Source organism: Micromonospora fulviviridis (genome assembly GCF_014648395.1).
Taxonomy (GTDB): Bacteria; Actinomycetota; Actinomycetes; order Mycobacteriales; family Micromonosporaceae; genus Micromonospora; species Micromonospora fulviviridis.
The window spans coordinates 375202-430204 of sequence record NZ_BMRA01000006.1; the positions used below are offsets into that span (position 1 = coordinate 375202).

At 74.8% G+C, this 55003-nt stretch carries 55 protein-coding genes (1 of these 55 cut by a window edge); 30 read left to right on the forward strand and 25 right to left on the reverse strand.

The genetic code is table 11. The features are described from left to right. Positions 1 to 26 precede the first annotated feature (26 nt). Positions 27 to 1433 carry a KamA family radical SAM protein gene (locus tag IEY96_RS18595; protein WP_189196054.1) on the reverse strand — a complete coding sequence of 469 codons (1407 nt, stop codon included), beginning with the start codon at positions 1431 to 1433 and terminating at the stop codon, positions 27 to 29. Between the two features lie 143 nt (positions 1434 to 1576). On the opposite strand from IEY96_RS18595, the gene kdd reads away from it, so the two are divergent. The 6 genes from kdd (at position 1577) to IEY96_RS18625 (ending at position 8382) form a co-directional block, all read left to right on the forward strand. Continuing rightward, a complete protein-coding gene (kdd, locus tag IEY96_RS18600; RefSeq protein ID WP_505837331.1) occupies positions 1577 to 2638 on the forward strand; it encodes an L-erythro-3,5-diaminohexanoate dehydrogenase in 1062 nt (353 codons plus the stop codon). Positions 2639 to 2643: 5 nt separating this feature from the next. Continuing rightward, complete coding sequence (locus tag IEY96_RS18605; RefSeq protein ID WP_189196055.1) at positions 2644 to 4218, forward strand: amidohydrolase; 1575 nt, start codon at positions 2644 to 2646, stop codon at positions 4216 to 4218. Positions 4219 to 4291: 73 nt separating this feature from the next. Continuing rightward, positions 4292 to 5851, forward strand: a complete 1560-nt coding sequence (gene kamD, locus IEY96_RS18610) for a lysine 5,6-aminomutase subunit alpha (protein WP_189196056.1) — start codon at positions 4292 to 4294, stop codon at positions 5849 to 5851. Then, complete coding sequence (gene kamE / locus IEY96_RS18615) at positions 5848 to 6600, forward strand: lysine 5,6-aminomutase subunit beta (RefSeq protein WP_189196057.1); 753 nt, start codon at positions 5848 to 5850, stop codon at positions 6598 to 6600. Before kamD ends, kamE begins: the two co-directional genes overlap by 4 nt. Beyond that, positions 6597 to 6989, forward strand: a complete 393-nt coding sequence (gene kal / locus IEY96_RS18620; RefSeq protein ID WP_189196058.1) for a 3-aminobutyryl-CoA ammonia lyase — start codon at positions 6597 to 6599, stop codon at positions 6987 to 6989. The genes kamE and kal overlap by 4 nt, the downstream gene beginning before the upstream one ends. 58 nt (positions 6990 to 7047) lie before the next feature. Beyond that, complete coding sequence (locus IEY96_RS18625; protein ID WP_189196059.1) at positions 7048 to 8382, forward strand: glutamate mutase L; 1335 nt, start codon at positions 7048 to 7050, stop codon at positions 8380 to 8382. A gap of 35 nt (positions 8383 to 8417) precedes the next feature. Here the strand turns inward: IEY96_RS18625 and IEY96_RS18630 are convergent, their stop codons facing one another. Then, complete coding sequence (locus IEY96_RS18630; RefSeq protein WP_189196060.1) at positions 8418 to 9311, reverse strand: helix-turn-helix domain-containing protein; 894 nt, start codon at positions 9309 to 9311, stop codon at positions 8418 to 8420. Positions 9312 to 9516: 205 nt separating this feature from the next. Between IEY96_RS18630 and IEY96_RS18635 the strand changes: the two genes are divergently transcribed. Together IEY96_RS18635 and IEY96_RS18640 are read left to right on the forward strand one after the other, a co-directional pair. Next, complete coding sequence (locus IEY96_RS18635) at positions 9517 to 10539, forward strand: zinc-dependent alcohol dehydrogenase family protein (RefSeq protein WP_189196061.1); 1023 nt, start codon at positions 9517 to 9519, stop codon at positions 10537 to 10539. 26 nt (positions 10540 to 10565) lie between these two features. Then, entirely contained in the window at positions 10566 to 10979 is a 414-nt protein-coding gene (locus tag IEY96_RS18640) for a (R)-mandelonitrile lyase (protein ID WP_189196062.1), read from the forward strand. A 449-nt stretch (positions 10980 to 11428) separates the two neighbouring features. On the opposite strand, the gene IEY96_RS18645 is transcribed toward IEY96_RS18640, so the two are convergent. Then, the gene (locus tag IEY96_RS18645) at positions 11429 to 11914 is read right to left on the reverse strand and encodes a hypothetical protein (protein ID WP_189196063.1); all 486 of its coding nucleotides are present in this window, start codon (positions 11912 to 11914) and stop codon (positions 11429 to 11431) included. A 178-nt stretch (positions 11915 to 12092) separates the two neighbouring features. Between IEY96_RS18645 and lnt the strand changes: the two genes are divergently transcribed. From lnt to IEY96_RS18660, 3 genes are read left to right on the forward strand one after another with little or no spacing between them, the layout of a single operon-like run. Continuing rightward, positions 12093 to 13697 (forward strand): apolipoprotein N-acyltransferase, encoded by a 1605-nt coding sequence (gene lnt / locus IEY96_RS18650; RefSeq protein ID WP_189196064.1) that lies wholly within the window; start codon positions 12093 to 12095, stop codon positions 13695 to 13697. A gap of 26 nt (positions 13698 to 13723) precedes the next feature. Continuing rightward, complete coding sequence (locus IEY96_RS18655) at positions 13724 to 14512, forward strand: polyprenol monophosphomannose synthase (protein ID WP_189196065.1); 789 nt, start codon at positions 13724 to 13726, stop codon at positions 14510 to 14512. A gap of 56 nt (positions 14513 to 14568) precedes the next feature. After that, positions 14569 to 15093, forward strand: coding sequence for an FxsA family protein (locus IEY96_RS18660; protein ID WP_189196066.1), 525 nt, complete (start codon positions 14569 to 14571; stop codon positions 15091 to 15093). 68 nt (positions 15094 to 15161) lie between these two features. On the opposite strand, the gene IEY96_RS18665 is transcribed toward IEY96_RS18660, so the two are convergent. Then, positions 15162 to 15503, reverse strand: a complete 342-nt coding sequence (locus IEY96_RS18665) for an RNA polymerase-binding protein RbpA (protein ID WP_046564157.1) — start codon at positions 15501 to 15503, stop codon at positions 15162 to 15164. 221 nt (positions 15504 to 15724) lie between these two features. On the opposite strand from IEY96_RS18665, the gene IEY96_RS18670 reads away from it, so the two are divergent. Then, on the forward strand, positions 15725 to 17206 hold the full coding sequence (locus IEY96_RS18670; RefSeq protein WP_189196067.1) for a peptide MFS transporter: 1482 nt from the start codon (positions 15725 to 15727) through the stop codon (positions 17204 to 17206). Positions 17207 to 17217: 11 nt separating this feature from the next. On the opposite strand, the gene IEY96_RS18675 is transcribed toward IEY96_RS18670, so the two are convergent. The 3 genes from IEY96_RS18675 to IEY96_RS18685 all read right to left on the reverse strand — a co-directional run bounded on the left by IEY96_RS18675 (position 17218) and on the right by IEY96_RS18685 (position 19649). Continuing rightward, positions 17218 to 17808 carry a pyridoxamine 5'-phosphate oxidase family protein gene (locus IEY96_RS18675; RefSeq protein ID WP_189196068.1) on the reverse strand — a complete coding sequence of 197 codons (591 nt, stop codon included), beginning with the start codon at positions 17806 to 17808 and terminating at the stop codon, positions 17218 to 17220. A gap of 75 nt (positions 17809 to 17883) precedes the next feature. Continuing rightward, positions 17884 to 19044 carry a hypothetical protein gene (locus IEY96_RS18680; protein ID WP_189196069.1) on the reverse strand — a complete coding sequence of 387 codons (1161 nt, stop codon included), beginning with the start codon at positions 19042 to 19044 and terminating at the stop codon, positions 17884 to 17886. A 26-nt stretch (positions 19045 to 19070) separates the two neighbouring features. Then, positions 19071 to 19649 carry a helix-turn-helix transcriptional regulator gene (locus IEY96_RS18685; protein ID WP_189196070.1) on the reverse strand — a complete coding sequence of 193 codons (579 nt, stop codon included), beginning with the start codon at positions 19647 to 19649 and terminating at the stop codon, positions 19071 to 19073. 96 nt (positions 19650 to 19745) lie between these two features. On the opposite strand from IEY96_RS18685, the gene IEY96_RS18690 reads away from it, so the two are divergent. Then, positions 19746 to 21167: an MFS transporter gene (locus IEY96_RS18690; RefSeq protein ID WP_189196071.1), complete on the forward strand. Its 1422-nt coding sequence runs from the start codon at positions 19746 to 19748 to the stop codon at positions 21165 to 21167. On the opposite strand, the gene IEY96_RS18695 is transcribed toward IEY96_RS18690, so the two are convergent. Continuing rightward, positions 21119 to 22474, reverse strand: coding sequence for an MFS transporter (locus IEY96_RS18695; protein ID WP_189196072.1), 1356 nt, complete (start codon positions 22472 to 22474; stop codon positions 21119 to 21121). The genes IEY96_RS18690 and IEY96_RS18695 overlap by 49 nt on opposite strands. A gap of 77 nt (positions 22475 to 22551) precedes the next feature. Between IEY96_RS18695 and IEY96_RS18700 the strand changes: the two genes are divergently transcribed. The 4 genes from IEY96_RS18700 to IEY96_RS18715 are packed head-to-tail and all read left to right on the forward strand — an operon-like array spanning position 22552 to position 25903. Continuing rightward, positions 22552 to 23196, forward strand: a complete 645-nt coding sequence (locus IEY96_RS18700) for a TetR/AcrR family transcriptional regulator (RefSeq protein WP_189196201.1) — start codon at positions 22552 to 22554, stop codon at positions 23194 to 23196. A 53-nt stretch (positions 23197 to 23249) separates the two neighbouring features. Then, positions 23250 to 24563 carry a flavin-containing monooxygenase gene (locus tag IEY96_RS18705; RefSeq protein ID WP_189196073.1) on the forward strand — a complete coding sequence of 438 codons (1314 nt, stop codon included), beginning with the start codon at positions 23250 to 23252 and terminating at the stop codon, positions 24561 to 24563. Continuing rightward, the gene (locus IEY96_RS18710; RefSeq protein WP_189196074.1) at positions 24560 to 25384 is read left to right on the forward strand and encodes an SDR family NAD(P)-dependent oxidoreductase; all 825 of its coding nucleotides are present in this window, start codon (positions 24560 to 24562) and stop codon (positions 25382 to 25384) included. The genes IEY96_RS18705 and IEY96_RS18710 overlap by 4 nt, the downstream gene beginning before the upstream one ends. Positions 25385 to 25393: 9 nt before the next feature. Beyond that, positions 25394 to 25903, forward strand: coding sequence for an NUDIX hydrolase (locus tag IEY96_RS18715; RefSeq protein ID WP_189196075.1), 510 nt, complete (start codon positions 25394 to 25396; stop codon positions 25901 to 25903). Positions 25904 to 25922: 19 nt separating this feature from the next. Here the strand turns inward: IEY96_RS18715 and IEY96_RS18720 are convergent, their stop codons facing one another. After that, positions 25923 to 26573, reverse strand: a complete 651-nt coding sequence (locus IEY96_RS18720) for a LysE family translocator (protein WP_107077016.1) — start codon at positions 26571 to 26573, stop codon at positions 25923 to 25925. A gap of 101 nt (positions 26574 to 26674) precedes the next feature. Between IEY96_RS18720 and IEY96_RS18725 the strand changes: the two genes are divergently transcribed. Then, on the forward strand, positions 26675 to 27223 hold the full coding sequence (locus tag IEY96_RS18725) for a GNAT family N-acetyltransferase (protein ID WP_189196076.1): 549 nt from the start codon (positions 26675 to 26677) through the stop codon (positions 27221 to 27223). A gap of 12 nt (positions 27224 to 27235) precedes the next feature. On the opposite strand, the gene IEY96_RS18730 is transcribed toward IEY96_RS18725, so the two are convergent. Together IEY96_RS18730 and IEY96_RS18735 are read right to left on the reverse strand one after the other, a co-directional pair. Next, on the reverse strand, positions 27236 to 27928 hold the full coding sequence (locus IEY96_RS18730; protein ID WP_229791698.1) for a sulfite exporter TauE/SafE family protein: 693 nt from the start codon (positions 27926 to 27928) through the stop codon (positions 27236 to 27238). Between the two features lie 20 nt (positions 27929 to 27948). Next, a complete protein-coding gene (locus tag IEY96_RS18735) occupies positions 27949 to 28377 on the reverse strand; it encodes a YkvA family protein (protein WP_189196077.1) in 429 nt (142 codons plus the stop codon). A gap of 157 nt (positions 28378 to 28534) precedes the next feature. Here IEY96_RS18735 and IEY96_RS18740 point away from each other — a divergent pair, with 157 nt between their 5' ends. Then, positions 28535 to 29014, forward strand: a complete 480-nt coding sequence (locus IEY96_RS18740) for a DnaJ family domain-containing protein (RefSeq protein ID WP_189196078.1) — start codon at positions 28535 to 28537, stop codon at positions 29012 to 29014. Between the two features lie 51 nt (positions 29015 to 29065). On the opposite strand, the gene IEY96_RS18745 is transcribed toward IEY96_RS18740, so the two are convergent. Continuing rightward, entirely contained in the window at positions 29066 to 29650 is a 585-nt protein-coding gene (locus IEY96_RS18745; protein WP_189196079.1) for a TetR/AcrR family transcriptional regulator, read from the reverse strand. 43 nt (positions 29651 to 29693) lie between these two features. Continuing rightward, a complete protein-coding gene (locus IEY96_RS32750) occupies positions 29694 to 30428 on the reverse strand; it encodes a TioE family transcriptional regulator (protein ID WP_268247158.1) in 735 nt (244 codons plus the stop codon). A 58-nt stretch (positions 30429 to 30486) separates the two neighbouring features. Between IEY96_RS32750 and IEY96_RS18755 the strand changes: the two genes are divergently transcribed. After that, on the forward strand, positions 30487 to 31692 hold the full coding sequence (locus IEY96_RS18755) for an erythromycin esterase family protein (protein ID WP_189196081.1): 1206 nt from the start codon (positions 30487 to 30489) through the stop codon (positions 31690 to 31692). A 71-nt stretch (positions 31693 to 31763) separates the two neighbouring features. Here IEY96_RS18755 and rox read toward each other — a convergent pair whose 3' ends face one another. From rox to IEY96_RS18790, 7 genes are all read right to left on the reverse strand, one after another. Further along, positions 31764 to 33230 carry a rifampin monooxygenase gene (rox, locus tag IEY96_RS18760; protein ID WP_189196082.1) on the reverse strand — a complete coding sequence of 489 codons (1467 nt, stop codon included), beginning with the start codon at positions 33228 to 33230 and terminating at the stop codon, positions 31764 to 31766. Positions 33231 to 33555: 325 nt separating this feature from the next. Further along, the gene (locus IEY96_RS18765; RefSeq protein WP_189196083.1) at positions 33556 to 34014 is read right to left on the reverse strand and encodes an HNH endonuclease; all 459 of its coding nucleotides are present in this window, start codon (positions 34012 to 34014) and stop codon (positions 33556 to 33558) included. A 46-nt stretch (positions 34015 to 34060) separates the two neighbouring features. Then, positions 34061 to 34546 carry a hypothetical protein gene (locus IEY96_RS18770; protein ID WP_189196084.1) on the reverse strand — a complete coding sequence of 162 codons (486 nt, stop codon included), beginning with the start codon at positions 34544 to 34546 and terminating at the stop codon, positions 34061 to 34063. 263 nt (positions 34547 to 34809) lie between these two features. Further along, the gene (locus tag IEY96_RS18775) at positions 34810 to 38025 is read right to left on the reverse strand and encodes a glycosyltransferase (protein ID WP_189196085.1); all 3216 of its coding nucleotides are present in this window, start codon (positions 38023 to 38025) and stop codon (positions 34810 to 34812) included. After that, positions 38022 to 38591: a hypothetical protein gene (locus IEY96_RS18780; RefSeq protein ID WP_189196086.1), complete on the reverse strand. Its 570-nt coding sequence runs from the start codon at positions 38589 to 38591 to the stop codon at positions 38022 to 38024. Before IEY96_RS18780 ends, IEY96_RS18775 begins: the two co-directional genes overlap by 4 nt. Before the next feature lie 206 nt (positions 38592 to 38797). After that, complete coding sequence (locus IEY96_RS33390; protein WP_373293606.1) at positions 38798 to 39376, reverse strand: hypothetical protein; 579 nt, start codon at positions 39374 to 39376, stop codon at positions 38798 to 38800. Positions 39377 to 39416: 40 nt separating this feature from the next. After that, positions 39417 to 40883: a hypothetical protein gene (locus tag IEY96_RS18790; RefSeq protein ID WP_189196087.1), complete on the reverse strand. Its 1467-nt coding sequence runs from the start codon at positions 40881 to 40883 to the stop codon at positions 39417 to 39419. 205 nt (positions 40884 to 41088) lie between these two features. Here IEY96_RS18790 and IEY96_RS18795 point away from each other — a divergent pair, with 205 nt between their 5' ends. Then, positions 41089 to 42567, forward strand: coding sequence for a vWA domain-containing protein (locus IEY96_RS18795; protein ID WP_189196088.1), 1479 nt, complete (start codon positions 41089 to 41091; stop codon positions 42565 to 42567). Between the two features lie 116 nt (positions 42568 to 42683). On the opposite strand, the gene IEY96_RS18800 is transcribed toward IEY96_RS18795, so the two are convergent. Together IEY96_RS18800 and IEY96_RS18805 are read right to left on the reverse strand one after the other, a co-directional pair. After that, complete coding sequence (locus IEY96_RS18800; RefSeq protein ID WP_189196089.1) at positions 42684 to 43502, reverse strand: TIGR04222 domain-containing membrane protein; 819 nt, start codon at positions 43500 to 43502, stop codon at positions 42684 to 42686. A 54-nt stretch (positions 43503 to 43556) separates the two neighbouring features. Next, a complete protein-coding gene (locus IEY96_RS18805; protein ID WP_189196090.1) occupies positions 43557 to 45104 on the reverse strand; it encodes an ArnT family glycosyltransferase in 1548 nt (515 codons plus the stop codon). A gap of 97 nt (positions 45105 to 45201) precedes the next feature. On the opposite strand from IEY96_RS18805, the gene IEY96_RS18810 reads away from it, so the two are divergent. Continuing rightward, positions 45202 to 45687, forward strand: a complete 486-nt coding sequence (locus IEY96_RS18810) for a GNAT family N-acetyltransferase (RefSeq protein ID WP_189196091.1) — start codon at positions 45202 to 45204, stop codon at positions 45685 to 45687. A gap of 27 nt (positions 45688 to 45714) precedes the next feature. Then, on the forward strand, positions 45715 to 46110 hold the full coding sequence (locus IEY96_RS18815; protein WP_091307097.1) for a cupin domain-containing protein: 396 nt from the start codon (positions 45715 to 45717) through the stop codon (positions 46108 to 46110). 10 nt (positions 46111 to 46120) lie between these two features. Here the strand turns inward: IEY96_RS18815 and IEY96_RS18820 are convergent, their stop codons facing one another. Continuing rightward, positions 46121 to 47356 (reverse strand): MFS transporter, encoded by a 1236-nt coding sequence (locus tag IEY96_RS18820; RefSeq protein WP_189196092.1) that lies wholly within the window; start codon positions 47354 to 47356, stop codon positions 46121 to 46123. 69 nt (positions 47357 to 47425) lie between these two features. Here IEY96_RS18820 and IEY96_RS18825 point away from each other — a divergent pair, with 69 nt between their 5' ends. From IEY96_RS18825 to IEY96_RS18840, 4 genes are all read left to right on the forward strand, one after another. Beyond that, positions 47426 to 47929 (forward strand): MarR family winged helix-turn-helix transcriptional regulator, encoded by a 504-nt coding sequence (locus IEY96_RS18825; RefSeq protein ID WP_229791699.1) that lies wholly within the window; start codon positions 47426 to 47428, stop codon positions 47927 to 47929. A 69-nt stretch (positions 47930 to 47998) separates the two neighbouring features. Continuing rightward, complete coding sequence (locus tag IEY96_RS18830) at positions 47999 to 48565, forward strand: isochorismatase family protein (protein ID WP_189196094.1); 567 nt, start codon at positions 47999 to 48001, stop codon at positions 48563 to 48565. Between the two features lie 119 nt (positions 48566 to 48684). Then, the gene (locus IEY96_RS18835) at positions 48685 to 49206 is read left to right on the forward strand and encodes a DUF2087 domain-containing protein (RefSeq protein ID WP_189196095.1); all 522 of its coding nucleotides are present in this window, start codon (positions 48685 to 48687) and stop codon (positions 49204 to 49206) included. Between the two features lie 181 nt (positions 49207 to 49387). Beyond that, positions 49388 to 49813, forward strand: coding sequence for an Hsp20/alpha crystallin family protein (locus tag IEY96_RS18840; RefSeq protein ID WP_189196096.1), 426 nt, complete (start codon positions 49388 to 49390; stop codon positions 49811 to 49813). 6 nt (positions 49814 to 49819) lie between these two features. Here the strand turns inward: IEY96_RS18840 and IEY96_RS18845 are convergent, their stop codons facing one another. Beyond that, entirely contained in the window at positions 49820 to 50854 is a 1035-nt protein-coding gene (locus tag IEY96_RS18845; protein ID WP_189196097.1) for a helix-turn-helix transcriptional regulator, read from the reverse strand. Between the two features lie 211 nt (positions 50855 to 51065). On the opposite strand from IEY96_RS18845, the gene IEY96_RS18850 reads away from it, so the two are divergent. From IEY96_RS18850 to IEY96_RS18860, 3 genes are read left to right on the forward strand one after another with little or no spacing between them, the layout of a single operon-like run. Next, positions 51066 to 52688, forward strand: a complete 1623-nt coding sequence (locus IEY96_RS18850) for an ABC-F family ATP-binding cassette domain-containing protein (protein ID WP_189196098.1) — start codon at positions 51066 to 51068, stop codon at positions 52686 to 52688. Between the two features lie 57 nt (positions 52689 to 52745). Continuing rightward, on the forward strand, positions 52746 to 53738 hold the full coding sequence (locus tag IEY96_RS18855; RefSeq protein ID WP_189196099.1) for a tyrosine-type recombinase/integrase: 993 nt from the start codon (positions 52746 to 52748) through the stop codon (positions 53736 to 53738). A 38-nt stretch (positions 53739 to 53776) separates the two neighbouring features. Continuing rightward, complete coding sequence (locus IEY96_RS18860) at positions 53777 to 54622, forward strand: LLM class flavin-dependent oxidoreductase (RefSeq protein WP_189196100.1); 846 nt, start codon at positions 53777 to 53779, stop codon at positions 54620 to 54622. A 4-nt stretch (positions 54623 to 54626) separates the two neighbouring features. Here IEY96_RS18860 and IEY96_RS18865 read toward each other — a convergent pair whose 3' ends face one another. Then, positions 54627 to 55003, reverse strand: partial view of a winged helix-turn-helix transcriptional regulator gene (locus IEY96_RS18865; RefSeq protein ID WP_229791700.1) — the 3' portion only. The gene runs 25 nt beyond the window's last position; 377 of the gene's 402 nt are visible here — the last part of the coding sequence; the start codon falls outside the window, past its right edge; the stop codon is at positions 54627 to 54629.

A 55003-nucleotide genomic window follows, 5' to 3' on the forward strand; every position in this document is an offset into this window, starting at 1 on the left:
TCGCGGGGGCGACGGGGTGGTGCGGATCAGTCGTCGCGGTGGGCGGCCCACCAGGACTGGCCGGTTTCGGGCAGGGTGTCGATCGGGTCGTAGTAGGCGTAGCGCTTGTTGAGCGCTTCGAGGTCGGCGGACTCGATCGAGGTGCGGTAGTTCTTGGTCCAGTAGGAGATGCCGCGCTCGCGGTCGTACTCGGTGAGCATGTGCACCCAGCGCTTGCCCACGAAGGGGACGTCGCAGACGATCCGCGGGGTGGCGTAGCCGGGCAGGTAGCCCATGATGTCGTGCTGGAGCTGCTGGGCGTGCCAGATGGGGACCCGCCAGTGCTCGGCGTTGGGGATCATGTCGCACATGTAGAAGTAGTACGGCAGGATGCCGGCCTCGCCCTGGAGGGCGAAGCAGAGGTCGAGCAGGTCGGCGCTGGTGGCGTTGACGCCGCGCATGAGCACGCCCTGGTTGCGCACGTCGCGGACGCCGACGTCGAGGGCGGTCTGGGCGGCCTTGGCGACCAGCGGGGTGATGGACTGCCGGTGGTTGACGTGGGTGTGGATGGCGAGGTTGACGCCGCGCCGGGCGGCGGTGCGGGCCACCCGTTCGAGGCCCTCGACCACGTCGCCCTGGAGCCAGTGCTGCGGCAGGCCCATGAGGGCCTTGGTGGCGAGCCGGATGTCGCGGATGGTTTCGATCTCGAGCAGCCGCATGAGGTAGGACTCGAGGTTCTTCCACGGCACGTTGGCCACGTCGCCGCCGGAGACGACGACGTCACGGACGCCGGGGTGGGCCTTGAGGTAGCCGATGTGGGCGTCGTAGCGGTCGACGGGCTTGAGGGTGAGCTTCAGCTTGTCGACGGCGGGGGTGGAGTTGCCGACGAGGTCCATCCGGGTGCAGTGGCCGCAGTACTGCGGGCAGGTGGAGAGCAGTTCGGCGAGGACCTTGGTCGGGTAGCGGTGGGTGAGCCCCTCGGCGACCCACATGTCGTGCTCGTGGAGGCTGTCGCGGCTGGCGTAGGGGTGTGAGGGCCAGTCGGTGCGCCGGTCGGAGGCCACGGGGATCATGTAGCGGCGGACCGGGTCGGCGAGGAACGCCTCGGTGGTCATGGGCTCGAACGGCACCATGGTGTTGAGCATCTGTGGGGGCACCAGCATCGACATGGTGGCCAGGGCCTTCTGGTCGGCCTCGAGGTCGGCGTAGAAGGTCTCGTCGACGAGGTCGCCGAGGACGGTGCGCAGCTGCTTGATGTTCTTGACGCAGTTGACCCGCTGCCACTGGGCGTTCTCCCACTGCTCGCGGGTGACGTGGCGCCAGCCCGGGAAGCGGGTCCAGTCGGGTTCGACCAGAGGGCTGCGGCGGTATTCGTACGGCTGCCCGGCGGTCGGTACGGCGACCGGGGCGTGACGGGGTTGAGGGATGGTCTCAACCGGTTGGGTCTGGGTCACGGCCCCTCCTGACATGTGGTGCGGGTGATCAGCGATCCTGAAGGCTACTGGAAAATATCCGGTGAAGAAATTAGTCTGCCGGAAGTTTTCCCGCGACGCGAGCCCTGGCCGAGGGTTCGGGCGGCTGGACATAGGGGGTCGGCGTGACGTCACCGGTGGGTCTGCACCGAGTCGTGGAACCGGCGGGGGTGCTGCCGCAGGCGGCGTGGCGGCTGGACGCCGACCCGCGGATCGCGGCGAACGAGGTGCGCATCCGGGTCGAGCGGCTGAACCTGGACGCGGCGAGCTTCCGGCAGCTGTCGGAGAAGCACGGCGGCGACGGGGAGAAGGTCCGCGCCGAGGTGCTGGAGATCATCTCGACCCGGGGGAAGATGCAGAACCCGGTCACCGGCTCCGGTGGCATGCTGATCGGCACGGTGGAGGAGGCCGGGAAGCGGTCCCCGCTGGGGCTGCGGCCGGGTGACCGGGTGGCGACCCTGGTGTCGCTGACGCTGACCCCGCTGACGATCCTCGACGGGCTGGCCCGCTGGGACGGGCGCAGCGAGCAGGTGCCCTGCGACGGGTACGCGATCCTGTTCGCCCGGTCGATCGCCGCGGTGCTGCCGGGTGACCTGCACCCGGAGCTGTCGCTGGCGGTGCTGGACGTGTGCGGGGCGCCGGCGCTGACCGCGCGGGTGGTGGCCGAGCAGGTGGCGCGGCGCCGCCGCGAGGACGACGGGCGTCCGGTGACGGTGGCGGTGATCGGCGGCGCGGGCAAGAGCGGCTCGCTGTCTCTCGCGGCGGCGCGGCGGGCCGGGGCCGGCCGTACCGTCGGGGTGGTGCCGGTGGCGGCGGAGCGGGACGCCCTCGAAGCGGCCGGGCTGGCGGACGTGGTGGCGTTGGCCGACGCCCGGGACCCGGTGGGCCTGTCGACGGCGGTGACCACGGCGCTGGGCGCGCCGGCGGACGTGACGGTGGTCTGCGTGGACGTGCCGGGCTGCGAGCACGGGGCGGTCCTCGCGACCGAGGACGGCGGCACGGTGATCTTCTTCTCGATGGCGACGAGCTTCGCGGCGGCGGCGCTGGGCGCGGAGGGCCTGGCCGCGGACGTGACCATGCTGGTGGGCAACGGGTACGTGCCGGGCCACGCCGAGGTGGCGCTGGAGCTGCTGCGCGCCGAGCCGGGGGTGCGTCGTCTGTTCGAGGCCCGGTTGGCGGCAGACTGAACATCATGACGAACCCCTCGATCTTGTACCGCGGCGGAGTGCTGCACTGTCCTGCCGACCCGAGCGCGACGGCGTTGCTGGTGCGTGACGGGCGGATCGCCTGGTTGGGCGCCGACGCCGACGCGCCGGCCGCCGACCGGGTGGTGGAGCTGGGCGGGGCGCTGGTGACGCCGGCGTTCGTGGACGCGCACGTGCACGCCACCGACACGGGGCTGGCCCTGTCGGGGCTGGACCTGTCGGGTACGGACTCGGCGGGTTCGGTGTGCGAGGCGGTGGCGGCGTTCGCGGCGACGTTGCCCGCCGACGCCGTGGTGCTCGGGCACGGGTGGGACGAGTCCACCTGGTCGGATCGGGCGTTGCCGGACGCGGCCGCGCTGGACCGGGCGGCCGGGGGCAGGAAGGTGTACCTGTCGCAGGCGTCGATCCATTCGGCGCTGGTGTCGGCGGCGCTGCTGGCGGCCTGTCCGGACGCGGCGGCCGCGGCGGGGTACGACCCGTCGGGTTGGCTGCGTCGGGACGCGCACCACGTGGTGCGGGCGGCGGCGTTCGCGTCGGTGACCCGGACGCAGCGGGTGGCGGCGCAGCGGCGGGCGCTGGAGCACGCGGCGTCGCTGGGCATCGCGGCGGTGCACGAGTGCGGTGGTCCGGGCATCTCCGACGAGGAGGACTTCACCGGGCTGCTGGCGATCTCCGGGGCGGGGGTGCCGGAGGTGTACGGGTACTGGGGTGAGCTGCTGGGCGCGGCGCGGGCCCGGGAGCTGGGTGCGGTCGGGGCCGGCGGTGACCTGTTCGCCGACGGGGCGCTGGGTTCGCGGACGGCGCACGTGTCGGCGGCGTACCTGGACGGGGAGCCGGGGGCGTGCGGGCACGGGTACGTGACGGTCGAGCAGGTGCGTGACCATCTGCTGGACTGCGCGGCGCACGGTCTGCAGGGCGGTTTCCACGCGATCGGGGACGCGGCGATCGGCACGGTGCTGGACGGGTTCGCGCAGGCGGCGCGGAAGGTGGGCGTGGACCGGTTGCGGGCGGCCCGGCACCGGGTGGAGCACGCGGAGATCATGAGCAAGCGGTTGATCGCCGGGTTCGTGGAGTACGGGATCGTGGCGTCGATGCAGCCGGCGTTCGACCGGCTGTGGGGTGGCGCGGGCCGGATGTACGAGTCGCGGCTGGGTCTGGACCGGTCGTTGGAGTCGAACCCGATGGGCGCCATGCACGGGGTGGGGGTGGCGTTGGCGTTCGGGTCGGACTCGCCGGTGACGCCGCTGGACCCGTGGGGGTCGGTGCGGGCGGCGGCGGCGCATCACAACCCGGCGCAGCGGATGAGCGTGCGGGCGGCGTTCGCGGCGCACACCCGCGGCGGGTGGCGGGCGGTGCACCTGGACAACGAGGGTGTCCTGGCGCTGGGCGCGCCGGCGACGTTCGCGGTGTGGGACACCCCGGCCGGGGTGGAGCGGGGCCTGCCGGTGTTGCAGGCCGAGGACCCGGAGGCGCGCGGCGCGGATGACCCGACGCCGCTGCCGGTGTGCCGGGCCACGGTGCTGCGCGGTGACGTGATCTATCAGGAAGGCACTTCTACGTGAGCGAGCTTGCGAGCGAACCATCGACACAGCACAGGCGCCGGCACGGCGTCGCCGAGCGCAGCGAGGTGACGGCGTGACAGGCAAGCTTGGGCTGGATCCGGCGCTGGTGGCGCGGGCGCGGGAGTTGGCGCGCCGGGCCGGGCAGCCGGTGGTGGATCTGGCGCGCAGCCACACCACGGTGTCGGTGGAGCGGGCGGTGCTGCGGCTGGCCGGGGTGACCGGCGCGGACCCGGACGGCATCCCGTGGGTGAACCGCCTCGTGGACGCGGTGGTGGCCGACGTGGGTCTGGGTCACGGGGTGGCGGCGCCGGTGTTCGACGCCCTGGCGCGGGAGCAGATCGCCGACGTGACGCTGCTGGCGCAGAAGGCGGCCGCCGGGTCGGTGCGGTTCACCCAGCCGACGGGCAAGGCCGCCACGGCGGCCCGGAAGGCCGCCCGCAGGGCGGTCGCCGCGGGGGTGCGGCAGATCGACCGGCGGCGCGCGGAGCGGGACCGGCTGGTGAAGCGGTTCGGGGACCCGAAGCAGCGGCCGTGGATCTACCTGATCGTGGCCACCGGCGACATCTACGAGGACATCCCGCAGGCCCAGGCGGCGGCGCGGGCGGGGGCGGACATCATCGCGGTGATCCGGTCCACGGGGCAGTCGTTGCTGGACTACGTGCCCGAGGGCGCCACCCGGGAGGGCTTCGCGGGCACGTACGCCACGCAGGAGAACTTCCGGCTGATGCGGGCGGCGTTGGACGAGTCGTCGCGGGAGCTGGGCCGGTACGTGCGGTTGACGAACTACGCGTCGGGTCTGTGCATGCCGGAGATGGCCACGCTGGCCGGCCTGGAACGGCTGGACATGATGCTCAACGACTCGATGTACGGGATCCTGTTCCGCGACATCAACCCGATCCGTACGTTCGTCGACCAGCGGTTCTCCCGGCAGGTGCACGCCCGTGCCGGGATCATCATCAACACCGGTGAGGACAACTACCTGACCACCGCCGACGCGGTGGACGAGGCGCACACGGTGACGGTGTCGCAGCTGCTCAACGAGTACTTCGCGCATGAGGCGGGGCTGGCGGACTGGCAGCTGGGCCTGGGGCACGCGTTCGAGATCAACCCGGACCTGCCGGAGTCGTTCCGGCTGGAGCTGGCGCATGCGCTGCTGGCCCGGGAGTTGTTCCCCGACGCGCCGCTGAAGTGGATGCCGCCGACGAAGCACATGACCGGGGACGTGTTCCGCGGCAACCTGCTCGACGGGTTCTTCAACCTGGTGGGCACCATGACCGGGCAGGGCATCCTGCTGGTCGGCATGATGACCGAGGCGGTGGTGACGCCGTGGCTGTCGGACCGGGACATCGCCCTGCAGAACGTCCGGTACGTGCTGGGCGCCGCCGGCGGGCTGCACGAGGACTTCGTGCCGGCGCCGGGCGGGTTCATCCAGCAGCGCGCGCACCGGGTGCTCGGTGAGGCCGTGGACCTGCTGGAGCGCATCGGTGACCAGTCGCTGCTGACGGCGATCGCCGAGGGCACCTTCGGGATCATGAAGCGGCCCGCGGACCGGGGCAAGGGCCTCGACGGCGTCGCGAAGCACGAGGCCGACTACTACAACCCGGCCACGGACGTCCTGGAGCAGGCGGCATGACGGAGAAGAAGATCGTCCGGCCGTACGGGGACACCACCGGCGACGGCATGGTGCAGGTGTCGTTCACGCTGCCCGTGCCGCACGACAAGCGCGCCGAGGGCGCCGCCGTGCAGCTGGCCAACAAGATGGGCATCGACCCGGCGATGCTGGTGCACGCCAAGCAGATGGGCGACGGGTTCACCTTCTTCGTGGTCTACGGGCGGGTGAACCACCTCGTGGACCTGGACAAGGTGCAGGTGGTGGAACGGGACTTCCCGCTGCTGTCGGCCAAGGAGGTCAACACGGCGGTGAAGCAGCGGATGCGGCGCAAGCTGTCCGTGGTGGGCGCCTGCATCGGCACCGACGCGCACACCGTCGGCATCGACGCCATCCTCAACGTGAAGGGCATCGCGGGGGAGAAGGGCCTGGAGTACTACCGGGAACTGAAGGTCACCAACCTGGGCGCGCAGGTCAGCGTCCCGGAACTGGTCGAGGCGGCCCGGCGGGAGAAGGCCGACGCCGTGCTGGTCTCGCAGGTGGTCACGCAACGCGACGCGCACCTGCACAACACCCGGGAGATGTCCGCCGCGTTCCGGGAGGCCATGCCCGCCGGCAAGCGGCCCCTGCTCATCGTCGGCGGCCCCCGCTTCGACGAGACCATGACCGGGGAGCTGGGCGTCGACCGGATCTTCGGTCGCGGCACCACCCCCGGCGAGGTCGCCAGCTACCTGGTGCACGCCCTGATCACCGAGAAGAAGGCGAGAGCATGAGCGACTCCCGGGTCGGCCTGACCGTCACCCACCGCCGGTACGTGCCGTACTCCCACGCCCACTACGCGGGCAACCTGGTCGACGGGGCGTACGCGCTGGGCCTGTTCGGGGACGTCGCCACCGAGGTGTGCATCCGCACCGACGGCGACGAGGGGCTGTTCGCCTCCTACTCCGACGTGCAGTTCAAGGCGCCCATGAAGGCCGGTGACGTGCTGGAGGTCGTCGCCACCGTCACCCGGGTCGGCACCCGCAGCCGCACCATCGACTTCGCCGCGCGGGTGGTGTGCCGGGGCCGCCCCGACAGGTCCGAGTCCGCCGCCGAGGTCCTCGCCGAGCCGATCGTGGCGGTCACCGCCACCGGCACGGTGGTCGTACCCCCCGCGGCGTGAGCGCGAGGAGTGAGCCGGGTTTGCGAGCCCCGCAGTCGCGAATGAAGGACAGCTCCGCGTGAACCTCGCCGTCTGCGCCGACGTCGGGTCGACGTACACCAAGGCGGCGGTGGTCGACCTCGACGGCGGCCGGCTGGTGGGCGCGGCGGCCGCACCGACCACCGTCGGCACCGACGTGCTGCACGGCCTGGACGCCGCGGTCGGCGCCGCCACCGCCGGGCTCACCGCCGGCGACGTGCCCTGGTACGTCTGCTCGTCGGCCGGCGGTGGGCTGCGCCTGGCCGTCATCGGCTACGAGCCCCTCGTCACCGCGCAGGCCGGCCGGCGGGTCGGGCTGTCCGCCGGGGCGAACGTGGTGCACGTGGCCGCCGGGCGGCTCGGCGCGGCCGACCTGACGGCGCTGCGCGCCGCCCGCCCCGACGTGGTGCTGCTCGTCGGCGGCACCGACGGCGGCGACGCCGACACCCTCACCCACAACGCCACCCGGCTGGCACGGGCGCGCTGGCGGGTGCCGGTGGTGCTCGCCGGCAACGCCGACGTCCGCGACGCCCTGCACGCCCTGCTCGCCGCGGCGAAGGTGCCGGTCACCGCCGCCGACAACGTGCTGCCCCGCATCGGGGTGCTCACCCCCGCGCCGGCCCGCGCCGCGATCCGGGAGGTGTTCCTGCGGCACGTCATCGGCGGCAAGAAGCTGTCCCGCGGCGGCCGCTTCGCCCGGCTGGTGCGGGCCGCCACCCCCGACGCGGTGCTCACCGGCGTGGAGGTCCTCGCCGACGCCCTCGGCGGGGACCTGGCCGTCGTCGACGTCGGCGGCGCCACCACCGACGTGTACTCGGTGCTCACCCCCGACGAGCGGGACAGCGGCCCCAGCCAGGAGGTCGCCGGCACCCTGTGGCGGGCCCGCACCGTCGAGGGGGACCTCGGCATGCGGTGGAGCGCGCCCGGCGTGGTCCGCGCCGCCGCCGAGGAACGCCTGCTCGCCGCGGGGGAGGAGGACGACCTGGCCGCCGCGGCGGCGGTCCGGGCCGCGGACCCCGGTTTCCTGCCCGCCGACGACGCCGACCGGGCCGCCGACCGGCGCATCGCCGCGCTCGCCGCGACGGTGGCGCTGCGCCGGCACGCCCGCGGCGCCGCCACCGGCGAACGCGCCGGCCGGGACCTGCGCGACGTCAAGGTGATGGTGGGCTCCGGCGGGGTGCTGCGGCACGCCGCGCCCGCCGACGCCGCCGGGGTACTCGCCGCGGTGCTGGGCGACCACGCCGGCGGGTGGCCGCTGCCCCGCGCCGCCCGCGCCGTCGTCGACGTCGACTACGTCCTGGCCGCCGGTGGGCTGCTCGCCGCCGACCACCCCGGCGCGGCGGCCGCCCTGCTGCGCCGGCACCTCGCCGGCTGAGCGCACCGGCCCGCTCGGCGCCCCTGCCGCGGGGACTATTCGGCGGCGAGCCGCGCGCCGCGGGCGTCCGCTTCCTGCGACGCCGCCCAGGAGGCCAGCAGCCGGAGGTTGTCCTCGGCGGCGGTGCCGGGCTCGGCGGTGTAGATCACGAGGGAGAGGCCGGGTTCGGCGGTCATCGCGAGGGTCTCGAAGGCCAGGGTGAGGTCCCCGACGGCCGGGTGGTGGAAGCGTTTGGTGCCGGTCCCGTGCCGGCGGACGTTGTGGGCGCCCCAGCGGGTGCGGAACGCGTCGCTGCGGGTGGACAATTCGCCCACCAGGTCGTGAAGGTCCTTGTCGTGGGGGTCACGGCCCGCTTCGGTGCGCAGCACGTCGACGGTGACGTCGGCCATCAGTTCCCAGTCCGGGTAGAAGCGGCGCGCGGCCGGGTCGAGGAACTGGTAGCGGGCCAGGTTCGGCGCCGGTGGGCCGCCGGTGGTGAAGATGTCGCTGAAGAAGCCGCGGGCGAGCTCGTTGGTGGCGAGCAGGTCCAGGCGGCCGTTGCTGACGTACGCGGGGCCGGCGGTGATCGCGTCCAGGGTCCACTGCAGGCTGCGGTGCAGCGGCGTGTGCCGGCCCGCCCGCCGGCGTGGCCGGGCAAGGGCGTCGGAGCCCTCCGCCGCCTGGGCCAGGTGGAGCAGGTGGGCGCGTTCGGCGTCGTCGAGCTGCAGCGCGCGGGCGACGGCTTCGAGGACACCGGGAGAGACGCCGGCAAGGTGGCCACGTTCGAGCTTGGCGTAGTACTCGACGCTGACGTCGGCGAGCGCGGCGACCTCGCTGCGGCGCAGCCCCTTCACCCGGCGTCGGGTGCCGGCCGGCAGGCCGGCCCGCTCCGGGGTGATCTTGGCGCGCCGCGAGACGAGGAAGTCGCGGACCTGGTCATGGTTGTCCACGCGCTCGACCGTACGCGGCGTGCGCCGCGGCAGCCATGTACTGCCGGTACACCCCTCATCAGGCACTCCCTGCCGGCGCCGGAACGGGGTTTCCTGGTCCCCGAGCGGGACTAGGCGCCCGCCGTCGGGGCACTCCGGGAGTCGGCTCACCACCGGGCTCACGGGGAGCACCTCAAACGATCACTGATCGGCAAGGGAGAACATCATGCGTGGCGTCGTCATGCACGCACCCGGCGACGTCCGGGTGGAGGACCGCCCGGACCCGCGGATCGAGCAACCCACCGATGCCGTCATCCGGGTGTCGGCGACCTGCGTGTGCGGCTCGGACCTGTGGCCGTACCGGGGGGTGCAGAAGGTGGAGGGCCCCACGCCGATGGGCCACGAGTACGTCGGCATCGTCGAGGAGGTCGGCGCCGACGTCACCAGCCTCAAGCCGGGCCAGTTCGTGGTCGGCTCGTTCTGGGCCTCCGACAACACCTGCGAGATCTGCCGGGACGGCTACCAGTCCGCCTGCGTGCACCGGGTGCCGATGGGCATGCTCGGCTCGCAGGCGCAGCACCTGCGGGTGCCCCTCGCGGACGGCACCCTCGTCGCCACGCCCGAGGTGCCGCCCGCCGACCTGATTCCCAGCTACCTGGCCGCCTCCGACGTGCTGGGCACCGGCTGGTTCGCCGCGGTCGCCGCCCAGGCCGGCCCGGGCAAGACCGTCGCGGTCGTCGGCGACGGCGCGGTCGGCCTGCTCGCCGTCCTCGCGGCCCGGCAACTGGGCGCCGAGCGGGTCGTCGCGATGAGCCGCCACGAATCCCGGCAGCAGCTCGCCCGCGAGTTCGGCGCCACCGACATCGTCACCGAGCGCGGCGACGAGGGCGTCGCCAGGATCAAGGACATGACCGGTGGGCTCGGCGCGCACTCCGTGGTCGAGGCCGTCGGCACGCAGGAGTCGATGATGCAGGCCATCCACTGCGCCCGCCCGAACGGGCACGTCGGGTTCGTCGGCGTCACCCACGACGTGGCGGTGCCCGGCATGGAGCTGTTCTGGTCCCTGGCGCACCTGCACGGCGGCCCCGCGCCCGTACGGCGGTTCCTGCCGGAGCTGATGCGCCTGATCGGCGACGGCACGATCAACCCGGGCCGGGTGTTCGACCTCGACCTGCCCCTCGACCAGGCCGCCGAGGGATACCGGGCCATGGACGAACGCCGCGCGATCAAGGCCCTGCTGCGCCCGTGACCACCCACGCACCTCAAGGAGCGTCGATGGAACTGAAGCCCGTCAAACCGACCGTGAAGACGCCCGCGCGGAACTTCACCGGCGACGTCTACCTGACCCCGATCTACAACGGCGCCGAGCCGTCACGGATGACCGTCGCCCTCGTCCGCTTCACCCCCGGCGCCCGCACCCACTGGCACTCCCACGCCGTCGGGCAGACCCTGCACGTCACCGAGGGGGTGGGGCTGGTCGGCACCCGCGACGGGACGGTGCTGCGGGTGCGCGCCGGCGACACCGTCATCTGCCCGCCCGGTGAGGAGCACTGGCACGGCGCCACCGCCGACACGTTCATGAGCCACCTTGCCATGCTGGAGGCGCTGCCCGGCGGGCAGGACCCCACCACCTGGCTGGAACCCCTCCCCGACGGGCAGTACCAGACCGCGAACCAGGGCGACGCCTGACCGCCCCGCATGTCCGGCCCGACCGTCCGAAACCGTCGGGAAACCGACGTTCGCATCGAGACGCGCCGACGCGACACGCCGTGTCGCAACACACGACAGGCCCGGGTGGGTTGACAGCGGCGGGGGTGCACGCCGTACCGTCTTTGAGTCCTACCACGGGAAGCGGCTGCTGTTCGCTTCGTCCCTTCGTCCGCTGGCCGAGCGACCGGAAGGTTGCGGCGGCCAGGTCCAGCGGGCGGGGGTCGGCGGGGCGGCGCGAACCGGCCGCGGTTACCGGTGTACGGGCAGGGTGAGAGGAACGGCCAGTAGACAACGGCCAGGCGGGGGCAGCCAGTCCACGTCGGGTCGGTCCGAAGGTCGGCGCCGATCGCCTTCGCCCCACCGGCCGGGAAGGGCCTGGGAGCATCGGGGCGCGGCGCGAGCCGCGCCCCGATTTTCGTCGCCGCGGCTCATCCGTTGAGGACCTCGTAGACGGCGGCCGGGGCGGGACCGATCCGGCCCTCGAACGGCGCGCCGAGATCCGGCTTGAACCCGTGCTCCGAGTAGCTGATCTCCGCCGACCGCTCCGGCTCGCCGCCCGCGGCGGGCATGGTGAACCGGAGGCCGAGCAGCCGCTGCTGGTCGTCAACTGTCGCCTCGAACGGGACAGCCGCCCGCTGCTGCGCGGTGAGGATGCCGAGGTGCTTCTCGTCCACCAGGACGCTCACCCCCGGGTCCGGCACCCGGGTGAGGTCCAGCGTGCCGCGGTAGCGGCCGGTCCCGACGGGCTCGGCGGAGGCGATGCCGGCGAACAGGTCGGTGGCGTGGGCCGGGTCGCCGAACCGCTCCAGGCGGGCTCGTCGCGCCGGATCGACCTTGCGTACGTCGATTCGGGTCCACTGGTCCCCGGTGAGCGGATTGCTGCGGGCCAGGTGCTGGTCGCCGCGGTGCAGCACGTCGTCTCACCGGACACCTCCCTCGGGGGTCGACCCCGCCCGCCGATGTACCACCGCTCAACCAGGTAAATCCCTGGATGGCCCGCCGGTCATCCGGCTGCCGCGGTGGCCCGGCCCGGACGGGCCGACGGGCGTCCCCGCCGGGTAGCCTTCGGCGCGTGATCGTGGTGAGGTGCCGGTGACGACGCTGGACCGGGAAGACGCGCGTGCCACCGACGGGGCACGCCCGGGCGACGGTGGGCGTCCCCTGCCGCTGAAACTGGCCGTCCCGGCGGCCCTGCTGGCCGGTCTGGCGCTGCTTGTCGCCTTCCCCCCGTACGGGCTGTGGCCCCTCGCCCCGGTCGGTGTGGCGCTGCTCGCCGCCGCGGCGCACCGGCGGCGGCTGCGCGCCGGCGCCGGGCTGGGCTTCCTCGCCGGGGTGGCGCTGTTCGCGCCGCTGCTGGAGTGGACCAACCTGCACACCGGCTACCTGCCGTGGCTGCTGCTGTCCCTGCTGCAGGCCGGCTACCTGGCGCTGCTCGGCGCCGCCACCGCCTGGGTGTCCCCGCTGGTCGACCGGCACCGCGCGGCGTGGCCGCTGGTCACCGGGCTGCTGTGGGTGGGGCAGGAGGCGCTGCGCGACCGCACCCCGTTCGGCGGGTTCCCGTGGGGGAGGCTGGCGTTCAGCCAGGACACCTCCCCGCTGCTGCGGCTGGCCGCGCTCGGCGGCGCCCCGCTGGTCACCTTCGCCGTCGCCCTCGCGGGCGGGATCCTGCTCTCCCTCGCCTGGCGGGACTGGCGCCGCCCCGTCGGGCTGTGGCGGCCGGTGGCCGGGCTGGCCGCCGCCCTCGCCGCGGTGCTCGCCGCCGGCCCCGCCGTGCCGGCCGGGGTACGCGGCGGCGGCGACACCGTCACCGTCGCCATTGTCCAGGGCAACGTGCCCCGCCTCGGGCTGGATTTCAACGCCCAACGGCAGGCGGTGCTCAACAACCACGTCGACGCCACCCTGAAACTGGCCGAACAGGTCGCCGCGGGCACACAACGCCGCCCCGACCTGGTGGTGTGGCCGGAGAACTCCAGCGACATCGACCCGCTGCGCAACCCCGGCGCCGGTGAGCGGATCAGCCAGGCCGCCGACGCGATCGGCGCGCCGATCCTGGTCGGCGCGGTGCTGCTCGGCCCCGGCGAGGGTCAGGTCCGCAACGCCGGCCTGCTGTGGCGCCCGGGCAGCGGCGCCGACCTGGACCAGCTCTACACGAAGCGGCACCCCGTGCCGTTCGCCGAGTACGTGCCGCTGCGCGAGATCGCCCGGATGGTCAGCTCCGAGGTCGACCGGGTCCGCTCCGACTTCGTCCCCGGCAGCACCCCCGGCGTGCTGGACACCGGCGTGGCCACCCTCGGCGACGTGATCTGCTTCGAGGTCGCCTACGACGGCATCGTCCGGGACACCGTCACCGGCGGCGCGCAGCTGCTCGTGGTGCAGACCAACAACGCCACCTTCGACGTGGCCGAGGCCCGCCAGCAGCTGGCGATGGTCCGGCTGCGTGCCGTCGAGCACGGTCGCGCCGCGCTGATGGCCTCCACGGTCGGGGTGTCCGGGTTCGTTTCCCCCGACGGGCGGGTAGACGGGGCGACCGGGTTCAACACCGCCGCGGTGGTGGTGCGGCAGATGCGGCTCGGCGACGGGCGTACCCCGGCCACCACGGCGGGGGTGTGGCCGGAGGTGGCGCTCGCGGCGCTCGCCGTCGCGGCCCTGGCCGGCGCGGCCGTGCTGCGCCGCCGCCGGGAGGTCGACCCGGACTAGGACGACCAGCGGGGAGGCGGTACACGGTGGGCTTGGTAGCCGACAGGCGTACGGTCGGCCATCCCGGGGTGGGACGGGTCCTCGTGGTCATTCCCACCTACAACGAGGCCGACAACGTCGACCGGATCGTCGCCCGGCTGCGGGCGGCGGCGCCGGGCGTGGACGTCCTCGTGGCCGACGACAACAGCCCCGACGGCACCGGCGCCATCGCCGACGGGCTGGCCGGCGCCGACCCGCAGGTGCACGTGCTGCACCGTCCCGGCAAGGAGGGGCTGGGTGCGGCCTACCTGGCCGGTTTCGCCTGGGCGCGCCAGCGCGGCTACGACGCCGTCGTGGAGATGGACGCCGACGGCTCGCACGCCCCGGAGGACCTGCCGGCGCTGCTGGACGCCGCCCGTGACGCCGACATGGTGATCGGCTCCCGGTGGACCCGCGGCGCGCGGGTGCTGAACTGGCCGCTGCGGCGGCTGCTGCTGTCCCGGGCCGGGAACCTGTACGCGAGGCTCGCGCTGGGCGTGCCGGTCTCCGACGCCACGGGCGGCTACCGGGTGTACCGGGCGGCCGCGCTGGACGCCATCGACCTGGCCTCGGTGCGCTCCCAGGGGTACGCGTTCCAGGTGGAGCTGTCCCGGCTGGCGCACCGCGCCGGGGTGCGGATGGTCGAGGTGCCGATCACCTTCGCCGAGCGGGAGCACGGCGACAGCAAGATGAGCCCGCTGATCGTGGCCGAGGCGCTGTGGCGGATCACCACCTGGGGGCTGCGGGACCGGCGGGCCGCGGCGCGCCGCCCCGACGCGCTGGCCCGGTGGCCGTGAGCGCGGGCGTGTCATGCTGGAGGGGCGTGATGACACCCCCGGGCGGATGAGGTGAGATGCGCCGAGGACTGAAGTACGTACCACCGGCTCTGCTGCTGCTCGCGCTGCTGGAGCTGACCGTGTTCGTCCTGGTGGGCCGGGGCGTCGGGTTCGGGTTCGCGGTGCTGCTGGTGTTCGCGGCCTCGCTGCTGGGCCTGGTGCTGCTGCGCCGGGAGGGCATGCGGGCCTGGCGCGGTTTCCGGGCCGCCGTGGAGTCTCGGCAGCCGCCGGGGCAGCAGGTCACCGACGGCCTCGTGGGCCTGGCGGGGGCGCTGCTGCTGGCGCTGCCCGGGCTGGTCAGCGGCGCGGTGGGGCTGCTGTTGCTGGTGCCGCCGGTGCGGCGGCTGGCCCGCGCCGGGGTGCGCCGGGCCACCGAGCGCCGGGTGTCGTCGATGGTCGCCGGTGACCTGTTCGGGCCGCGCCGGGTGCGGGTGCGCCGGGGTGCGCCGCAGGCCGCGCCGACTCCCGAGCAGCAGCCGCAGCCGGTCGTCGAGCCGGGCCGCGCCATCGAGGGGGAGATCGTCGAGCCCGGCCGGTCGTGACGACCGGACAGACATGACGAAACGCCCCCGGGGGGATCCTCGGGGGCGTTTCGTGTCGTTACGGGTGCTCAGGCGCGACCGCGGCGGGTGCGGACCTCCTGGAGCCGCTCGGCGAGGATGTCCTCCAGCTCGGCGATCGAGCGCCGCTCCAGCAGCATGTCCCAGTGGGTACGCGGCGGCTTGGCCTTCTTCTGCTCGGGCTCGCTGCCGTCGACCAGGCGGGCGACGCTGCCGTCGAACTTGCACTCCCAGGTCGTCGGCACCTCGGCGTCGACGGCGAACGGCACCTCGAACTGGTGCCCCTTCGCGCAGAGGTACTCGCGGGTCTGACGCGGCGCGAGCTCCGTGTTGCGGTCGGATTCGTAGCTGACTGCGCCCAGTCGGCTACCGCGCAGCATACGCTCGCCCATGATCGACTTCCCCTCGTTCGTGGTGCTGGTCTTCAGGTGTAACGGCCCGTCACCGCCGCCCCATTCCCGGCCACGCTGACGGCCCGGCGCGGGGTCGGGGTCCTCAAGGGTAGCCGGTCATGACGGCTGCCCGGCGGGGTCGTCCCCGGCCGGGCCGAATCGGTGGAGTGTTTCGCCTGTCAACGGGGATGTTAGCCGCCTCCTGGTGTGCGGAGGTGACGATGACCAGTGACGCGCCGGTCGAGGCCCGGCCCCCCGGCGGGAAGACCTTCTTCGGTCACCCCCGGGCGCTGTCCACGCTGTTCCTCACCGAGATGTGGGAGCGGTTCAGCTTCTACGGCATGCGGGCCATCCTCGTGCTGTACCTGACCGCGTCGGTCGCCGACGAGGGCCTGGGCATCGGGGAGTCCACCGCCAACGCCGTCTACGGGACCTACAACGCCATGGTGTACCTGATGGCGCTGCCCGGCGGCTGGGTGGCCGACCGGCTGATCGGCGCGCGGCGCAGCGTGCTCTGGGGCGGTGTGGTGATCGCCGCCGGGCACTACGTGATGGCCGTCCCGGCCCGGTGGAGCGTGTTCGCCGGCATGACCCTGATCGTGCTGGGCACCGGCCTGCTCAAGCCCAACATCTCCACCATGGTCGGCGACCTCTACGACCGGGACTCCCCGCGCCGCGACGCCGGGTTCTCGATCTTCTACATGGGCATCAACCTGGGCGCGTTCATCGCCCCGCTGATCACCGGCTTCCTCGGCGAGAAGATCAACTGGCATCTGGGCTTCGGCGCGGCCGCGATCGGCATGACCTTCGGCGTGCTCCAGTACGTGCTCGGCCGGCGCAACCTCGGTGACGCGGGCGCCCGGCCGGCCGACCCGCTGCTCGGCGCGGACCGCAGGCGGGCGCTGACCCGCATCGCCGTGGTCACCGTGGCGGTGCTCGTGGTGCTGGCCGTGCTCGCCCTGATCGGGCTGTTCACCGTCAACACCGTGGTCAACCTGCTCACCCTGGTCACCGTGCTGGTGACCATCGCGTACTTCACGCGGATCCTGACCGACCGGGAGATCAGCGCCACCGAGCGCAGCCGGATGAAGGCGTACCTGTGGCTGTTCGTCTTCGCCGCCACGTTCTGGCTGATCTACGACCAGGCCGGGTCGGTGCTGAACATCTTCGCCGAGGACCAGACCGACCGGAACGTGGCCGGCTTCACCTTCCCGGCGTCCTGGCTCCAGTCGGTGAACCCGATCCTGATCATCATCGGCGCGCCGCTGGCCGCCTGGCTGTGGCTGAAGCTCGGGCACCGGGTGTCCACGCCGATGAAGTTCGCCGTCGGCCTGGTGCTCAACGGCCTGTCGTTCGTGCTGATGGCCGCCGCCGCGCAGGCCGCCGTCGGCGGCGACCTGGTCTCGCCGTGGTGGCTGGTCGCCGTGTACGCCATCCAGGTCGCCGGTGAGCTGTCGCTGAGCCCGGTCGGCCTGTCGGCCACCACGAAGCTCGCCCCGGTCAAGTACGCCAGCCAGATGCTGGGCCTGTGGTTCCTCGCCACCGCCGTCGGCGACGCGATCGGTGGCCAGGTGGCCCGGCTGGCCGAGAGCTGGTCCGAGCCGACGTACTTCCTGACCTTCGGCCTGGCCTCGGTGGTGCTGGGACTGGCCGCGGTGATGTTCACCCGGCAGATCCGGGGACTGATGGCCGGCATCCACTGACCGGCGGCACGTCAGCGCGCCGGGGTCGGCGGCAGCGGCAGCGGCAGGCCGGGCAGCCCGTCGATGCTGGTGGCCACGTGCTCCTTGCCGGCGAAGTACGCGCTCAGCGAGGCGTCGTCCTCCCGGGCGAACCGCCGCCCGTGCAGGTCGCGGTCGGCCTCGTAGGTCATCAGCGGCACGGCGTAACCGCAGGTGTCGCGGATCAGCTCGGCGCGGACCACGACGATCGCCCGCAGGCCGTGCTGGCCCGGCTCGATGTCGGGGAAGTGGCCCAGCAGCTCCGGCCAGCGGGGATCGTCGCGGAACACCGGCTCGCCCCGCCCGTGCACCCGGACGATGTTCGGCGGGCCGGTGAAGGCGCACCACATCAGCGTGATCCGGCCGTTCTCCCGCAGGTGCGCGACGGTCTCGGCGTTGCTGCCCGCGAAGTCCAGGTAGGCGACGGTCAGCTCGTCGAGCACCGCGAACGAGCCGCGCAGGCCCTTGGGGGAGAGGTTGACGGTGCCGTCGCCGGCGAGGGGGGCGGTGGCCGTGAAGAACATCGGCTGGGTCTCGATGAAGGTCCGCAGCCGGCCGTCGATGCGCTCGTACGTCTTTCCCACGCCCTGATCATCCTCGCCGGCCGCCACCTCCCGCTGACCCGTCCCAGCCCGTGGCCGTCGGGCGCACCGGTGGCGTCAGCCGGCCCGGGCGCCGAGCCGGGCCAGGGCGCTGGCCAGGTCGCTCACCTGGTCGGCGAGCTGACCGGCCCGCCGCTGGGCGGCGTCGCGGTCGGCCTCGGCGGCGGCCAGCCGGGCCTCGACGGCGGCGGTGGCCTGCCGCGCGGCCGCCAGGTCGGCGGCCAGGGCGTCCCGCTGCGCGGTCCGGGCCGCCAGTTCCTCCCGCGCGGCCTCGGCCTGGTGCCGGGTCGCCTGTGCCTCCTGCTCCGACCGCCGCGCCGCCTCGGCGTGCGCGCGGGCCTGCTCGGCGGTCTCCTGCCCGGCCCGCTGCGCCTCCGCGGCCTCCGCGCGGGCGCGGTCGACCTCCGCGCGGGCCGCCGTGGCGGCGGCACGGGCACGGTCGGTCTCGCCGCGGGCCGCCTCGGCGTCGGCGCGGGCGCGGTCGGCCTCGGCGAGCAGCGCCTCGGCCCGCTCCAGCGCCTCGCCGGCCGAGCGGGTGGCCCGCTCGGCGTCGACCCGGGCGGCGTCGCGTTCGGCGGTCAGGTCGGTGACCCGGCGGCGCTCACCGTCGCGTTCGGCCCGCACGGTCCGCAGCTCGTGGCGGGCGGCGTCGCGGTCCCGCTCGGCCTGCACCCGCAGCGCCTGCGCCGCGCCGGCCTCGCCGCGGGCCTCGTCCCGGGCCGCCTCCGCGTGGCGGGCCCGGTCGGCGGCCGCACGGGACGCCGCCTCGGCGCGGTCGGCCTGCTCCCGGGCGGCGTCGCGGTCGGCCACCGCCGCCTGGGCGTCCTGGCGGGCCCGGGCGGCCGCCGCGGCGGCGTCGTCGGCGTCGCGCCGGGCCTCGTCGCGTTCGGTGTGCGCCGCCGCCACCTGGGCGGCCGTCTCGGCGCGGACCTCGGCGAGCTGCCGCTCCACTCCGGCCGGTGACAGTTCGGCGTGCAGGGCGTCGGTGAGGGTCTCCACGATCTGGTCGAGCCGGTCCACCGCCTCCCAGGTGCGGGCCACCTGCCCGGGCAGGCCGGGGGCGTTGCGGTGGCGCATCCGGGAGTTCCGGGACGCCCGCTGGCAGGCGCCGTCGTTGTCCCGGCAGTACCGGAAGGGCCGGCCCGCGCCGGCGCGCTGCGGCACCTCCCGTCCACAGTGGGCGCAGGGACGGGTCTCGGGGGCGGGCTGGGCGTCCATCGGCGGCGAAGTCTAGTTGCCGGAGGTCACGACGGCGACGACGGCCCGGTGCGGACGACAGCCTGGTCGCCGTGGGGCCCGAACAGGTGCAGGATCTCGACCGTGTCCGTGCCGGCCGGGCCGAACCAGTGCGGCTCGCCGGTGTCGAACTCGGCGACCTCGCCGGGGGAGAGGGTGAACTCGCGGTCACCGAGGACGAGGCGGAGCCGGCCGGCGAGGACGTAGAGCCACTCGTAACCGGCGTGGGCGACGAGCGTCGGCTCCCGGGGCGCGAGGACCTGCTTGAAGACCTGAACCCGCCCCGGGTACTGGGTCAGCGGCACCACCACCCCGCCGCGGCGCCGTCGGTGGGGCCGCAGGTGGACGCGGGGGTCGCCGGTGGCCGGCGCCGCCACCAGCTGGTCCAGCGCGACGCGGTGGGCGCGGGCCAGCGGGATCAGCAACTCCAGGGTGGGGCGCCGCTTGCCTGACTCGAGGCGGGACAGCTTGCTCACCGAGATGCCGGTCTGGGCCGCGAGGGACTCCAGCGTGAGCCCGCGGTCGCGGCGCAGCGCGCGCAGCCGGGGCCCGATGCCGTCGAGGAGTTCCGCGAGGTCGGCTTCCATGCTCGCCATCTTTGCGGTTTCCGCAAAGACGCTCGGCCCGGGGGTCCACCCGACCCGAGCATGGCGGGGCACGTTCCCCGACCTGGAGGTGAGCGGATGGCCGCGACATCCCTGACTGTTCGAGCCGACCTGCCCGTGCGCCGACGGTGGGCGGTGTTGGCGATCTGCGCGCTGAGCATGTTGCTGGTCGGGCTGGACACCACGATCGTCAACGTCGGCCTGCCCGCAATCGGCGACGCGCTGGGGGTGGGCACCCGGAGCCTGGAATGGGTGGTGGACGCCTACACCGTGGTGCTTGCCAGCCTGCTGATCTCCTCGGGGGCGCTGGCCGACCGGCTGGGCCGGCGCCGGGTCTTCCGCTGCGGGCTGCTCGTCTTCGGCGCCGCGTCGCTGGCGTGCGCGATCGCGCCGTCGCTCGGCGCGCTCGTCGCGGCACGGGTCGTCCAGGGCGTCGGGGCGTCGATGCTCAGCCCGGTGGCCCTGGCCATCGTGGTGAACGCGATGCCCGACCCTCGGGAGCGGGCGCAGGCGATCGGGATCTGGGCTTCCGTCTTCGGGCTCAGCATGGCGGCCGGACCGGTCGCCGGCGGCGCGCTCATCGCGGCGTTCGGGTGGCGGTCGGTGTTCTGGGTCAACGTCCCGGTCGTGGTGGCCGCGCTCGTGCTGAGCGCGCTGTTCGTACCGGAGTCCCGCGCCGCGCGCGCCCGGCGGCTCGACCTGCCGGGCCAGGTTCTCCTCACCGTCGTGGTGTGCGTCTGCGTCGCCGTGCTTATCGAAGGTCCGCGCGTCGGCTGGGCGTCACCGACGGCGTGGGCCGCGTACCTGGTCGCCGCCGCGGCCACGGTGGGCTTCGTGGCGGTCGAGCGGCGTCGCCACGAGCCCCTGATGGAGCTGGGGCTGTTCCGGCGGCCGGCCTTCACCACGGCGGTGCTGGGCGCGGTGGCCGTGTTCGTCGCGCTCACCGTCAGCCTGCTCCTCACCACGCTGTACCTGCAGCACGGGCACGGCTGGACCCCGCTCGCCGCGGGGACCGCGACCCTGCCCCTGGCGCTGGGCGCCACGGTCTGCGCACCGCTGTCGGGCCGGCTGACCGGGCGGTACGGGGCACGCCGGCCGCTCCTGCTCGCCGGCACGTTCCTCACCGTGGGCGGGCTCAGCCTCGTCGGTCTGCGTCCCGACCCGGACCCTCGGCAGCTCGTCCCGGCCTACCTGCTCATCGGCATCGGCTTCGGCTTCGCCAACGCTCCGATCACCAACATCGCGGTGAGCGGCCTGCCGGCGGCGCGGGCCGGCGTCGCCGGGGCGATCACCTCCACCGCACGGCAGCTCGGCTCGGCCATCGGCATCGCCGTCGCCGGCGGGCTCGTCGCCGGGGTCGGCCCGGCGGGCCTGGCCCGCGCGTCCCGCCCGGGGTGGCTCCTGGTCGCGGCCTGCGGCCTGTTCCTCCTCGCCGTCGCGCGCGCCGCCCGTCAGTCGACACCTTCGGCGTCCGCGCGGGCGGCGCGGTCGAGGGTGTAGCGGCGTTGCAGCAGCACCGCGACCACCATGACGGCGGCCGGCAGCAGGCCGAAGCCGTACCGGATCGCCGCCAGCGCACCCGCCGACTGGGTGACCGCCTGCCCGGCCGAGGAGGCCACGAAACCGCCGCCGGCCAGGCAGAGCGCGTAGGCGTACGGGCCGAGCGCCGCGCCGGTGGCCTCGGTGGCGGTCCACACCCCGGTGTAGGTGCCGGCCCGGTCGGCGTCGGCGGCGCGGATGACGTCGGGCAGCATCGAGAACGGCAACAGCTGCATCCCGGCGAACGCCACCCCGAGCACCGCCACGGCGCCGACCAGCACCGGCAGCCCGGCCGGCCGGCCGACGGCCAGCACCAGCGCGCCGGCGGCGAACGCGATCTGTGCCGCGAGCAGCGCCGGCTGCTTGCCGACCCGCCGGGCCAGGGTCAGCCAGGCCGGGGTGACCAGGAGCGCCGGCGCGACGAACGCGGCGACCAGCACGGTGGTGAGCTTCGGGCGGCCCAGCTCGTACTCGGCGTAGTAGGGCACCCCGGCCAGCACCAGGTGGGTGGTCGTCGACATGGCCAGGTACGCGCCGACCAGCCAGCGGAACTGCCGGTCGCGCAGGCTCGCCACGAGGGTCGACCACCCGCCCGCCCCGTGCGGCGGCGCCGGCACGGCGGCGGTGCGGCGCAGCCGGTCGATCCCGGCGACGCCGACCACCATGGCCCCGAGCATCCCCACCGCGAGCAGCGCCGCCATCCGCAGGTAACCGGCGCGGGTGGCGGCGTCACCGCCGGCCAGCAACGGCGCGAGCAGCCCGGAGACCAGGATGCCGAGGGTGAGCACCACCATCCGGAAGGCCATCAGCCGGGTGCGCTCGTGGTAGCCGATCCGCAGGTCCGCCGGGGTCGCCAGGTAGGGCACCTGGTAGGCGGCGAAGAGCAGGTTCCCGGCGACGAAGAACAGCGCCACCCAGGCCGCGGCCGCCGCCCCGCTCAACCCGCCGGGCACCGCGAACAGCGCGGCGAAGGCCAGCGGCAGGGCGCAGCCGGCCAGCAGCAGCCGCCGCCGGTGGCCGCGGCGGGCCTGCTCGACGTCGCAGCGGTGCCCGATCCAGGGGTGCAGCAGCACGTCGGCGATCTTCGGCAGCAGCAGGCTCAGCCCCGCCAGCCACGGGGCCACCGCGAGGACGTCGGTGAGGAAGTAGAGCAGCAGCAACCCGGGCACGGTGACCCAGACACCCATGCCGAGCGAGCCGGCGGCGAAGCCGGCCAGCGGACCGCGCGGCAGGGCGGCGGCCTGCCGCCGCTGGTCGAGCCCGGTCATGGTCGCCCCCTCCTCGGGGCACGCCGCCCCCAATCCAACGGATGCTGGATTGTAGGGGGAACAATGGCGGGATGACCATGCCCCGCCGCCGACCCGGCCGGCCGCGCCGCGGCGACCAGCGGCCCACCCGCGACCTGGTGCTCGCCGCCGCCACGGCGCTCTTCGCCGAGCGTGGCTTCGACGCGGTCGGCCTGCGCGACGTCGCCGCCGCGGCGGGCGTCGACGTGGCCACCGTCGCCCACCACACGGGCACGAAGGCCGAGCTCTACGACGCCTGCTTCGCCCGGGTCTTCGCCGCCGAGCGGGAGGTCCTCGAGGCGGCCGGCGAGCGCGCCCGGACAGCCCTGGCGTCCGGGCGCGCCGAGGCGCTGCGGGCGCTGCACGACCTGGTCGACGTGTTCGTGGACTTCCTGGAGGACCGGCCGGAGACCACCGCGCTGTGGCTGCGCCGCTGGCTGGAGCCGCACCGGCACGCCGACCTCGACCAGCGGTACGCGGCCCCGCTCTACGCGCTGGTCGAGGAGTTGCTCGCCGCGGCGGCCGCGGGCGGTGCGCTGGTCGAGCCGGCCCCGCACGTCACCGTGCGCAGCCTGGTCTGGGCGGTGCACGGGCACGTGGTGGCCCTCGCCGCGCAGGACGGCTCCGGCGCCCGCGAGCGGCGCGAGTTCCGCACCTTCGTGCACCGCTTCCTCGACGGGCTGTACCCGCCGGCCACCCCTTGACGGGCCGCCGCCCGCCGGGGATTATCCAGCAGTCGTTGGATTAGGAGGCGGGCATGACGGCACGACCCAGGGTGGCGGTCATCGGCGCCGGCGCTGCCGGACTGGCCACCCTCAAGGCACTCGCCGACGCCGGCGTGCCGGCGGTCGCGTTCGAGACCGCCGACACCGTCGGCGGCCTCTGGGTGTACGGGTCGCCCGGCTCGCCGGCGTACCGGACGCTGCACCTGAACACCAGCAAGGGGCGCACCCAGTTCGCCGACCACCCGATGCCGGCACACTGGCCCGACTACCCGGACCACGGCCGCATCGCCGGCTACCTCGCCGACTACGCCGACCGATTCGGGCTGCGCGACGCCGTGCGGCTCGGGCACACCGTCGACCGGGTCACCCGGACCGCCGACGGCGGCTGGACCGTGCACGCCACCGGCCCCGACGGGCCGGTGCACCTCGACGTCGAGGCCGTGGTCGTGGCCAACGGGCACAACCGGGTGCCGAAGTGGCCCGACCCGTACCCGGGCGGGTGCACCGCGGAGCAGCTGCACAGCCACGACTACCGGGGCCCGGAACAGCTCGCCGGCCGGCGGGTGCTGGTGGTCGGCGGGGGCAACTCCGCCATGGACATCGCCGTCGACGCCTCGTACGCGGCCGCCCGCACCCTGCTGTCACTGCGCCGCGGGGTCTGGGTGGTGCCCAAGTACCTGCTCGGTCGCCCCTCCGACACCCTCAACGGGGCGCTCGCGCGCCGGCTGCCCTGGCGGCTGCGGCAGCGGATCAGTCAGACCATGCTCACCGCCACCGTCGGTCCACCCGACCGGTACGGGCTGCCCGCGCCCGCCCACGGCTTCCTCCAGGACCACCCCACCCTCTCCGACGGGCTGCTGTCCCGGCTCACCCACGGCGACATCCAGGCCCGTCCCGGCATCGCCCGGTGGGCCGGCGACCGGGTCGAGTTCACCGACGGCCGCTCCGACGAGGTGGACCTCGTCATCTGGTGCACCGGCTACCGGGTGGAGATCCCCTTCCTCGACCCCGAACTGCTCGGCGACGGCGCCGACCGGCTGCCCCTGTACCGGCACGTGTTCCACCTGGACGCCCCCGGCCTGGCCTTCGTCGGGCTGATGCAGTCCACCGGCGCGGCGTTCCCGCTGGTCGAGGCCCAGGCCCGGCTGGTCGCCGGGTGGCTCGCCGGCACCTGGGCGCCGCCGGACCGGGACCGGCAGGCGGCCGCCTGCCGCGCCGAGCTGCGCGCCGCCACCACCCGGTGGGGGCAGCGCCGGCCGCACATGCGGGTCGACTTCGACGCGTACCTGGCCGAGCTGGAGCGGGAGCTGGCCGCCGGGCGGCGCCGGGCGGAGGTGCGGCGGTGAGCGCCCTGGCGGGACGGCGGGTGCTGGTCACCGGCGCGCGGGGAACCTTCGGGCGGCACCTGTGCGCCGCGTTGACCGGGGCCGGCGCCCGCGTCGTGGGGCTGGACCTGCACCCGGACGAGGACGGCGCGGTGCCGGTGCTCGGCTGCGACCTGACCGACCCGGCCGCCGTGCCGGCCGCGGTGGCCGCCGCCGTGGACCGGCTCGGCGGGCTGGACCTGCTGGTCAACAACGCCGGTGTCGGCGGGCCCGCCCCGGCTGAGCTGCCCCCGGACGAGGTGGTCCGCCGGCAGCTGGAGGTCAACCTGCTCGCCGCCTGGCGCACCACGGCCGCGGCGCTGCCCGCCCTGGAGGCGGCGCGTGGCCGGGTGGTCTTCGTGGCCAGCCGGATGGCGGTGCTGCCGCTGCCGCTGGCGGCCGCGTACGGGGTGAGCAAGCGGGCCGTCGTCGCGTACGCCGACGCGCTGCGCCACGAGGTCGGCACCCACGTCGGGGTCAGCGTCGTCTACCCGAGCATGGTCGCCTCCCCGATTCACGACAGCACCGCCGAGGCCGGGCTGTCGCTGAGCGGGGTGTCCCGGCTGGAACCCGTCGAGGGGGTCGTCGCGGCGATCCTGCGCGCCGCCACCGCCCGCCGGGCGCCCCGGGACGTGGCCACCACCGCGCGGGGACGGCTGGAGCTGGCCCTGGCCCGGCACGCGCCCGCGCTCGCCGACCGGTTGGTGCGCCGTACCGTCGCGGGGCGGATCGCCGCCGGGGACCTGGACGCCGCGCCACTGGCCGCCGGCATGGTGCGGCGGCACTGGGAGGCCCGCCGGTAGGGTGCCGCCATGCCTGTCTCGCCCTACATCGCACGGATGCGCCGGCACATCGGACGCGACCTGCTCATGCTGTACGGGGTCAGCGCCGTGGTGACCGACGAGGCCGGGCGGGTGCTGCTGGCCCGCCGCGGCGACAACGGCCGCTGGTCCGTGCCGGCCGGCACCGTCGACCCGGGCGAGCAGCCCGCCGACGCGCTGGTCCGCGAGGTCCGCGAGGAGACCGGCATCGAGGTCGAGATCGAGCGGATCGGCGGGGTGGCCACCCATCCAGTCGTCTACCCCAACGGGGACGCCTGCGAGTTCCTCAACGTCTGGTTCCGCTGCCGGGCAGCGGGCGGCACCGCCACCGCCGACGGCGACGAGTCCCTCGCGGTCGGCTGGTTCGCCCCCGACGAACTGCCCGAGCTCGACGACTGGTCGCGCCTGCGGATCGCCACCGCCCTGCGCGAGGACACCGACCCCTGGTACGCCGCACCGGGCGAACGCCATCCGGCGCTCAGCCGGCCCGACAACCTCTGAACGCGCCGGGCCGTACCGGTCAGGGCGTGGCGACGGCGGCGCGCGAGCGGTCCGCGGCGATGCGGATCGCGAGGCCGGCCAGCACGGTGCCCATCACGTAGCGCTGGGCCCGAGCCCAGGCCGGCCGGCGGGTGAGGAACGCCGACACCGTGCCGGCGGTGAGCACGATCAGCCCGTTCACGGTCAACGCGATGCCGATCTGGGTCAGCCCCAGCAGCAGGCTCTGCACCGCCACGTGCCCCCGCGCCGGGTCGACGAACTGCGGCAGCAGGGACACGTAGAGGATGGCGATCTTCGGGTTCAGCAGGTTGGTGACCAGACCCATGGTGAACAGCCGCCGGGGACGGTCCGGCGGCAGCGGCGCCGGGGTGAACGCCGACCGGCCGCCCGGGCGCAGGGTCCGCCAGGCCAGCCAGAGCAGGTAGGCCGCGCCGCCCAGCTTCACGGCCGTGTACAGCGGCGGGACCAGCACGAAGACCGTGGCGATGCCGGCAACCGCGGCGGCCAGGTAGACCAGGAACCCCACGGCCACACCCAGCAGCGACACCAGCCCGGCCCGCCGGCCCTGGGTGACCGACCGGGACACCAGATAGACCATGTTCGGGCCGGGCGTGAGCACCAGACCCAACGCCACCAGGGCGATCCCCACCAGCGCGCCGACCGTGACCACGTTGCCTCCCCGCCGTCGGTCCTGCCCGGACCCTACGCCCACGGTCCGGCGCGGGGAGGGCGGGCTCGCCGGGCGGGGGCGTGACGGGCGACACTGCCGGGATGCCGATCGTGCTCCACGCCGCCGCCACCCCCTCCGCCCCCGGCCTGCTGCTGCGCCCCTGGCGCGACGACGACGCCGAGGCGCTGCTGGCCGCGTACCGGGACCCGGTGCTGCGCTCCTGGACCCGGCTCCCGGTGACCACCCGCGCCGAGGCCCGCGCGTTCCTGCGCCGCAGCCGGCAGGGCTGGGCGGCCGACCGCCGGTTCAACTTCGCCGTCCTGGAGCCCACCGCCGAGGGGGAGCGGCTGGTGGCCAACGTGGTGCTCAAGGAGGTCAGCCCGGGCCGGCCGGACGCCGAGGTGGGCTACTGGACGGCCGCGCCGGCCCGGGGCCGCGGCGTCGCGCCGCGGGCCGTGGCGGCGGTCACCGACTGGGCGTTCGCCCGGTTCGCCGCGGGCGGTCTCACCCGCCTGGAACTGCTGCACCAGGTCGACAACCCGGCCTCCTGCCGCGTGGCGGAGAAGAGCGGGTACGCCTTCGCGGAGGTGCTGCCGGCCCGGCCGCCGTTCCCGCGCGACGGTCACCGGCACGTGCGCCACCGGCCCTGAGCCGGGCCACCGTCAGCGGCCGGCCAGGAAGAGCAGGGCGGCCGCGACCAGTCCCGCCTCCACCAGGGCGACGAAGGTCCGGTCGCTGATCCGGCCGACGATGCGCCGCCCCACCCACGCGCCGGCCAGGGTGGCCGGGGTCAGCGCCGCCCCGAGCAGCAGCACCTGCCGGCCGAGCAGTCCCGCCCCGGCGTACCCGGCGGTCTTCGCCAGGTGCAGGGTGAGTGCGGCGGCGGCCTCGGTGCCCACGTACGCGGCCCGGGTCAGCCCGTAGGCCAGGAAGAACGGCGCGGTGAGCGGGCCGACCGAGCCGAGCAGCGCCGACCCGAGCCCGGAGGCCGCGCCGACCGCCACGAAGGTCCGCGCGCCGGGCCGTCCCGGCGGCCGGCCGAGGCGGCGCCACGCGACGACGCCCAGCAGGAACACTCCGAGCAGTCGTTTCAGGGCGGCCAGCGGCGCGTGGGCCAGCAGCAGCGCCCCCGCCAGGGCGAACGGCACCGCGCCGAGCGCGAAACGGCCGGCGAGGGACGCGTGCAGCTCCCGCCGGTTGAGCCAGACCCGCGCGGCGTTGCTGCCCAGCTGGGTGAGGGTGAGCACGGGCACCGCGACGCGCAGTCCGAACAGCGCGGTGAAGACCGGCAGCAGCAGGACACCGCCGCCGAAACCGGTCACCGCGGACAGCACGGCCAGCAGGAACGCCGCCACCGAGGCGGCCAGCAGGGTGCTCAGCGTGCGGGTCCCTCGGCGCCCGGCCCGGTGGCCGCCGGCGCCGGGCCGAGCAGGCGCAGCAGCAGCCGGGGCTCACCCGGCCACGCGTCGAGCAGCACCTGCCGGGGGACCTGACGGCCGGCGTAGCGCAGCGCGAGCGCCACCACCACGATGTCGTCGAGCGGGCCGATGACCGGCAGGAACTCGGGGATCAGGTCGATCGGGCTGGCCAGCCACAGCCCGGCGAACACGATCGCCGCCTTGGCCCGGCGCGGCACCCGGGGGTCGCGCCGCAGCCGGCGCACGGTGGTCAGGCAGTCCGGGATGAACGCCGCCAGGTCGCGCAGGATGCCCGGGGGCAGCCGCCGGGCCAGGAGCACCAGCAGCGCCCAGCTGGCCAGCAGGCAGGCCACCGCGACCCCGAGCCCGATGAGCCAGTCGCGCACGCCGTGGTCCTCCCGCCCGGGGTACGGGCCGCCCGCCGGCCCACCAGGAATGTACGCCGCACCGCCGCGGGCCGCCGGACGGGAACAGCCGGGTCCCGACCGGCGCTGAATATGGTCGTTGACCCGCGGATACGGTGGAGTACGGGAGGTGACGGCGGTGACGACAGGCTGGGAGGCCGCGGTCGAGGCGCAGATCCGCTCGGCCCAGGAGCGCGGCGAGTTCGACAACCTGCCGGGCGCCGGCAAGCCGATCCCCGGTCGGGACCTGCCCTATGACGAGGGCTGGTGGATCCGGAGTTTCCTGGAGCGCGAACAGCTTCCGAGCGACCTGCTCCTGCCCACCCCGCTGCAACTGCGCCGCCGCATCGAGAAGCTCCCGGACGAGGTGCGCGACCTGCCCACCGAGGAGTCGGTACGGGCGTACGTGGGTGCCCTCAACACCGAGGTGGTGGCGTGGCTGCGCACGCCCACCGGGCCCCGCGTGGTGGTCCGGCCGGTGAACGCCGACGAGGTGGTCCGCGACTGGCGGGCCGCCCGCGAGCGGGCGGCGGCCGAGCGGGTGACCCCGGCGGCGAGCCCCGAGAACCGCCCAGCCCCGGCGCCCCGCCGCCGGTGGTGGCCCTGGCGGCGCCGCTGATCCCTGCGGTAGCTGCTCACTTCGGAGGCTCGGGCTCCGCGGTGCGCTGGCTCAGCGGCCGGGAACCGGCCCGGTCATCCCGTCGAGCAGCTGCCCGACCACCCGGTCCCGCAGCTCCGGCGTGCCGGCCCCGGCGGTGAACGGGGAAGCGAAGACCTGCACCGCCATGAGCGCGCCCATCGCGGTCGCGTACGCCACCTCGAACGGGCAGTCGGCGCGGAAGGCGCCCTCGGACTGGCCGCGCTCGTAGAGGTCGCGGATCGCCGTGGGGAGCTGGTCGGCGGTCGGCAGGGACAGCGCGCCGGACCCGCTCAGCGACTCGTGCAGCATCAGCGCCAGCAGCCGGGGGCGGGCCCGCAGGAGGTCGTAGAAGCCGGTGAAGGCGGCGCGCATCCCCGCGTACGGGTCGAGGGTGGCGGCCCGGTCGAGCACCGGCGCCCAGGCGGCGGCCAGCCCCGCCCGCTGCTCGTCGATGACGGCCGCGTAGAGCCCTTCCTTGCTGCCGAAGTGGTGGTAGATCATGCGCTCGTTGACCCCGGCGCGCCGGACCACCGCCTGCACCCGGGTGCCGTGCAGGCCGGTGCGGGCGAACTCCTCCGCCGCCGCGTCGAGCAGGGCGGTCCGGCTGCCACTCATGCAGTAACTATTTACCGAACCCGTCCATACCGGCAACCCCGCCTCACTCGGCCGCGCCGTCGGGTGCGGTCGCTCGGCAGTCCAGATAGGCGTCCAGCGCCGCGGCTCCGCTGAGCATGGCGCGGCTGCGGGCCGAGAGGCGGGCGTGCCAGTCGTGCAGCGTCGATTCGAGGGGTGCGACGCCCCCGGCGGAGCGGACCTGGGCGATCAGCGGCGCGATCTGCTCCAGCAGGTGGCCGCCCCGCCTGAGCTGGTGGACCAGCAGGGTGTCGCGTACGTCGGCGGCGCTGTAGACCCGGTAGCCCGTCCGCGGGTCGCGGCGCGGCTGGACCACACCGGCGCGTTCCCACTTGCGCAGGGTGGCCGGGCGGATGCCCAGCCTTCTCGACAGCGGGCCGACGAACGTGTCGCCGCGTTCCGGCGGCACGGGTTCCAGGTCGCGCAGAGCGGCCTCGACGGCCTGGAGCGTGCGGCGGTCGTCGAGGAGCTGCGCGTGGCTCTCGTCGATGAGCCGGAGGGCTTCCCCGATCGCGTCCCGGTTGACCGCCCGCATGATCGACGTGGCCGTCCCGTGGCCGTGTCCGGGCACGAGGGCCAGGAACGCGTTCAGCGCGCTCGCGTGCAGCGGCGTGTAGGTGCGGTAGCCGTGGGGGGTGCGTTCCGCGGCCGGAAGGACGCCGGCCGCCTCGTAGTTCCTGATCGCCTGGGTGGACAGACCGTGCCGACGCGCCAGGTCAACCGGCCTCAGCCGACCACCGCCTTGAGGGTTTTGGCGCACTGTCCTGCCAAGTCTGCGGAGAAGTTTCAACCGACGGTTCAACGATAGCGTTGAGGGCATGACTGCTGGTATCACCGACACCGCGCATGCCGTCGACGCTGCTGTCGTCATGGGACTGCTCCCGGCCCGGCCGCGGCTGCTCGCCCTGGGCGAGCCCACCCACGGCGAGGAGGCTCTCCTCGGCCTGCGCAACGATCTCTTCCGGCAACTCGTCGAACGGGAGGGCTACCGCACGATCACCATCGAGAGCGACTGCCTGATGGGCCTAGTGGTCGACGACCACGTCACGTCGGGCACGGGCACCCTCGACGAGGTCATGGCGCGCGGCTTCAGCCACGAGTGGGGCGCCTTCCCGGGCAACCGTGAACTGGTGCGCTGGATGCGCGCGTACAACGAGGGCCGTCCCGCGTCCGAGCGCGTGCGCTTCGCCGGGTTCGACGGACCGCTGGAGATCACCGCCGCCGCCAGCCCCCGGCAGGCCCTCACCGCCCTTCACGGCTACCTCGCGGCCCGGGTCGACGCCGGCCTGCTTCCCTGCACCGCGGAAACGCTCGACCGCCTGCTCGGCGCCGACGAACAATGGACGAATCCCGCCGCGATGATGGACCCGACCCGGTCCGTGGGGCGCACGGCCGAGGCCAGGGAGTTGCGCCTGCTCGCCGACGAACTGGTGGCCGTGCTCGACGCGCAGACGCCACACCTGGTCGCGGCGTCCGCACAGGACGACTGGGACCGGGCGCGCCTGTACGGGCGCACCGCCACCGGCCTCCTGCGCTACCACTTCGCGATGGCCGACACGTCACCCAGCCGCATGGCGCGGCTGCTCGGCGTGCGGGACTCGATGATGGCCGCCAACCTGCTCGCCCTCGCCGAACGGGGCCCGACGCTGGTGCACGCCCACAACAGCCATCTGCAGCGGCAGAAGAGCTCGATGCGGATGGGCGGCCTGCCGGTCGAGTGGTGGAGCGCCGGCGCGCTCGTCAGCGCCCAACTGGGCGAGGAGTACGCCTTCCTGGCCACGGCCCTCGGCACGATCCGCCACCACGGTGTGGAGACGCCACCCCCGGACACCATCGAAGGGCTCCTGTACGCGCTCCCGGAGGACCGGTACGTCGTCGACTCCCGCCGGCTGGCCGCGACCATCGGCGAGGTGGCGCCCGCTGCGCGCGTGTCCCCCTGGTTCGGCTACGCCCCGCTGGACCCGGCGCACCTGTCCGGCACCGACGGGCTCGTGTTCGTCAAGGACGCTGTCTCCTCTCGTTGACCTGGGGAGGCTGAGTCGGGGTTGACCTGCGGTCCGCCAACCGGGCTCGGTGAGCGGTTGCACAGGCGAGATCAGTTGGCGGACTCGCCGAACCAGCGGGCGAGGTGGTCGTCCAGGTCCTGCTGATCGTCGCCGATCCAGGCCACGTGGCCGTCGGGGCGCAGCAGGACGCACGGAACCTCCAGTACCGCGGTGGGATCCGCGAGGTGATCGACCCGGTCCGACCAGCCGCCGACGGTCAGGCGCTCGGTGCGGTCCAGCAGCAGGCCCCGGCCGCGATGCAGCAGACCGTAGAGGTGGCCCTGCTTCACGTCGACGTCGCGCAGGCGGCGGCCGAGCAGGTCGGGACCCGCGCCGAAGTCGTAGCGGATGTCGATCGCGGTGATCTTCTCGATCAGATGGCGGTTCACCTCGTCGAAGTCCATCAGTTCGGTGAGCAGCCTGCGCACGGCCCGCGGGCCCGGTCCGTCGGAGAGCAGTTCCATCTGGGCGCGGGTGTTGTCCAGCACGTCCTCGGCGACCGGACGGCGTTCGGCCTGGTAGGTGTCCAGCAGTGTTTCCGGCGCCCAGCCGCGGACCTGCGCGGCCAGTTTCCAGCCGAGGTTGAATGCGTCCTGGACACCCAGGTTGAGGCCCTGCCCGCCGATGGGTGGATGGATGTGTGCGGCATCGCCGGCCAGCAGCACCCGCCCGACCCGATACCGTTCGGCCAGCCGTGTGGCATCCCCGAAGCGGGACAACCAGCGCGGGGAGTGCATGCCGAAATCGGTTCCGGCGATGGCGCGCAACTGTTGCTGGAAATCGTCGAGAGTGGGCGGCTCCGTGCGGTCGCTGACGCCCGCGGCGGGGAGCACGACGCGATAGACCCCGACGCCTGCGGGCGTGAGGCTGACGCGCGGCTCCTTCTCGCGGATCTCGGTCACCTTGGCGGTGACCTCCTCCTGCGGCGCGGCCAGATTCACCTCGCCCATCAGCGTCTCGGTCCGCGAGGGCTCGCCGGGGAAGCCGACGCCGAGCAGCTTGCGCACCGTGCTACGCCCGCCGTCACAGCCGACGAGATAGCGCGAACGCAGCCGTTCCCCGTCGGCCAGCTCGACGGTCACACCGTCGTCGTCCTGCTCGAAACCGGCCACCGCAGCACCGCGCCGGACCTGCGCACCCAGTTCGGTCGCATGTTGTTCGAGCAGGTGGACGATGACCGGCTGCGGGATGCCCAGCAGATAGGCGTACGCGGAATCCAGGCCCTCCGGCGCGGGTTTGTTGATGGCGGCGAAGAAGCCGCCGGCCGGACGGCGTCTTCCGCGTTCGAGGATGCGCTCCAGGAGCCCGCGCATCGCCATCAGCTCGATGCTGCGAATGTGCAGACCGACTATGCGGACGAAGGAGGCGGGCTCGGTTTCCTTCTCCAGGACGAGTACCCGCACATCGTGCAGCCGGAGTTCGGCGGCCAGCATGGCACCGGTCGGCCCGCACCCGGCAATGATCACGTCGAACTGGAGGGCCGGCGACGGCTCGGCGGTGAACGGCAGAGAGTGCATAGGTGTTGCCTTTCGGGAGTGCCTCGTTGGGGAGGCGCTCCCGGCGACACCTACGTCAATCGCCCGACCGTGACCGGAAGGGGGAGCACCCACATCGTTACAGCGTTCATGGGTCTCACCTCCTCGGGCGGTGTCACGGGCAACTGGAAGTTACAAGCCTGACCATCGTCCCGTCCAGCCCTTTCCCCGCCGCCGACCACGACGCCAATTAAAGGATTACCAGTTACAGCAATCCGGCAATCCATCTGCACAAAGGGGACATAAGCTCGGTGCATCATAATGACAGTTCCTGTGCGTAATGCTTTACGCTGGTGTAGCCGCGGCCCTAAGGCCGGTAGCTCGCCCTCGCCGCGGCCACCTCGGCGGCCCGGCGCTCCCGCCACCGCTTCTGCGCCTCGCTGTTGCAGCGCCGACAGACCTTCCGCAGGCGACCGGTGGTGGGGTCCACCTCGCGGTCGTGCCCGTTGCGGCACCGGGGCTGCTGCCTGCGCTGCCGGCAGTTCTCGGCGTGGCTGAGCTGACGGAGATGGGTCGGCTCGATGCAGTCGGCGACCTCGCAGACGTGATGCACGTCCAGGTCGGGCCGGTAGCCGCCGACGAAGACCGCGTAGGCGGCGACATGGGCCCACGCCCGCCCGGCGACCTTCTGGTGGACCCCGCGCCGGCTGCCGTAGCCGCGCACGATGAGGCAGCCGGTCGGCAGTCGTTCCGACCGCGCGAGCAGGTACGCCTTCAGGGACTCCTCGGTGAAGTGCCGGGAGAGGCCGGTCACCTGCGACAGCATCACGTGAGCATAGGAAGGGGTACCGACGGGTCGCCTGCCGAGAGGCTCACTGGCCCAGGCGGCAGTGCGGGAGCGAGTTGGACGGCGCCCGAGGGGCCCGGTCGTCGTTGTCGGCCAGCGCGACGTCGAGGAACGCGCCGACACCGACCTGGGTGACGTCGGCCAGCCGGGCGATGAGCAGCAGGCGTCGCCGCAGCGCTTCCGGCTCGCCGGCCTCGGGCACGGCTGACCGCCGGCCGGCCGGATGCAGGGACGCGCGGCTGCGCCGGACCGCCCGGTTGGCCGGGTCCTCGTCGTCGAGCTGGGCCGCCAGCAGCGGCCAGACGTCCTGGCCGTCCGGGTCGAGTTCCTCGATGAGCAGTCCGGCGGTGTCCCCGAGGACCTGGTACGCCCACGGGTGGGGCAGCCGCGACAGCCGGTCGACCGCGGCGTCGATGCCCGCCAGGTCCGACTCGTCGGCCGCCCGCACCCCGGTCACCACCGCGTTCCACAGTTCCTGCTCCGCCGGCGTCGGCGGGTGCCACATCGCCATCTGCGCTCCGCTTCTGACCTGTGAGGGATCAGGCGTCGAGAGTTCGGGTGGGGGGTGGCCGGCACGGGCCCGTAGGAGGGCGAGACCCGTGCCGGCCGCGGTGATCACCCCAATCACCGCCTTCGCGCCTCCGCGGGCGGCCGGCCCGCGGCGACGTCGTCTCCGGAGGTGGGCGGACCCGTCCGGGTGCGCCCACCGACGTGAGTCAAGTATGCGACATATTTAACTGGTTATGACGATTTGAATGTTCGTGTCGCACGTGTTCACGTCCTCACGGGAGTTGGTGCGGGTTCCACCGTGGTGGGACCCACCACGGGAAGCTGCGCGGTGGTGCGCCGGGGCCAGGGCAGCAGTCGGGGCGGCCGCCGGGCGCTGAGGTCCTCGATCCAGCCGAGGGCGAGCACCAGACCGGTGAGCAGCACGAGGGCCACCACCAGGTAGCCGACCGGGCCGACCCGCCAGACGCCGATCAGGTCACCCACGGCGAAGCAGACCGCGATGGCGGCGTTGTGCCACAGGTAGATGGTCAGCGCGCGGCTGTTCAGCGCGGTCACGAGCCGGTCCAGCGGCCGGATCCGGGCCAGCCAGCCCATCGGCGGCGTGACGCGCAGCAGCACCAGCACGAACCCGAGCGACCAGAACGCCTGCGCCACCGGGATGTCGTTGAGGTCGCGGCCCGCGTCCGGGTGGGTCACCAGCCAGCCGACCGCGACCCCCAGGCAGAGCGCCGCCAGGCCCAGCAGCGCCGGCAGCGAGAGCCGCCGCAGCCGGCGGTCCTGGTGCGCGAAACCCACCAGCCAGCAGGCACTGAACATGGCCAGGTCGGTCAGCACCGACTCCACCGGCCCGTCGAACCCGGGCGCCGCGGTCTGCAGCAGCACCACGCCGGCCAGGGGTACGAGCACCGACCACACCGGCCACCGTCGGTGCAGCGCCAGCATCGCGGGGGAGAGCAGCACCAGCCAGAGGTACGTCACCAGGTACCAGAGCACCCCGGTCACGTCCGCCGCCCACTCGTTGCCCGGCGGCTGCACCAGCGGCACCGCCCAGGTCAGCAGCGCCGGCCAGGCGGGCCGGTCGGACCAGCCGTGCCAGAGCATCAGCGGCACCAGCACCAGGCCGAGGGCCCACAGCCCGGGCAGGAGGCGGCGCATCCGGCCGCTGACCGCCCGCTCCGGCGTACGGTCCAGTGAGCGGGCCATCAGCGCGCCGCCGAGGGCGAACATCACCCCCATGGCGGGGAAGACGAGGCTCAGCCAGGCGGCGCCGAACATGTGGTACGCGATGACCCGGCCCAGCGCGAGCGCCCGCAACGTGTCGAACCAGCGGTCCCGGCCCGGCCGCGCCTCGGCGCCCAGCGCCACGGGCGTCCCCGCGACCGGCTCACCGGCCCGTTTCACCCGGCGCCAGCCCAGCCGGGCGCCGGTCAGCGCGGTCACCATGGAGCGGGCCAGCACCAGGTACATCAGCTGGCGGTAGGCGAACTGCTGGATCGGCAGGGTGAGCAGCGGGCGCAGCGGCTCCCGGTCGAGTTTGAAGGCCACCGCGGCGGTGAGCAGTTGCACGGCCAGCATGACCAGCCAGGCCACCGCCGTCTTCGTGGTGTCCAGGAAGAACAGTCCGTAGACGGCCAGCAGGTCGAGCACCGGCCCGAGCAGGGGGAGCAGCACGCCGAACAGGGCGAGCATGGGCAGCCCGAAGCGGCCGAACCGGCGACCGGCACCCCGGTCGCGGATGGCCCCGCGGTGCTTCCACATCGACTGGAGGGTGCCGTAGCTCCAGCGGTAGCGCTGCCGCCACAGGTCGCCCACCGAGGCGGGCGCCTCCGTCCAGGCGCGGGCCCGGTCCTGGTACACCACCCGCCAGCCGGCCCGCAGCACCGCCATGGTGACGTCGGTGTCCTCGGCCAGGGTGTCGCCGCTCATCCCGCCGACCGTGGTCAGGGCGCGGCGCCGGAACGCGCCGATCGCGCCGGGCACCGTCGGGATGCAGCCCAGCTTCTCGTAGAACCGGCGGTCCAGGCTGAAGCCGATGACGTACTCGATGTGCTGCCACTGGCCGAGCAGGCGGTGCCGGTTGGCGACCTTGACGTTCCCGGCCACCGCGCCGATCCCGGGGTCGGTGAACGGTTCGACGAGCCGCCGGATCGCGTCCGGCTCGAAGACGGTGTCCGCGTCGACGGTGACGATGATGTCGTGCGAGGCGTACAGGAGTCCGGTGTTGAGGGCGGTCGCCTTGCCGCCGTTGGGTTTGCGGATGACCCGCACGCCGGGCAGGCCGAGCGCGTCGACGAGGTCGGCGGTGCCGTCGGTCGAGCCGTCGTCGACCACGATCACCTCGATCACGGGGTGGTCGTTGGCGACCAGGGACCGGACGGTGGCGACGATGCCGGCCCGCTCGTTGTAGGCGGGCACGATGACCGACACCGGCGCGGTCGTCACTCCCCAGGGCCAGCGCTGGGCCCGGCGGCGGCGGGCCAGCCGGCGGGCCAGCAGGAGCAGCATCACGGTACGGATCAGCATGAGCAGCCCGACCGCCACGAAGACCAGGGCGAGGCCACGCAGGATCCCGTCGGCCAGCCGGATCGCCCAGCAGACCGGGGCGGCCCGCCAGCGGTCGCCGGTGGACGCCCCGACGTTGCCGGCGAACGCGGGCGCGTCCGGCCGGGCGCGGTTGATCCCGGCGCTCACCGTGGTGAAGGTGTAGCCGCGGGCGCGCATCAGCGGGATGAACCGGTCCAGGGCCGCGAGGGTCTGCGACCGGTCCCCGCCGGCGTCGTGCAGCAGCACCACGGCGCCCGCGTCGCCGGGCGGCGTCAGGTTCCGCACGATGGAGTCCACCCCGGGTCGGGCCCAGTCCTCGCCGTCGAGGTCGTTGACCACGGTCAGGTAGCCCTGCCCGGCGGCCCGCCGGATCACCGGCCAGTTGGCGTCGTCGACGGCGCTGGGCACCGAGGAGTACGGGAAGCGCAGCAGGCTCGTCCGGACTCCCGCGGCGTGCACGATCGCCATCTGGGTCTGCGCGTACTCCATCCGTTGCCGCCAGCCGGGCAGCAGGCTGGCGTCGGGATGGGTGAAGGTGTGCACGCCGAGTTCGTGCCCCTCGGCCACGGTGCGCCGGGCCAGGTCCGGGTGGCGGGCCACCTGCGACCCGATGACGAAGAAGGTGGCCGGGGCCTGGTGCCGGCGCAGGACGTCGAGGACCCGCGGGGTCCAGGTCGGGTCGGGCCCGTCGTCGAAGGTGAGGGCGATGGTCCGCGCGGGCAGGCGGTAGGTGCGGGGTTGGTCGCCCCGGGCGTCGAGCACCGGCCCGCCGCTCAGGATCTCCGTCGGCACGGTGGCCTGGTCCTCGGCGTCGCGGACGTGGTCGGGGCGGAAGCTGGCGTTCGCGTAGGCCTCGACCAGCAGTACGGAGCCGACCACCAGGGCCAGGGACGCGACGACGAACCGGCCGGCGGCGCGCCGCCTCGACAGGCTCATCCGACGACCTCCGGACCGGGCTCCGGCGGGTTGGGCAGGCTGGTGGCGGGTCCGGTGGGGGCGGGGGGTGTCGGTGTGGCGGCCGGCGACTGGTCGGGCGGTGACGGGGGCGCCGACGGTGTCGGGGCCGGGTCGGCGGGCCGGTCGTCCACCGGTGCGGGGTCTGCCCGTCGTGGCGCCGGTCCCGCGTTGCGGGCGGGGCGCGGCGCGGCGGCCCGCGCCGGTGGTGGGTCCACGATGGTCGTCGACCGCGGAGCCGGGCGCGGGGCCGTGGGCCCGGGCGAGGGGGCGAGGACCGGTGCGTGGCTGGTTCCGCCGCTCGGGGCGCCTCCGACCGAGACCGGGCCGGGCAGCAGCGGCGTCGCGGGGCCGGGGAGCAGGGCGCTCGCGGCCATCGGCAGGTAGCTCAGCGAGGCCACCGCGACGAGGACGCCCGCGCGCTGGATCCGTTGCTGGCGGGTGCCGGTGGCGTCCACGAAGACCGGTCGGGCGGGCCGGGGCAGGAGGGTCGTCGTCGGAGGGTGCGGGCCGCCGGGGAGCCGGTCGAACGGGATGCGAGAAGCCACCGGCTGAGGCTATTGGGGAGGTTGGGAGTGTATGTCCCGATTTGAAGGTGAGGGCAGGGGCGGATTGTTTCACCATTCGCATATCCGGAACAGCAGGCACGCTCGCCCCAAACGGAGCAGCAGGGCTTTGACCGGCGAAACAGGATTAACGTCCACAATGTTCCGCGAGCCACCCCGGGTCGGGGTGGCTCGCGGCCTCGGTTCGGTCAGGACTCGGTGCGGTCGTCGATCTCGGTGTCGGACTCCCCGGGCCGGGCGCCGATCGCCTCCTCGGCGGCCCGCCCGCCGGTGCTCTCGTCACCCAGAGTCAGGCTGCTGCGCGGCAGCCCGGACAGCCCCGCCGGATCCTGGACATCGCCCTGGACGCCCCGGCTGTCCTGGGCGCGGTCGTCGATCCGGCTCTCCCCGGGCCGGGCGCCGATCGCCTCCTCGGCGGCCCGCCCGCCGGTGCTCTCGTCACCCAGAGTCAGGCTGCTGCGCGGCAGCCCGGACAGCCCCGCCGGATCCCGGGTCGGCTGGTCCGCTGCGCCGGCGGTCTGCGCGCCCACGCCGCCGGCGGACTCCCGCCGCCCGACGCCCTGCGCGTGGTAGGCGCCGGGCACGCCGGGGTCACCCGGATCGGCCAGGCTCGTGTCGACCGGCCGGGCGTCCGGGTCGGCCAGCCCCGCGCGGCGCAACATCTCGACCAGTTCGTCGTGCGGCATGCGCTCGGTGTCCGTTATTCCGGCCCCGCGCGCGATCGACCGCAGGGTCGTCAGGTCCTGATCTGCGAAGGTCTCGGCCATGCCGGTGCCTTCCCGGCGCCCGAGAGAAGGAAACCTGTGGTCAGGCCCGCGCCCCACCCAGTCCCAGCAGCACGGCCAGGCCGAGCGCGCTGCGCGGTGCGTACGGCACCCGCCACAGGCCGCCGTGCGCCGCGGCGTACGCCTCGTCCCGCCACGGGTGCTGCTGCGCCGGACCGCCGCCGGTGCGCAGGTCGTGCACGAGCAGCGCGGCCATCAGGGTGTTGCTGGTGGCCGGCTCGAACACCTCGATGCCGAACCGGTGCGCCCCGGCGTACGCGGCCGCGAGGGCGCGGTTGCGCAGCACCGAGCGGGTCCGGGTGGGCGGGGCCACGGTGAACGACACGGTGGCGCCGGCGTCCCGGGCCACCGCCGCCCGCCAGCGTTGCAGCCGCTTGGCCAGCGCGTAGTTCGGTCCCTGCTGCGGCACCAGGCTGTCGTTGATCCCCGGGTCCGCCCCGGGCGGGTAGTTGCGGTGCAGCAGCCGGCCGCCGGAGAGCACCCGCAGCGCGCGGCGCGCCGGACCGCGGGCGGCATATCCGCGTTCGGCGTGGGCGACGGCCTCGGCGGGCACGGCGTACACGTCGGTGGGGGTGGCCAGGAAGGCCAGCGCGGCGTCCGGGCGGTGCCGTACCAGGTGGGCGGTGAGGGCGTCGACCGCGGTGGCGACGCGGACGTTGGTGGCGCCGTCGGCGTACACGTAGTTGCCGAGCACCAGCCGGCCGTCCAGGCCGCGCAGCCACCGGGCGGCCTGCGGCAGGCGGTGCAGCAGGTCGGCGCCGGCCCCGGCGGCGAGCGCGGCGTCGTCGCCGGCGGTGCCGGGCCGTACCGGCAGGTGCAGCCGGCCGCCGTACCGGTGGGCGGTGCGCAGCAGGCGGCGCCAGATCTCCGGGCGCGGCAGGTCGACCGCGACCACGGCGCCGCCCCAGCGCAGCACGGACGGCAGCGGGCCCATCTCCGCGCCCGCGCCGAGCACCACGATCCGCTGGTCGCGTAGGTCCAGCCAGTCCGGGTTGGCCTGCACGGCGCGGACCGCCTCGGCGCAGCTCGGCTCGACGACGCCCGCGTCCACCCAGGCGTCGAGGCGCCGGCGCAGGTCGTCGCCGCGCAGGCGCTGTCCCCGGTACGGCAGGGACAGCTCGCGCTCCACCGGGCCGGCGCCGGTCACCGTGGCGGTCTCCAGCGGCGGCTCCCGGTCGGGCAGCGCGAACGCCTCGTCCAGCGCGACCTCGGCGCCGTCGGACGGGACGTAGCGCATCCGGGCGTGCAGGGCGGCGAGCCCGTCCCGGGCGATGGTAAGCGCGGCCTCCCGGGACAGCAGGCCGGCCTCGACGAGCCGGCGGAAATGCCCCAGGTAGCCGTGCCGCCAGTCGGTCTCGTGCTCGGCTGAGCGGGCGCCGACCGGGTCCACCGCCCGCAGGGCGTCGGCGACCACCGCCCGCCCCAGCGCGGTCGTGCTGCGCCGGCCGTCGCCGGTCGCGGGGAACACCACCCCGGTCGGGCCGTCCACGGCTCACCTCCTGCTCGTCCCGGCCGCCGCCGGCCGTGGGCCCACTCTGCCCCATCGCCCGCGCCGCCGCCCGCTCAGGTCACGTCCCGCGCACGGTTCGGTCACGACCGTCGCGCTTGGGTATCGGTCCGGCCACGGAGGGATCCGCCGCGACGCCGGTCTGCGTCAATGACCATGACCCGTCCCCAGCCCCTCGGAGGAAGCCATGGTCCACATCAGACGGTCGGCGCTGCTGCTGGTGGCGATCGCCACCGCCATGGCGGTCAGCGCCTGCGGTTCGGACGGCGGCGCGCGGCGCGGCGACTCGGCTCCCGCGCCGGTCCGCCCGAACGGCGGCATCCCCTGGTCCGGTGACGAGACCCGGGCTTCGGACGACCCGCAGTCCACCTTCGCCGTGGACGTCGACACCGCGTCGTACGGCTACGCCCGCCGGCTCATCATGGACGGCCGGCTGCCGGAGCGCGGCACAGTGCGGCCGGAGGAGTTCGTCAACTCGTTCCGCCAGGACTACCCGCAGCCCGCCGGCGACGGCTTCGCCGTGCACGTCGACGGCGCCCGCCTGCCGCGGACCCATGAGGCCGGCGGCGACGAGCGGCTGCTGCGGGTCGGCCTGCAGACCCGGGCCGAGGACGAGGAGCGCCGCCCCGACGCGGCGCTCACCTTCGTCATCGACGTGTCCGGGTCGATGGGCGAGCCCGGCCGACTCGACCTGGTGCGCGACGCCCTGCACACGCTGGTGGACCAGCTGCGCCCCACCGACTCCATCGCCGTGGTCGAGTTCAGCGACAAGGCCCGGGTGGCCCGGGAGATGACGCCGGTGGCCGACGCCCGGCCGCTGCACGCGGCGATCGACTCGCTGCACACCCGGAGCAGCACCAACCTGGAGGCCGGGCTGGTGCTCGGCTACCGGGTGGCCCGGGACGGCTTCCGTCCCGGCCGGACGAACCGGGTGATCGTGCTCTCCGACGGGCTGGCGAACGTCGGCAGCACCGACGCGGAGCCGATCCTGCGCCGGGTACGCGCCGAGGCGGAGAAGCAGATCGCCCTGCTCGGCGTGGGCGTCGGCAGCGACTACGGCGACGAGCTGATGGAGCAGCTGGCCGACCGGGGCGACGGCTTCGCGGTCTACGTCAGCGAGCGGGAGCAGGCCCGCAAGGTGTTCGTACAGCAGTTGCCGGCGACGCTGAGCGTGCGGGCGCTGGACGCCAAGGTGCAGGTGACGTTCGCGCCGCAGGCGGTGCGCTCCTACCGGCTGGTGGGCTACGACAACCGGGCGGTGGCCGACGAGGACTTCCGCGACGACCGGGTCGACGGCGGCGAGGTGGGCCCGGGGCACAGCGTCACGGCGCTCTACGCGGTCCGGCTCGCCGAGGGCGCGTCCCCGTCGGCCCGGATCGCCCAGGTGCAGGTGCGCTGGACCGACCCGGCGGACCGTACGCCGGCCGAGACGTACGGTTCGGTGACCGTCGCCGACGTGGACCGGTCCTTCACCGAGGCGTCGCCACGGTTGCGGGCCTGCTACGCCGCGGCCTGGTTCGGCGAGACGCTGCGGGGTGACGGGTCCGGCGGGCAGGTCCGGTTGACCGACCTGGCCACCATCGCCGACGAGGCGGCCGCCGCCACCGAGGACGCCGAGGTGCGGGACCTGGCCCGGGTGATCCGCTCCGCCGACGAGCTGCGTTGACCGACCGGGCCGGCGCCGGGCAGGGGAGGCGCCAGCCCGCGGCGCGTCAGCGGCGGGCAGGCTTTCGGCGCCGGGCGTCGGGTGTGCGGCGCGGAGGCTTCGGCTCCGGCGGCGCGTCAGCGGCGTGCGGGTTTCGGCTCCGGCGTCGGGCGGCCGCGCTCCGGGTCGACACCGACCTGCACGGCGAGGCCCGGGTCGACGGCGAGCAGCGGGCGGGGTCCGAACAGCGCCATCGCGGTGAGCAGCTGCTCGGTGCTCCGCTCGCGCCAGGCCGGCCGCTGCTGCGGGTCCAGCTCGGCGTGCTCCCGGCGCTGCCGGCGCAGCAGGCGGCGGGCGGCGGCGCCGGTCTCGGGCACCTCGCACAGCCACCAGCCGCCGAGTGCCGTGGCCAGGCAGCACAGCAGCAGGCCCACCACGGAGGCCGGCCCTCCGGCGTCGCGCCCCTCGACCGCGCTGTCCACCAGCCGGGTCACCCCGACCGCGGCGACCGCGAACAGCGGCAGGGTGCCCAGCGCGATGCGCCGCCGCTGCGCCGGGGTGAGCAGCCAGCCGTCCCGGACGAGCCGGCCGACCAGCCGGCGTAGCGCCCGGCCGACGCCGGGGTCGGCGAGCACGGCGGCCCAGGTCTGCGGCCGGCGCAGCGCGGCGTGCAGGGCGCGGACCAGCGCGGGCGACCGGGGTGGCGGCGGGCCGTCCACCGACAGGGTGGCCAGCTCACCGCGCTGCACCACGCCGGCGCGGTGCAGCGCGGCCAGGCCCACCTGGCAGGCCAGCAGGGCCCGGTCGGTGAGGTAGGCCAGCTCGACGGGGTCCGGGGCCGCGCCCCGGGCCCGCCGGCCGGTCAGCTCGCGCGCCGCCAGCGCGACGGCGAGGGCCACGGCGACCGCCCCCAGGTAGTCGAGGAGGAAGAGCGGTCCGCTGACACCCCAGAGCATGGCGACAAGTATGGCCCGGCCGCGCGGGTCGCCCGACCGCCGCTCGGCCGCCGCTCAGGAGGCGTGGCTCACCTCACTGTCCCAGATCTGCGACCAGGGGCGGCGCAGGCCGCGGCAGACGAAGATCGGCTCGCCGTTCTCGTCGTTGTCCACGTCGACGCGCTGGTCGACCCGGCCGGCCTCGGTGACCTCGGTGAACCAGGCACGCAGCTGGTCGGGGCGCTCCCAGCCGACGGCGATCACCACGTCGGCGTCGTCGGCCGGGCGGCCGAACCCGGCCATGCTGTTGTGCCCGGAGTAGGCCCGGGGCAGGTCGCGGGCCGGGCCGTAGCGGGCCAGCGCGCCGGCCTCGCCGTAGTTGCCGGTGAGCACGACCGCCCGGGCGCGCTCCTCGGGCGGCAGGCCCCGGTGCACGGCGGCGACCGAGTCGGCGAACGCGGGCCAGCCGATGGTCTCGCCGGCGTCGTAGTTGACCTCGACCACGAACCCGGGCAGCCGGTCGGCCGGCAGGGTGGGCAGCAGCAGGACCGCGCTGCTGGCGACCATCAGCGCGGCGGCGACGGCGAGCAGCGCCTGCCGCGCCCGGGCCGCGCCGCGCCGGGCCCACTCGGCGGTGACCACCGCGCCGGCCGCGGTGAGCACCAGCAGCAGCGGGGCGTCGTAGTAGCCCTTGCCGCCGGCGAGCAGGACGATCGCGAAGACCACGAGCCAGGCCCAGCCGATCACCCGGTACGCCGCCCAGGCGGGCCGGCGCAGCAGCGCCACGAGGCCGGCGATCCAGACCGGGGTGGCGAACGGGCTGATGATGATCAGTTGCAGCACGACCGCGTCCAGCCGGCCGCTGTAGGAGCTGTCGCCGTCGGCGATCGACGAGGCCACCGAGAGCTGGGGGAAGCCGTGCGCGGCCTGCCAGGCCACGTACGGCACGGCGAGCAGGACCGCGATCCCGGCGCCGGCCAGCACCCACCGGTCCCGCAGCAGCCGGCGGGGGCCGGCGATCAGCACCCCGGCAAGCAGGCCGGCGCCGAGCAGCGCGGGCAGCAGCTTGTTGAGCATGCCCACGCCGAGCGCCAGGCCGATGCCGAGCGCCCAGCGGGTGTCGCCGGTGCGCAGCATCCGCACCGCGCACCAGGCGGCGGCGAGCCAGACCAGCATGTCGACGGTGGTGGTGCTGAGCAGGTGACCGGCGGCGAGCACCACCCCGGCCGCGGCGGCGAGCACGGCGGCGGCCACCTGGGCGGCGCGTCCCGCGCCGAACTCCCGGGCGAGCGCCGCCACCAGCACCACCGACGCGCCGCCGATCAGCGCCGACGGGGTGCGCAGCAGCACCAGGTTGCCGGGTGCGACGGTGTCCGCCAGCCGGGCGAGGGCGGGCACGAGCGGGCCCTGATCGACGTAGCCCCAGTCGAGGTGCCGGCCGCAGAGCAGGAAGTAGAGCTCGTCGCGGTGGTAGCCGTAGCGGCCGGCGAGCAGCAGCAGCACGGCGGTGACGGCCCCGCCGACCAGCCAGGGCGCGGCGGCGCGCGGCCCGGGTGGCGGGGTCGTCGGCTCGGTGGGCGCCCCGGCGTCGGGGCGGTCCAGATCGGTGACGGGTTCGGCCACGTGCCCATGATGGTCCCGCCACGCCACCTCGCGCTGCCCCGCGCGGCCGGACGGAAATCGGTACCCGGCCGGCGACGGCACCGCTAGCGTGCCCGGGATGCGCATCCGGGACTACACGCAGGCCGACTGGGCCCAGGTCTGGCCCATCGTCGAGGACGTCATCGTCGCCCAGGAGACCTTCCCCTACGACCCGACGTGGCCGGCCGAGGTGGCCCGCGAGGTGTGGGTGGAACGGCCACCGGGCCGCACCGTGGTCGCCGAGGAGGACGGCACGGTGCTCGGCACCGCCAAGATGGGCGCCAACCGGCCGGGTCCGGGCGCGCACGTGGCCACCGCCAGCTTCATGGTGGCCACTGCCGCCCGCGGTCGCGGCGTCGGCCGGGCCCTGTGCGAGCACGCCCTGGACTGGGCCCGGCGGCAGGGCTTCGCCGCGATGCAGTTCAACGCGGTGGTGGATACCAACACGGCGGCCGTGGAGCTGTACCGGCGGCTCGGCTTCACGGTGATCGGCACCGTGCCGGAGTCGTTCGCGCACCCGAAACTCGGGCGGGTCGGGCTGCACGTCATGCACCGTCCCCTGTGAGCGGCGCGGCTGCGCGAGGATGGGCCGATGAAGCCTGAGCCGATCGAGCTGGCCGCCGCCCTGGCGCGCTTCGACCAGCTGTGGAGTCCGCGCATCGTCACCACCGTCAACGACTACGACGTCCGGATCGCCAAGGTGGCCGGCGAGCACGTCTGGCACGCCCACGACCACACCGACGAGTTCTTCCTGGTGCTCGACGGCGAGCTGCGGATCGCCCTGCGCGACGGCGCGGACGGCGCGGAACGCGAGGTGGTGCTGCCGCGCGGCGCCGTGTTCGTGGTGCCACGCGGGGTGGAGCACCGGCCGTCCGCGCCGGACGGCGCGTCGATCCTCATGTTCGAGCCGTCCGGCACGTCCAGCGTCGGGGAGCGGCACGACGAGGTGCCCGGGCACGTGGACGCCACCACCGGGCACCGCCTCTGACCAGGCCGCCTCAGCGCCCGGCCGGCGCCGGCTCCGCGGCGGCCGCCTGTGTCGGGACGGGCCAGCCCAGCCGGCGTACGCCGGGGACGGCGGCCGTCCCGACGCAGGCGAGCAGGACCAGCACCCCGGCCACCGCGAGCGGGGCCGGTGCGCCCCAGGCCCGGGCGGCGAGCGGGGCGAGGGCGTACCCGAGCGGCATGGCGCCCAGCGACATCAACCAGTCGTACGAGGTGACGCGGGCGAGCACCTCGGGCGGGAACTGGCCCTGCACCACGGTCTCCCAGATCGGGTTGAGGAAGCCGAGGGCGACCAGCGCGAGGCAGTAGGCGGTGACGGTCACCGGGGCGGGCGCGGCGGCGGCGAGCAGCAGCAGCGGCGCCGCGTACGCCGCCAGGGCCAGGTTGCCCAGCAGCACCGGCCGGCGGGGTCGGGCCCGCGCGGCGAGCAGCGACCCGGCCAGCAGGCCGACCGCGCCGGCCTGCTGGAGCAGCACCCAGACGCCCTCGCCGCCGAGCCGGTCCACGGCGATCACCGGGCCGAGGGTGAGCAGCACCGCGGCGGCGCCGTTCCAGACGCCGTGGGCGACCAGGCTGCTCCAGTACCAGTCGCGGGCCCGGACCTCCCGCCAGCCGAGCATCAGGTCGGCGCGGAGCGAGCGGTGCGGCACCGGCACGTGCCGCACCGCGATGACGGCCAGCAGCGCGGCGCTGACCGCGAACGAGGCGGCGTCCAGCACGAACGCCCAGCCGGGCCCGACGGTCCAGATCAGCAGCCCGGCGAGGGCGGGGCCGGCCAGCCGGCTGGCGTTGGCGGTGGCGCCCAGGAGGGCGTTGGCGCGCTGCCGGCCGTCGCCGTCGACGGTCCCGGCGACCAGCGGGGATGCCGTGGGGATGGCGAACGCCGAGGCCGCGCCGCCGACGGCCGAGGCCACCGCGAGGTGGGCCACCGCGGGGGCGCCGCCGAGCAGTTCGACGCCGACGGCCAGTTGGGCGGCGCAGCGCACCAGGTCGGTGGCGAGGGCGACGCGGCGGGCGGCGAACCGGTCGGCGACCACGCCGCCGAGGGGGAGCAGCAGCAGCCGGGGCACCATCGCGCAGGCCAGCACCGTGGCGAGCGCGGCGGTCGAGCCGGTCGCCCGGAGCACGGCCAGGGCCAGCGCGGTGGGCACCACGGCGTCGCCGAGCGCGGAGACGGTACGGCCGAGGAACAGCAGGCGGAAGGGGCGGAGCCGGAGAGGATGGGTCACTTCGGCAGGATACTTCGACGCCGAATATTTCGACAACGAATATTTCGCCACCGGCGTACCGTGATGGGGGTGACCGACCGCGACCTCGTCGACGAGCACGTCGAACGCTGGCTGCCCGTGCTGCCCGACCTCGACCCCGACATGGAGGGGGCGGTGGTCCGGATGTCGCTGCTCACCCGGCACCTGCGCGACGTGAAGGACCGGGCGCTGGCCGAGCTGGACCTCCAGGAGAAGGAGTACGGCACCCTGCACGCCCTCGCCGGCCGGGGTGGTCGGGGCGCGCCCTCGGAGATCGCCGGTGACCTGCGGATGGCGCCCGCCTCGATCACCGCTCGGGTGGACGCGCTGGTGCGTCGGGGCTTCGTCCGGCGGATCCCGTCCGAGGTGGACCGGCGCCGGATCGACGTCGAACTCACCGACGCCGGCCGCGCCGCCTGGCGGCGCGCCATCGCGGTGGTGGGCGACGAGGAGCACCGGGTCCTCGGCGCGTTGACGCCGGAGGAGCGGCGGGTCCTGTCCGACCTGCTCCGCCGGGTCACCCTGGCGGCCGGGCCGCCGCCAGGCCGGATCTGACCGGCCGGAATGTCGGTGGCCGGGACTAGGTTGGCCATCGACCAGCCGACACCCCACCAGGGAGGCCCCATGAGCACGCTCGTCGACCGACCGCACACCGCCCTGCTTGTCATCGACGTGCAGAACGGTGTGGTGCAGCACGCGTACGACCGGGACCGGGTGGTGGGCAACATCGCCGCCCTCGTCGACCGGGCCCGGGCGGCCGGGGTCGAGGTGGTCTGGGTGCAGCACCGCAGCGAGGAGCTGCCCACCGGCAGCGAGCAGTGGCAGTACGTGCCCGAGCTGGCGCGCCGCGACGAGGAGGCGCTGGTGCACAAGGCCTACGGCGACTCGTTCGAGGAGACCGACCTGGAGTCCGTCCTCGCCGCGCGGGGCGTCGGCCGGCTCGTCGTGACCGGCGCGCAGACCGACGCGTGCATCCGCTCGACGCTGCACGGCGCGATCACCCGGGGCTACGACGCGACGCTCGTCGCCGACGCCCACACCACCGAGGACCTCTCCGCCTACGGCGCGCCCGCGCCCGAGCAGGTGATCGCCCACACCAACCTCTACTGGCAGTACCACTCCGCGCCCGGCCGCACCGCCGGCACGGTCGACACCGCCGACGTCGACTTCGCCGCCCCGGTCCCCGCCTGAGCCGAGCCTCCGGCCGCCACGGCGCACCCAGCGCTGGCTGCCTAGGCCTCTGCGCCAGCGCCCACCCCCGGTCGAAAATCCCTGGCCGCCCGGGGGTGGGCGCTGGCAGGCTGCCGGCCATGAGCTCACAGGCCCTGGCGGGGGCGCTCGCCGACGAGCGCCGCCGCGCCGTGTTCGCCGCGATCGTGCTCGGCGCCGGGGACGTCCCCGCCGTGGTCTCCCGGACCGGGTTGTCCGCCCGGGACGCCGCCACCGCGGTCCGCCGGCTCACCGACGTCGGCGTGCTGACCGACGACGGGACCGGGCTGCGGGTCGACGGCGAGCGGCTGCGTGACTTCGCCCGCGCGGGCGGCCCGCCCGCGCTGGCGCCGGCGGCGGACCCCCGCGAGACGATCCTGCGCACCTTCCTCCGCGACGGGACGCTGACCCGGCTGCCCGCCCAGCGCGGCCGCCGCCGGGTGCTGCTGGAGCACATCACCGAGCGCTCCTTCACCCCTGGCGTGCGGTATCCGGAACGGGCCGTGGACGACGCGCTGCGCCGCTGGTGCGAGGGCGGCGAGGCCGACCACGTGACACTGCGCCGCTACCTGATCGACGACCGGCTGCTCGCCCGCGACCACGGCGTCTACTGGCGACCCTGAGCCGGGAACGGCCGTTGACCACCTGCGACGCCGACCGCCACGTGCCCCGGCACTGGTTCGAGAAACCGCTGCCGGCCCGAGTTGACGACGCCGCCGTGCCGCGCTAAAACAGGAATCGAGAACTTGAGTCAACCTGACTCAACTTGACACCTTCGGCCAGGAGAACCGAGGAGGCACGGCCATGTTGATGCGTACCGACCCCTTCCGCGAGATCGACCGGCTCGCCGAGCAGTTCTTCGGCACCACGGCCCGGCCGGCGGTCATGCACCTCGACGCCTACCGCGACGGCGACTACTTCTACGCCGCCTTCGACCTGCCCGGCGTCGACCCGGACAGCATCGACTGCACGGTGGAGCGCAACGTGCTGACCGTCCGCGCGGAGCGGCGCCGGGCGGCCGGCGACAACGTCGAACTGGTCGCCGCCGAGCGACCGATGGGCACCTTCACCCGTCAGCTCTTCCTGGGCGACACCCTCGACACCGACAAGCTGGAGGCCGGCTACGAGAACGGGGTGCTGACCCTGCGCATCCCGATCTCCGAGCGGGCCAAGCCGCGCCGGATCGCGGTCACCGCGTCCGGCAACGGCCGCCGCGAGATCAGCGCCTGAGCCAGGTCACGGCGACGTGGCGGCGGGGGTGGCCGGGGTGCCGGCCACACCCGCCGGCGTGTCCGGGGCGACCGGGTAGAGCCGCGCCAGGGCGTGCGCCGTGGCGGTGAGGCGGTCCCGCAGCTCGGCCGGCTCCAGCACCTCCACCTCCGCGCCGAGCTTGAGCAGCTCGGTGTGGGCGTGTTTCACCGACTCGATCGGCACGGTGGTCTCCAGCCATCCGTCCGGGCCGGGCTCGCCGGCCGCGGCCCGGGCCGCCCGGCTCATCTCCGGCGGGAAGACGTACGGCATGAACTCCAGCGCGGCCACGGTCAGCCGGATCCGGGCCCGGCCGCGGTAGACGTCGCGCTCGTAGCGCTCGGTCCACTCCCGCCAGTAGTCGGCCAGGTCGAAGTCGGCGGGCCGCTCGTAGCGCTCGTCGGAGACCACCACGTCGAGGACTGCACCGACCCGGTAGGTCCGCAGCTGCCCGTCGCAGCGGGCCACCAGATACCACCGGCCGGCCTTGAGCACCACGCCCAGCGGGGCGACCACCCGGGTCACCTCGCGCGGTGCGCGCCAGCGGCGGTAGCGCATCTCCACCAGCCGGTCCTCCCACACCGCCCGGGCCAGCGCGGCCAGGTGCGGGGTGGCTTCGGGGTGCCGGAACCAGCCCGGCGCGTCCAGGTGGAACCGCTGCCGCGCCCGGCCACCCCGGTCGGCCAGCTCGTCGGGGAGCGCGGCGAGCAGCTTCAGCTCGGCGGCCGCCACCACCGGCCCCAGGCCCAGGTCGGCGGCCGGGCCGGGCATGCCGGCCAGGAACAGCGCCTCGGCCTCCGGCGCGGTCAACCCGGTGAGCCGGGTCCGGTAGCCCTCCAGCAGCCGGTAGCCGCCGGCCGGGCCGCGGTCGGCGTACACCGGGACGCCGGCGGCGCCGAGCGACTCGACGTCCCGGTAGACGGTCCGGACCGACACCTCCAGGGCGTCGGCGAGCTCCTGGGCGGTCATCCGGCCCCGGGTCTGCAGGAGCAGCAGCAGGGAGACCAGGCGGCTGGCACGCACGCCGTGACGGTAACCCGCGCCGGTAAACCGGTGGCGGCCCGGTCCGCCGGCTGGCAGGGTCGGTGGCGTCAGCGTCGCCGACCGAGCAGGAGCCGACCGACACATGTGATCCGCGAGGACGCGGCCGGGCGCACCGCCCCGCCGCCACGGCCCTCGACCGCCGCCGCCACGCCGGCCGCGGTCCCGCCCGTCGTCCCGCGGAGGATCGCCCGTGTTGAAAGCCGTCGCCGTCAGCAAGCACTACGACACCGAGCCGCTGTTCGCCGGTCTGGACCTGATCGTCAACGCCGGTGACCGGGTGGGCCTGGTCGGCCCGAACGGGGTGGGCAAGTCCACGCTGCTGCGGGTGCTCATCGGCGAGGAGCCGCCGTCGGCGGGCCACGTGGGCCGCGCGCCCGGCACCACCGTCGGCTACTTCGCCCAGCAGGTGCCCGACCCGGACGCCACGGTGGGCGAGTTCCTCGCCGCCGGGCTCGGCGAGCTGCACCCGCTCGCGGCGGAGCTGCGCGAGCTGGAGCGCCGGTTGGCCGGCGGCGACACCGCCGCGCTCGACGCGTACGGGGAGGCGCAGGACCGGTGGGCGGCGCTGGACGGGTGGCGGGCGCAGGCCCGGCTGACCGAGGTCCGGCAGCGCCTCGACGTCGACCACCTGGCCGACGACACCCCGCTGCACCGGGTCAGCGGCGGCGAGCAGGCCCGGCTCACCCTGGCCCGGGTGCTGCTCGACGCCCCGGACCTGCTGGTGCTGGACGAGCCGACGAACCACCTCGACGCCGACGGCATCGCCTGGCTCGGGGAGTGGCTGGCCGCGTTCCCCGGCGGGGTGCTGGTGGTCAGCCACGACCGGGCGTTCCTGGACCGCACGGTGCAGCGGATGGTGGAGCTGGACGGGATCCACGACGAGCCGCAGACCTACTCCGGCGGCTACACCGACTACCGCGCCGAGAAGATCCGGCGCTGGCAGCGGCTGCTGCTGGACTACGAGGCGCAGCAGAAGGACCACCGCCGCTGGCTGGCCGACATCGCCCGGACCAAGGAGCAGGCCCGCGGGGTGGAGGAGTCGGTGCGCAGCGGCCTGGGCGCCGACCAGCAGCGCCGCTACGCGAAGAAGGTGGCGAAGAAGGCGAAGGCCCGGGAGCGGCGGCTGCGCCGGCAGATGGACTCGATCCGCTGGCTGGCGCAGCCGCGTACCCGGCCGAGCCTGGCGCTGGCGTTTCCCGAGGCCGCGCCGGTGGACGGCGAGGTGCTGCGGGCCCGCGACCTGACCCTGACCGCCGGCGGCCGGGCCCTGCTGGACCGGGCCGACCTGGGCGTGCGCGGTGGCGACCGGATCCTGCTCACCGGCCCCAACGGGGCCGGCAAGACCACCCTGCTGCGGGCCCTCGCCGGCCGGCGCGACCCCGACGGCGGGCGGGTCGAGGCCGCCGCGGGCGTCGCGCTGCTGCCGCAGACCCACGACGCGCTGCGCACCGACGTCACCGTCCTGGACCACTTCCGCGCCCACGTCCCCGTGTACGCCGACGACGCCGAGCGGCTGCTCGACGGCTACCTGTTCGGGCCGGAGCAGTGGGACGCGCGGCTGCGCACCCTGTCGGCCGGCGAGTTGCGCCGGCTGCTGCTCGCCGTGCTGGTGAACAGCCCGGCCCGGGTGCTGCTGCTCGACGAGCCGACGAACTACCTGGACTTCGACTCCCTGGAGGTGGTCGAGGCGGCGCTGGGGGAGTTCCGCGGCACGGTGGTGATGGTCAGCCACGACACCTGGTTCGCCGAGGCGGTGGGTGTCGACCGGCGGTGGCGGCTCGGTGACGGCCGGTTGGTGGAGGAGGCGGGGTGAGATCTCGTCGGGCGCGCCTCGTCGCGAATCGCCCGGGCGGCTGAGAGCCTTTCTCACATGCTGCGTCCCGAGGTGCTGCCCCGCGGGTCGGCCGCCGCCGCCCTGCGCGGCGGGCCGACCGACTTCACCGAGGCGTGGCTGCGCAACCGCCGGCTGTCCGAGCACACCCGCGACGCGTACCGGCGGGACGTCACCGGCTGGCTGAGCTGGTGCGCCGCCCGGGACCTCGACCCGCTGCGGGCCAGTTTCCTCGACGTCAACGCCTACGGCCGCGAGCTGGAGTCCACGCCGTGTGGGCGCGGCGGCCGGCCGCTCACCCCGGCCACGGTGGCCCGCCGCCTGTCCGCCCTGTCGAGCTGGTACGACTTCCTGGTCAAGCTGCGCGCGGTCGACGCCAACCCGGTCGCCGCCGCGGACCGCCCCCGGGTCGACCGGGACCACTCCGCCACGGTGGGGCTCACCCCGGACGAGGTCGACGCGCTGCTCGCCGCCGCCGACGCGGACACGGGCGCGACCGCCGCCCGCAACCGGGCCGCCATCGCCCTCCTGGCCGACCTGGGCCTGCGGGTCGGCGAGCTGGTCTCGCTGGACCTCGCCGACCTGGGCGCCGAGCGCGGGCACCGCAGCATCCGGTTCGTCGGCAAGGGTGGCAAGGTCCGACGGCGGGCGCTCACCCCCGGCACGGCGTACGCGATCGACGCCTACCTGGCGGCGCGCGCCGCCGCCCAGGGGGTGACGGTGCCGGAGCTGACCGGTCCGCTGCTGGTCACCGCGACCGGCGGGCGGCTGGACCGGCACGCGGTGTTCCGGCTGGTGCGCCGGCTCGCCCAGGCCGCCGGGATCCCCGCCTGGGCGAAGCTGTCCCCGCACTCGCTGCGGCACGCGTTCGCCACCACGGCCCGCGCCGAGGGGGTGCCGCTGGAGGACGTGCAGGACGCCATGGGGCACGCCGACCCGCGGACCACCCGCCGCTACGACCGGGACCGGCACAACCTGGACCGCGACCCGGCGTACGCGATCTGGGCCGCCCGGGCACGCCGGCGCGGATAGCCCGCCTGACCGCCGTACCGGGGCCGTAGGGTGCCGGAATGCGACACGGGCTGGAGATCTGCTGCGGAGGCGCGTCGGTCACGGTGTCCGACCTGGTCGCGCTCGGCGAGCTGGCAGAGCGGGCCGGCTGGGACGGGGTGTTCCTGGAGGACTACCTCATCCATCACGCCGGGGAAGACCCACCCACCTGGGATCCCTGGCTGGTGCTGGCGGCGGTGGCCGGCCACACCGAGCGGATCCGGCTGGGCACCACGGTGACCGCGCTGCCCCGGCGCCGCCCGGCCAAGCTGGCCCGCGAGGTGCTCACCCTCGACCACCTGTCCCGCGGCCGGGCCGGGGTCGCCGTGGGTGTCGGTGACCCGGCGGACCGGGGGCTGGCCGCGTTCGGTGAGCCGACCGACCTGAAGACCCGCGCCGCGATGCTCGACGAGGGCCTCGACCTGCTGGTCGGGCTGCTCGGCGGCGAGCGGGTCACGCACCGGGGCGCCCACTACCGGGCCGACGGGGTGGCCCTGCGGCCGGGGCCGGTGCAGTCGCCCCGGGTGCCGGTCTGGGTCGGCGGCAGCACGCAGGCCGCGGCGGTGCTGCGGCGGGCCGCCCGCGCGGACGGCATCGTGCCCTACAAGCTGACCGACACCACCGGCTGGTCCGACTTCACGGCCGAGGAGGTGCGCGACCTGGTCGCCGCGTTGCCGGCCGCCCGGGCTGACGGGCAGCCGTTCGACGTGGCGATCGGCGGCCGGCAGCGGCGCCCTGACGAGCGGGCCGAGCGGGCCTACCTGGCGGATCTGGCGGCGGCCGGCGCGACCTGGTGGCTGGAGTACGTCCCGGCCGGCGACCCGGCCGAGATGCTCGCCGCGGTCGCCCGGGGCCCGCTGCGCTGACCGTTCACCGCCCGCGCGGCGGCCGCTGGCGGGCGTCGTAGTCCTGGCGGGCCTGCTCGACCCGGTCGAGGTGGCCGGCGGACCACTGCGCCAGGTGGGCGAAGAGCGGGGCCAGGCTGCGCCCCAGCTCGGTGATCTCGTATTCCACCCGGGGCGGGACCTCGGCGTGGTAGGTGCGCCGCACCAGGCCGTCGCGTTCGAGCTGCCGCAGCCGCTGGGTGAGCACCTTCGGGGTGATGGTGACGAGCCGCCGTTCCAGCTCGACGAAGCGCTGCCGGCCGTACTCGTGCAGGGCCCAGAGGATCGGCGTGGTCCAGCGGCTGAACACGAGGTCGACCACCGGGGCGATCGGGCAGGCCTGCTCCGGGTCACCGTCCACCC

Bases quoted from the DNA above. Each gene is read 5' to 3' on its own strand.
- IEY96_RS18605 (WP_189196055.1), top strand. From the start codon at position 2,644: ATGACGAACCCCTCGATCTTGTACCGCGGCGGAGTGCTGCACTGTCCT.
- kamE (WP_189196057.1), top strand. From the start codon at position 5,848: ATGACGGAGAAGAAGATCGTCCGGCCGTACGGGGACACCACCGGCGAC.
- kal (WP_189196058.1), top strand. From the start codon at position 6,597: ATGAGCGACTCCCGGGTCGGCCTGACCGTCACCCACCGCCGGTACGTG.
- IEY96_RS18635 (WP_189196061.1), top strand. From the start codon at position 9,517: ATGCGTGGCGTCGTCATGCACGCACCCGGCGACGTCCGGGTGGAGGAC.
- IEY96_RS18640 (WP_189196062.1), top strand. From the start codon at position 10,566: ATGGAACTGAAGCCCGTCAAACCGACCGTGAAGACGCCCGCGCGGAAC.
- IEY96_RS18660 (WP_189196066.1), top strand. From the start codon at position 14,569: ATGCGCCGAGGACTGAAGTACGTACCACCGGCTCTGCTGCTGCTCGCG.
- IEY96_RS18665 (WP_046564157.1), bottom strand. From the start codon at position 15,503: ATGGGCGAGCGTATGCTGCGCGGTAGCCGACTGGGCGCAGTCAGCTAC.
- IEY96_RS18670 (WP_189196067.1), top strand. From the start codon at position 15,725: ATGACCAGTGACGCGCCGGTCGAGGCCCGGCCCCCCGGCGGGAAGACC.
- IEY96_RS18680 (WP_189196069.1), bottom strand. From the start codon at position 19,044: ATGGACGCCCAGCCCGCCCCCGAGACCCGTCCCTGCGCCCACTGTGGA.
- IEY96_RS18685 (WP_189196070.1), bottom strand. From the start codon at position 19,649: ATGGAAGCCGACCTCGCGGAACTCCTCGACGGCATCGGGCCCCGGCTG.
- IEY96_RS18690 (WP_189196071.1), top strand. From the start codon at position 19,746: ATGGCCGCGACATCCCTGACTGTTCGAGCCGACCTGCCCGTGCGCCGA.
- IEY96_RS18695 (WP_189196072.1), bottom strand. From the start codon at position 22,474: ATGACCGGGCTCGACCAGCGGCGGCAGGCCGCCGCCCTGCCGCGCGGT.
- IEY96_RS18700 (WP_189196201.1), top strand. From the start codon at position 22,552: ATGCCCCGCCGCCGACCCGGCCGGCCGCGCCGCGGCGACCAGCGGCCC.
- IEY96_RS18705 (WP_189196073.1), top strand. From the start codon at position 23,250: ATGACGGCACGACCCAGGGTGGCGGTCATCGGCGCCGGCGCTGCCGGA.
- IEY96_RS18715 (WP_189196075.1), top strand. From the start codon at position 25,394: ATGCCTGTCTCGCCCTACATCGCACGGATGCGCCGGCACATCGGACGC.
- IEY96_RS18725 (WP_189196076.1), top strand. From the start codon at position 26,675: ATGCCGATCGTGCTCCACGCCGCCGCCACCCCCTCCGCCCCCGGCCTG.
- IEY96_RS18745 (WP_189196079.1), bottom strand. From the start codon at position 29,650: ATGAGTGGCAGCCGGACCGCCCTGCTCGACGCGGCGGCGGAGGAGTTC.
- IEY96_RS18755 (WP_189196081.1), top strand. From the start codon at position 30,487: ATGACTGCTGGTATCACCGACACCGCGCATGCCGTCGACGCTGCTGTC.
- rox (WP_189196082.1), bottom strand. From the start codon at position 33,230: ATGCACTCTCTGCCGTTCACCGCCGAGCCGTCGCCGGCCCTCCAGTTC.
- IEY96_RS18765 (WP_189196083.1), bottom strand. From the start codon at position 34,014: ATGCTGTCGCAGGTGACCGGCCTCTCCCGGCACTTCACCGAGGAGTCC.
- IEY96_RS18770 (WP_189196084.1), bottom strand. From the start codon at position 34,546: ATGGCGATGTGGCACCCGCCGACGCCGGCGGAGCAGGAACTGTGGAAC.
- IEY96_RS18775 (WP_189196085.1), bottom strand. From the start codon at position 38,025: ATGAGCCTGTCGAGGCGGCGCGCCGCCGGCCGGTTCGTCGTCGCGTCC.
- IEY96_RS33390 (WP_373293606.1), bottom strand. From the start codon at position 39,376: ATGGCCGAGACCTTCGCAGATCAGGACCTGACGACCCTGCGGTCGATC.
- IEY96_RS18795 (WP_189196088.1), top strand. From the start codon at position 41,089: ATGGTCCACATCAGACGGTCGGCGCTGCTGCTGGTGGCGATCGCCACC.
- IEY96_RS18800 (WP_189196089.1), bottom strand. From the start codon at position 43,502: ATGCTCTGGGGTGTCAGCGGACCGCTCTTCCTCCTCGACTACCTGGGG.
- IEY96_RS18810 (WP_189196091.1), top strand. From the start codon at position 45,202: ATGCGCATCCGGGACTACACGCAGGCCGACTGGGCCCAGGTCTGGCCC.
- IEY96_RS18815 (WP_091307097.1), top strand. From the start codon at position 45,715: ATGAAGCCTGAGCCGATCGAGCTGGCCGCCGCCCTGGCGCGCTTCGAC.
- IEY96_RS18830 (WP_189196094.1), top strand. From the start codon at position 47,999: ATGAGCACGCTCGTCGACCGACCGCACACCGCCCTGCTTGTCATCGAC.
- IEY96_RS18835 (WP_189196095.1), top strand. From the start codon at position 48,685: ATGAGCTCACAGGCCCTGGCGGGGGCGCTCGCCGACGAGCGCCGCCGC.
- IEY96_RS18840 (WP_189196096.1), top strand. From the start codon at position 49,388: ATGTTGATGCGTACCGACCCCTTCCGCGAGATCGACCGGCTCGCCGAG.
- IEY96_RS18855 (WP_189196099.1), top strand. From the start codon at position 52,746: ATGCTGCGTCCCGAGGTGCTGCCCCGCGGGTCGGCCGCCGCCGCCCTG.
- IEY96_RS18860 (WP_189196100.1), top strand. From the start codon at position 53,777: ATGCGACACGGGCTGGAGATCTGCTGCGGAGGCGCGTCGGTCACGGTG.